Genomic DNA, 55,698 nt, shown 5'->3' on the forward strand with positions numbered 1-55,698 from the left:
ATCGCGCACCCCGCCGATCACCGTCTGGTAGGCGAGGAACATCCGCCCGCTCTCTATGATCGCGGCAAACAGGATCAGCATCAGCGGCAGCACCAGCGCAAATTCCACCAGCTGCGCACCCTCATCATCGCGCCAGATCCGGCGCGGGCTGCGGAGGCGATATGCACGAAACCACCGCATCGCGCTCACCGGTAAAGCTGGACGACGTCGCGGACCATGCCGCCCGTGCCCAGTTCCTCTTGATCGCCATTGCTGGCAGAGCCGATAACCTCGCCCCAGATATCCATCGTCGGCGGGCTCGATCCGTCCTCGCCCACCGGCTCGGTCAGGAAGACCTTGACGAATTCCTTGACCGGCACGTTCGAGGCCGCACCCTTGATCACGGTGCCCGTCTCGGCGCTGCAATCGATCCCCGCGACGATCAGCACGCGGCGATCGGCGTTAGGGGCGGCCGCCGGCGCGCAGCTCGGCAGGCCCGTCTCGGCCCGGTTCGACAGTATATCGCCGCCATTCGCCGCCGCAATCTCGGCAAGGTAGAGATCGTAACGGGTCACAGCGTCGGCGAAGGGATCCGTCGCACCCTCTGCCGTGATGTCGATGCCGTAATTCTTCTGCATGTAGGTGATGCGACCCTGCGACCAGTCGCCATCGCCGAAGCGACCGCATGGCTCAGCTGCGCCCGGCATGAAGCAATCGTCACGCGGCAGACCGACCGTATCGGGCGAGACCTCCTCGTTCTCCTTGATGCAGGCGTTCTTGCTGGTGTTTTCCTTCCCGCTCGGGTTGGCCGCGACGATCCCCTTGATGACATTGGGTGCGGGCGCGTAATTGGGATCCTTGCTGAGGCCGTTCATGATCGACTGGTACATGTCGAAGCGCACATTGAAGATCGCCGCGTTGCGCCCTTCCTTCTGGCCCGGCTCGAGGTCGACGCCGCGCTGGTTGAAGCATTGGGTGATCTTGCTGACCGCACCGAGCAGGCAGGCGTCGAGCTGGGCTCCGGATTTATTCGCGCAGGGCCCGTCTTCGTCGACCTTGGCGCGTTTCGGATCGAGAAACCCGAAATCACCGGGCCCCCAGGCTGCGTCGCCGCCCCCGCCAGAGCGCAGCAGGATCATCTGTCCGATGTCTTTCTCCGCGTCGAAACCGGGCGGGACGCAGAACATCAAGGGCGTGACGTCGCAGGCGAGGATTTCGAGCCCCGCCACCGCCTGCGCCGAGGCCGAGCCGTCGAAAGCGTCATAGCCGCCCATCGTCGTGAAGGCCGCGGCGAAGACGCCCTGAACTTCGCGTTCGTTGACGTCAACTCGGACGAAGGCGGCTTTTGTCGGATCGGTGGTGACCGCGTCTGTCGCGTCATTGTCGTTTGCCGGGAGCGCGCTGAGATAGGTCAGGGTCACGTCATTCGCGGCCCCAAGCACCCGCGAGCCAGTCGCGAAAGTCTGGCTGTCGACGATGAGTTGGGCCGCGGCATCGGCCCGCGTGATCGCGTCATTGTTGCCGTCAAGTTCGCCTGCCGCCGCCAAGGCCACCGAGTCCGCGAAGGATTGCAGCTCCGAGCGGGTGCTGCCGAGCCGCCCCAGGTCGAAGGACAGCGCGACGAGCCCCAGCAGCACAACGAGGCTCATCCCGAAGAAGACGAGGATCGTCCCGTCTTCCTCTCTGGCGAAACGCCGGATGCTGTTCTGGATGCGCCCCATCGACCCCGAGCCTCACTTGATCGCGGTTTCGGTGACTTCGGTGCCGCGCCGGACGATCACGGTACGGATCCGCGTCGGTTCGAGCTTGTTCTTCGGGCGCTCGCTGAGAATGTCCGCGAGACCGATCGAAGGCAGCGGATCGCTCTCGGCATCGTCCAGCGTGCGCAGCGTCAGGCTCAGCGTGCCCGCCTTCTGCGCGAGTGCGAGGCGCTGGCCCTGTTCGGGCGAAACCTCGACGGTGACTGTACGCGCCACGCCGGGGGTCTTCACCTTCTCATCGGCTTCCTGATCGACCCCGATGACGCGGACATCCTGCAAGATCGTCACGGTCTTGAGCGTCTCATTGCTACCGCGCGTCATCATCACGTCGACACGGTCGCCCGGCGTCACGAAACCACCCACCCCGCTCGAGGCGTTGACCTCGATCGCCATGGCGCGGCTGTTAGGGCCGAGGGTCTGGACGATGGTGACCTTTTCGCCGTAATTCGAGACCTTGGAGGCGAGGATCAACTCGCCCTGCGCGATCTCGGCGCGGGCCCGGCGCGGCTCTCCGCCCGATTTCGGCAGGAGGGCTGCGTAATCGGTGAAGACACCCGGCGGCAGCGCGTCTTTCGGCCAGGAGATCGAGGTCAGCTTCTGAGCCTCGATGGTCTGACCGAAGGGAATGTTCTGTGCTGCGGCGAGCACCTCGACGAGGCCTTCGCGCTCGGCGGCGACTTCGCGTTTGTATTTCGCCTCGAAGAAATCGCGCGCCAGGTAAGCCGAGCCACCTGCCACGGCGAGTCCTGCGGTGAAGGTCAGCAAAGATGCGATACGCATGGCGCTCTCCGTTTTGTGGAATGGAAAAGAAATTGGCGGCTCGCCTCAAATGACGAACCGCCAGATAAGTTTAGCCGCCGGCGCCAGTCATGATGGTCGTGGCGTCAGTCATTTGAGTTTCCACGGCATCGCCAAGGTCAGTGTAGACGGTCCCTACGATGGCCAAAGCGATGGCCAGAGCAAGGCCGTATTCGACGACCGTGACGCCCTCTTCGTCGGACTTCAGACGGCGCAGCGAAGCGAGTTTGAACAGTTTCATGGTCTTTCTCCGTTTCTGAAATGCCGGCCCACCCCGGCGTTTAAATCTGGCCCCGTGTCCCCTGTTGAGCCGGGCAGCCAAGATTCAGATTGCGAGGGTTTCGACGCGGAGGCATCGGCGCGGCGTCGCAATATAACAACTCAAAGTTGTATTTTTTGGCAGCGGTGCCGAAATCTGGACCCCGGACACGCCGATGGCCCCCGCGAATGCGCGGCAACGCCCAAGCCGCGATTCGTCGGTCGGGCGCGATTCTCGTCTTGTTGCGGAGGTTTGGCGCGTGCCACGGAATGACGCCGTTCAGGCTAATGCGCCGTTCGAGCTACGGCCCGAGCGCCGATGCGGTGACAAAAGCGCCAAAATCGACGGCTGCCCCGAAGCGGGACACTCGGCGTCGCGAGATGGGCGGACGGTCCGCTCTGCGAAGGTCGGCCTCAGCCGGGCAATGCGTCCACGAGCTGCGCGAAATGATCGCCGCGTTTCTCGAAATTCGGATATTGGTCGAAGCTCGCCGCGGCGGGCGCCAGCAGGACCGTGTCGCCCGCCTCGGCATCGCGGGCGCAGGCGGCGACGGCGGCTTCCATCGTCTCGCAAATCTCATGCTCGACCGCCAGTTCCAGCGCGAAATCGCGCGCCGAGTGACCGATGAAATAGGCTTTCTTCACCGCGCCGAGATGCTCGGATAGCGAGGCCACCCCGCCCTCCTTGCCCAGACCACCCGCAATCCAGCGGATGTTCCGGAAGGCCTGCAGCGCTTTCGCAGCGCTGTCGGTATTGGTGGCCTTGGAGTCATTGACCCAGCGCACGCCGCCCTTTTCGGCGACGGTCTGGCTGCGATGCGGCAGTCCGGCGAAGGAATGAAACGCCTCTTCGATGACGCGCGGCGAAATCCCGAGCGCGCGCACGGCGGCATAGGCGGCGCAGGCGTTCTGGTGGTTATGCGCGCCGGGCAGCCCGGTCACCTCGCGCAGATCGATCGATGCTACCTGCTTGCCCTTGCGCCATTCGCTGAGGAACCCCTTGCGGGCGAAGACCGACCAGCCCCAGTCGCCCAGCTTGCGCGACGCGGAGACCCGGATCAGGCGGTCATCGTTGCGGCCCATCATGATCTGATTGGCAAGATAGATGCCTTCGGGCTCGTCTACGCCGATCACCGCGCGATCCGGGCCGCCTTCGGCGAAAAGACGACGCTTGGCCGCGAAATAGCCGCCCATGCCGGCGTGGCGATCGAGGTGGTCGGGAGAGAGATTGGTAAAGACCGCGATGTCGGGCGTCAGAGCCCGCGCCAGATCTGTCTGATAGGAGGACAGCTCCAGCACCACGACCTCGCCATTTTCGGCCGGTTCCAGATCGAGCACGCCGCGCCCGATATTGCCCGCCATCTGGGTCGGGCGCCCGGCCTCTTCCAGAATGTGGTGGATGAGCGCCGTCGTCGTGGATTTCCCGTTCGAGCCGGTGACGCAGATCGTGCGCGGTGCCTGATCGTAGCGCATGAAATCGTCGGTGGCCCATGAGGCGAAGAACAGGCCGATATCGTTGTCGACGGGCACGCCCGCCTCCATCGCCGCAGAGATCACCTGGTTCGGCTTGGGATAGAGATGCGGGATGCCTGGCGAGACGATCAGCGCCGCGACACCCTCGAAAGCGCCGTGGCGGGTCAGGTCGCGGCAGCTATAGCCTGCATCCTCGGCGCGCGCGCGGCCTTCGGGGCTGTCATCCCAGCAGATCGGCTCGGCCCCGCCTGCGCGCAGCGCCGCCGCCGTCGCCAGACCCGAACGCCCGAGCCCGAGCACCGCCACCTTCTGTCCGTCAAAGCCCTGCACCGGGATCATGGAAGTCTCCTGTCGCCTCGCGGGAATGCCCCGCCCTTCAGACCTGTCGCGCTCAGCGCCGCAGGGGCCTGCCCCCGCACCTCCGGGATATTTGAACCGATACGAAGGGGAAAGGGGGAACACGGCGCGGAGAGGGTAAGACACGCAAAAACGGCGCGCACGGAGGGGGAGGAACCGTGCGCGCCGAAAAGGGTCTTCTTGGTCCGGTCGTTAGATTACGACTTCTGGTCTTGCTGCTTTTCGAGCTCCGTCAGGATATCCGACAGGCTCGCGTTGAGGGTCAGTTTGCCCGAGCCGACTTCCGACGCCGGAACGGTGATCTTGAACATCGAGACAGCCGTGTCGAGCGTGTCATCGGTGCGGACATAGACCTGGTCGGTCTTGCCCATGTTCATGACCTTCGTGATCGTACCGACCGCGGCACCGTCCGAGGATACGACAGCATCGTCCACACCTGCCTGAACCTCGTTACCGACGATGCCGGCGTCCTTTTTCAGCTGGTTCTGCGCCGGGATCGATTCACCACCGTTCGAGGTCTGTTCGGTCGTCGCGGCGCCGACCTTCTTGCCGGCGACACCGGCGGTGTTGTTGACATCGCTGCCCGTGGTGACGTTCACGGCGGGCGGGTTGCCTGTGGAGGTCTGATCGTTCGGAACGACCTGCATCTTGTAGTCGACGAGACCGTACTGGCCGTTCTCCGCGTTGCTGCCCTGGGTCACGCCATTTGCGTGGGTGGCAACGGCGCCGAGGGAGAGCGTAGCGGCAAGAGCGGTCGTCGAAAGGATGATGTTGAACTTGCGGGTCATCGGGGTCTCCTCGCTAAAAAAACTTTTGCGACATCTCGCGTCGCGGTTCGGGGAGACAACCAACGAATTTCGCTCTGGTTCGCTCAAATAATTTTGAGAAAAACCACGGCGCGCCTCGAGGAACCAAAGCGCGCCGGAAGAGATCGCGCGCGGGGCGCGATCGGGGAAAAAGATGTGCGGGTCAGCGGATCTTCAGTGTCGCCAGACCGATCAGCGCGAGGATCAGCGAGATGATCCAGAAACGGATGACGATCTGCGGCTCCGACCACCCCTTCTTTTCGAAATGGTGGTGGATCGGGGCCATCAGGAAGACCCGTTTGCCGGTGCGTTTGAAATAGGCGACCTGGATGATCACCGAGAGCGCCTCGACCACGAAGAGCCCGCCGACGATGCCGAGGACGATCTCGTGCTGGGTGCAGACCGCGATCGCGCCGATCGCGCCGCCAAGCGCGAGGCTGCCGGTGTCGCCCATGAAGACCGCCGCCGGCGGCGCGTTGTACCACAGAAAGCCCAGACCGCCCCCCATCAGCGCCGCGGTGAAGATCACCAGTTCCCCGGTGCCGGGCACGAATTGCACGCCGAGATAATCGGTGAAGTCGGTGCGGCCCACGACATAGGCGATCGCGCCCAGCGTACCCGCGGCGATCATCACCGGCATGATCGCGAGCCCGTCGAGCCCGTCGGTCAGGTTCACCGCATTGGCCGCGCCCACGATCACGATCATCGCGAAGGGGATGTAGAAATAGCCTAGGTTCAGCACCAGATCCTTGAAGAACGGGATCGACAGCCGCCCTTCCAGATCGGACGGGTGCAGATACCACGTCAGGAGCGACGCCAGAAGCGCGAGCAGGAAGCCGAGCGCGAGCCGCGCCTTGCTGCTGACCCCTTTGGTGTTCTGCTTCGAAACCTTGGCGTAATCGTCGGCGAAGCCGATTGCGGCGTAGCCGTAGGTCACCATCAGCACGACCCAGATATATCCGTTGTCGAGCCGCGCCCAGAGGAGCGTCGACACCAACAACGCGGTGAGGATAAGGATACCGCCCATCGTGGGCGTCCCGGCCTTGGAGATATGCCCCTCGGGCCCGTCATCGCGGATCGGCTGCCCCTTGCCCTGAGTGCGGCGCAGGATCCCGATCAGCCAGGGTCCGAAAATGAACCCCACCAGCAGCGCTGTGAAGAACGCCGCCCCCGCACGGAAGGTGATGTAGCGGAACAGGTTGAAGACGCCCCCGCCATCGGAGAAGTCGGTCAGCCAATACAACATTAGTCTTTTCCCTTATGGGCCTCGACCGCTCCGGGCTGGCCGAGTTTTCTCAATACGCTCACGACGAGGCTCACCTTGGAGCCCTTCGAGCCTTTGACCAGCACCACGTCGCCGGGGTCGATCAGGTGGCGGGCGCGCTCTGCCAGCTTGTCCGCCGTTTCATACCATTCTCCCCGCTTGGTGCGCGGCAGGGCTTCGCGAAGCGCCGCCATGCGCGGTCCCGCGAGATGCACGAGGTCGACCTTCACCATGGCCGGGTGATCGGCGATGGCCGCGTGCAGCGCCGTTTCGTCCTCGCCCAGCTCCAGCATGTCGCCAAGGATCGCGATGCGGCGCCCTTTCGCGGTGCGCCCAACACCGTCGCGTGGCTTGGCGCCTGCCAGAACTTCGAGCGCTGCGGCCATCGAGGCGGGGTTCGCGTTGAACGCGTCGTCGAAGAGGTCGAAGCTCTCGGCCTCGTCCACCACATCCATATAGACCCGCTCGCGCTGACCGCGCCCGGCGGGGGGCTGCCAGTTGCCCAGATCCATCGCGGCAATGGTCGGATCGCAACCCGCGGCTTCGGCCGAGGCCAGCACGCCGAGCGCGTTGGCCGCGAAATGCCGCCCCGGGGTCATCACCTTGAACAGGATCGACGTGCCATGGTGGTCCGCCTGAACGACGGTTGCGTCGCCCGAGATGCGGGCCTCGACAAGACGGTAGTCTGAGCCCGGCTCGGGGCCGAAGGTGACCATTGTTCCTGCCTGCTGGGCGGCCTCGCGCAGGATGTCGGAGGTCTCCAGCCCGGTCGGCACGATCGCGGTGCCGCCCTCGACGAGACCCTGGAAAATCGACGCCTTCTCATGCGCGATGCCTTCGATACTCTCGAAGGCCGCGAGATGCGCGGGCGCGACGGTCGTTATCATCGCGGCATGGGGCTGCGCCAGTTTCGCCAGCGGCGCGATCTCGCCCGGATTGCTCATCCCGATCTCGATCACGGCGAAATCGGCATCCTGCGGCAGGCGCGCCAGCGTGATCGGGACGCCCCAGTGATTATTGAAGCTCGCCTCGGCCGCGTGAACCTTGCCTTGAGCGGAGAGGACAGCGCGCAGCATCTCTTTGCTCGACGTTTTGCCGACCGAGCCGGTGACGGCGAGCACACGGGCCCGCGCCCTTGCGCGCCCCGCCCGCCCCAATGCTTCTAGACCCGCGAGGACGTCATCCACGATCAGCAGCGGGTCGTCTTTCGAGCAGCCCTCGGGAATGCGACTGACCATCGCCGCCGCCGCGCCTTTGTCGAGCGCCTGTCGCACGAAGTCATGGCCGTCTCGCACATCTTTGAGCGCGACGAAAAGATCGCCCGGATGTATGGTCCGGGTGTCGATGGAAATTCCGGTCGCGGCGAAAGCCTGCGTGGCCTCACCATCGGTGGCGGCAGCCGCGTCGCTCGAGGTCCAGAGAACGGCCATCAGATTTTCCCGTCCAGCGCGGCAACAGCGACCGAGGCCTGCTCGGCGTCGTCGAACGGGTAGGTGTCCGAGCCGATGATCTGTCCGCTCTCATGGCCCTTGCCCATTACCAGCAGCGCATCGCCGGGCTGCAGCAGATCGACGCCGCGCAGGATCGCCTCGGCCCGGTCGCCCACTTCGAGCGCCTTTGGCGCGCCTTCCAGCACGGCAGCGCGGATCGTTGCGGGATCTTCCGAGCGCGGATTGTCGTCGGTCACGATGACAATGTCGGCATTCTCGGCGGCGGCCTTGCCCATCAGCGGGCGCTTCGTCGCGTCCCGATCCCCGCCTGCGCCGACGATGGCGATCAGGCGGCCCATCACATGCGGGCGCAGCGCCTTCAGCGCGGTCTGCACCGCATCCGGCGTGTGGGCGTAATCGACGAAGACCGTCGCGCCGTTGTCGCGGGTGGCAGCCAGTTGCATCCGCCCGCGCACGGTGGAGAGCTTCGGCAGTGTCGCGAAGACCTCCTCGGGGTCGGCGCCGCACGCGATGGCGAGCGCCGCACCGGTAAGCACATTCATCGCCTGGAACCCGCCGATCAGCGGCAGGCGAGTCATCTGGGTCCAGCCTTCCCAGGCGAAGCGCACATCCTGACCGGTAGCATCGAACCGCTGCCCGAGAATCTGCATCTCGCAGCGTTCGGTATGGCCGATCCCGATCAGCTCCTGACCGCGCGCAGTGATATAGCGCGCGAGTTCCTCCCCCTTGGGATCGTCGAGATTGATCACCGCCGCTCCGTCTTCGGGCAGGACCCGGGTGAAGAGCCCAGCTTTGGCCGCGAAATACTCCTCGAAGCTCGCGTGGTAATCGAGGTGATCTTGCGAGAAGTTGGTGAAAGCGGCCGCCGAGAGCGTCACACCATCCAACCGACGCTGCGCGAGCCCGTGCGACGAGGCCTCCATCGCGGCATGGGTCACGCCGACGGCAGCCATATCCGAGAGCAAGCGATGCAGGGTGATCGGCTCGGGCGTCGTATGCGGCGAAGGTGCGGCAAAGCTGCCCTCGACGCCTGTCGTGCCGATATTCGCGGCCTCGAATCCCAGCAACTGCCAAATCTGGCGGGTAAAGGTCGCGACCGAAGTCTTGCCGTTGGTGCCGGTCACCGCGATCATCGTCTCGGGCTGGCGCTCGAACCACAGCGCTGCCGCGAAAGCGAGCGCCTGACGCGGATCTTGCGTGACGACAATGGCCGTATCGGTGCCCGCGAGCGCCTCGCGCGCGGTTTGCTCGCCCGCGCGATCGGTCAGCACCGCGGCTGCGCCCATGCGCAATGCGTAAGGAATGAACTCGGCCCCGTGGATCTGCGTGCCCGGCAGCGCCGCAAAAAGATGGCCCGGTTTGACCTGCCGACTGTCGACCGACAGTCCCGAGATCGCGCAGTCTGCGCCCTGCAGCGGCGTCAGCCCCAATTCGCTCAGCATTTTGGTGCCCGCAGCCATCGTATCCGTCCTTTATTCAGCTCGCCGCACTTATCCGGCGACACGTCTGCGAGGTCAAGGCGACAGGCCCTGCCCCCTGTCTCTATGCGCGGGTTCATGCACGTGGCGTGACACCCGCCTACCGACCCCGAAAACGTCAGTCTTTCTTGACCAGACTGATGCCGTCGAGCGTGTCGGGTGTCGTCGGTTCGGGGCGCAGGCCCAGAAGCGGCGCGACACGGCGGATCGTCTCGGCCGCAACCGGCACGGCGGTCCAGCCTGCGGTGCGGCGCGGCGTGTCGCCGGAGGTATCCGTCGGCTCGTCCAGCGTCAGAACCAGCACATATTCGGGATTGGTCACCGGGAAGACGCCCGCGAAGGTCGAGATCACCTTCTTGTCGTAATAGCCGCCCTGCGGATCGGGCTTGTCGGCGGTGCCGGTCTTCCCCGCGACCTGATAGCCCTCGACATTGCCGTAGCTTGCGGTGCCGCGCGTCACAACGGCGCGCATCATCGCCAGCGCCTTGTGGGCGACCTCCGGGGACACGACCTGCGCGCCTTCCGGGGCGCCGAATTCCTGCTTGTGCGGCTTGCGCGGGCCGCCATTGGCGATCAGTGTCGGCAGCACGCGCCGCCCGTCATTGGCGATCGTCGCATAGGCCGTCGCAAGCTGCAGCGGGCTGTCGGAGAGACCGTGACCGTAGCCGATTGTCATCGCGGACAACTCCGACCAGTTCTTCGGCAGGATCGGACGGCCCGTCGGCGCCTCGATCAGTTCCACCGGCGAAGGCTCCAGAAGGCCCAGCTTGCCGAGGAACTCGCGCTGCTTCTCGGGGCCGATCTTCTGGACGATCCGCGCGGTGCCGATATTCGAGCTGTGCACGATCACGTCGGTGACCGACAACTGCTTGCCGTAATTGTGGAAATCGTGGATGCGGAACTTGCCCCAGCGCAGCGGACCCTTAGTGTCGATCATCGTCTCGGGCGTGACCAGACCATCCTGCATCGCCTGCGACACCGCGAAAATCTTGAAGGTGGAGCCGAGCTCGTACATCCCCTGAACCGCGCGGTTGAACAGCGGGCTGTCGGAGGGGTCACCCTTCAGAAGCGGCGCGGGGCGGTCGTTCGGGTCGAAATCGGGCAGGCTCGCCATCGCGACGATCTCGCCGGTGTGGACCTTCATCAGTACCGCGGTCGCGCCCTTGGCGTTCATCAGCTTCATGCCGCCCGACAGCACATCCTCTAGCGCCGATTGCACGGTCAGATCGAGCGAGAGCTTGAGCGGCTGCCCGCCATTGGCCGGATCGCGCAGCCAGCTGTCATATTCCTTCTCGATCCCTGCCACGCCGAGAATCTCGGCGGAGTTCACGCCTTCTGTGCCGTAGCGCGCGCCACCAAGAATATGCGAGGCGAGATGGCCGTTGGGATAAAGCCGCATCTCCCGCGGGCCGAACAGAAGGCCGGGATCGCCGATATCGTGAACAGCCTGCATCTGCTCCGGGCTGATGCGGCGCTTGATCCAGACGAACTTGCGATGGCCGGTGAAGTCCTTCTTCAGCCGGTCGCGGTCGAGATCGGGGAAAATCTTCACCAGCTTGTCCACCGTGCCCAGCGGGTCGATCATCATCGGCGGCTGCGCGTAGAGCGAGTGGGTCAGCAGGTTCGTCGCGAGCACCCTGCCCTTGCGGTCGACGATATCGGCGCGTTGGGCGTGAATCTGCTCGGTCGTGGAATCGGTCTGCGGCTCTTCGGGGCGCGCGGCGGCGAAAGAGCCCATGCGCAGTCCCACCGTCAGGAAGGCCGCGAGGAAGATCACCGACATGACCAGCAGACGGCCTTCGGCGCTTTGACGCGCCTTGTCACGGGTGGCCTCGCCGCGCAGACGGCGGTTCTCGCGTTCGATCGCGTCGGGGTTCTCGCCTTTTTCGCGGGCGTCGAGGATACGGGCGAGCGGGCGAAGGGGCGTGCGCATCAGTTCCCTCCCTCGGGATCGGCCTTGACCTCGACAGGATCGGAAAGGCCGGCCAGATCGGTGCCGGACGCACCAGTATCATCGGCCTGCGGTGTCGGGTAGGCAATCTGGGCGACGGTTCCGAATTGCTCTGGCGTCATCGGCAGAAGATGCAACGAGGTGAAGTTGAGATTGACCAGTTCGCGCAGGCGCTGCGGGCGGTTGAGATAAGCCCATTCGGCGTTCAGCACGGTCAGGCCCTCGTTCAGCGAGGCGATTTCCCGGTTGAGGTCGCGCAGCTCGTCGATCCGGTCCTGGGTGTCGTAATTGACGTGATAGGCCCAGAAGGCGAGCGCGAGCACACAGGCAGAAGCGGCAAGATAGGCAAGCAGTCTCAACGGCGTTTCCCCTTCTTTTCCCCGGTGACAAGCTTCGGAAGCCCCAGTTGCGTGCGATCGGCCTTGCCGGCGGGCGCATCCGTGCGCCGCCCCACCCGCAACCGAGCCGAGCGTGCACGCGGGTTTTCCGCCAGTTCCTCTTCGTCGGGCCCGTCGCCTTTCACGGTAATTTCAAACGCGGGATCAAGGGTTTGCTGAACCGGCGCGTGGCGCGAACCGCCCCCGCCCGTCGACGAGCGCGCAGCGAAGAAGCGCTTCACAACCCGGTCTTCGAGCGAGTGGAAGCTGACCACCGCCAGCAGCCCGCCGGGTTTCAGCGCACGTTCCGCGGCCTCCAGCCCCTCGATCAACTGGCCGAATTCGTCGTTAACCGCGATGCGCAGGCCCTGAAAGCTGCGCGTTGCGGGATGGCTTTGCCCCGGTTTCGGGCGCGGCAGGCAGCGCTCGATCACCTTGACGAGCTGTTGCGTGGTCTCGAATGGCTGAACCTTGCGCGCCTCGACGATGGCCTTGGCGATCCGGCGCGAGGCGCGCTCCTCGCCATATTGATAAAGGATATCAGCGAGTTCGCCCTCATCCGTCTCGTTGACCAGATCGGCAGCCGACGGCCCTTCCTGCGACATCCGCATGTCGAGCGGCCCGTCGCGCATGAAGGAAAAGCCACGATCGGCCTGATCGAGTTGCATCGAGGAGACGCCGAGATCCAGCACCACCCCGTCGAGCAATTCGTCGGAATAGGTATCGAGTTCGGAGAACGTGCCTTCGACCAACTCCAGCCGGTCGCCGTATTCGCCGCGCCACGCCTCGGCCATCTCGAAAACCGCCGGATCGCGATCCACGCCGATCACCTTGTCGGCACCCGCCTCAAGCAAACCGCGCGCATAGCCGCCCGCGCCGAAGGTTCCGTCAAGCCAGGTCCCAGAGACAGGCGCGACCGCCCGAAGGAGCGGCCGCAGCAAAACCGGGACGTGGGGGGCGTCTGGCAGGGCGTCCCGATCCGTCATGGCTCACCCCTGCGACAAAAGGCTGAGAGGGTCGAAATCTTCGCCCTGCTCTTCGATCCACTGATCGATATTGGCTTCATCGGCAGCGGCGAAGGTCTCGGGGTTCCAGATTTCGAAGGTCTCGCCCACGCCGGAGAAATAGGCCTCCTTGTCGAGACCGATCTTCGTACGCAAGGCCGCCGGGAGAACGAGGCGGCCGTCGGGATCGACTTCGGTCGGGTGCGATTTGGACAGAACCATCCGCTGGAGGATCGTGCGCTGCTTCGAGCCGCGCGGCAGCGCCGCGATATCGGCAGCCAGCGCCTCGAAAGCGGCCTGCGTGTAGATCTGAAGCATTTTCTGAGTATCGGCACCGTAGACGATGACCATTCGGGGGCGATCTTTGTTCGGGCGCTCGGGGTCACCCTCTTCGAGCTCACGACGAAACAGCGCGGGGATCGACACGCGACCCTTACTGTCCACCTTGAAGGTGTATTCGCCTATGAACATGCCCGCCAAAGCGCGCTCCTATCACCTGTCCCGCCGGGCCGGGCCCGGAATGAAAACGGCGGATTGGGCTGCTGCCACTGCCCAATCCGCCGCCCTCGTTCCCATCACTGGGTATGTCCGACTGCACGCGCCACCTGGGGGGATGGGATGTCTGCTCGCTCGCGCGCCGGATCTCTTTGTTTTCGTGAAGCGATGGCCTGTATGAAACCTGCTTTTCGCCGTGAGGTCTTGGTGCCTCTATTTGCATTCGCTTCCGATGAATTAGGGATGCCACGGGAATTCATGGCACGCAAGAAAAAATTTGCCGAAGATTGGGCAGATCTTGTCCGCAGCAGCACCCCGCCCCAAGGCCCTGCGCGCCTTATCGCATATCCCTAGGCATCATGAAGGAAAAATTCACCATATCTGGTAGCTGCGAACGCAGACCAAGCTTTCCCACGAAATCCCAAAAAATTTCAATCGAGATGGAACCTGTGATTTTTAAGCCGCAATTGGAGCCACCTGAGGCACCATTTTCCGCGCTCACCGCGGCGTGATTTTGCGCGAGCCGATGTGAATACGCCGTGATTCCACCAAGAATCTCTGCGAATCCCGGCTCACGCGCTCTCTACGCCCTCGTGAAGTTCCATGGAAGGTGCCATGATTTCCCATGACCTTCCCGCGAACATGAAAAAGGCGTCCGTTGAGGACGCCTTTCCCAGAGCAACCTTCGCCGCCAGATCAGATCAGATCGCGGTCGATCAGCCCACGCGCAAGAGTGGCGTAGCCTTCGGCTGCCGGCCCCTCGCTCGCGGCGACCGGGGTACCCGCGTCACCCGCGAGCCGCACGTCCAGGTCAACGGGCAGCGCACCGAGGAACGGCAGCCCCAGCGATTTCGCCTCCGCTGCAACGCCGCCATGACCAAAGAGATGCGCCTCGTGGCCACAATTCGGACAGACGTAAGAGGACATATTCTCGACCAGCCCATGGATCGGCGTCTTCAGCCGCTGGAACATGTCGATCGCCTTCTTCGCATCGAGGAGTGCCACGTCCTGCGGGGTCGAGACGATGATCGCCCCGTCCAGCTCGGTTTTCTGACACAGCGTGAGCTGCACATCCCCCGTCCCCGGCGGCAGATCGATCAAAAGCACGTCGAGCGGGCCGTATTCGTCCCATTTCACCTGGAACAGCATCTGCTGCATCGCACCCATCAGCATCGGGCCGCGCCAGATCACCGCTTCACTCTCTTTCAGCATGAGGCCGACCGACATCAGCGTGACGCCATGCGCCTGCAACGGCAGGATCGTCTGGCCATCCGGCGAGGCCGGCCGCTTGCTCGCCCCCATCATGCGCGGCAGCGAGGGACCATAGATATCGGCATCCAGCAGCCCAACCCGCTTGCCCGCGCGCGTCAGCGCCACGGCGAGGTTAGAGGCGACGGTAGATTTGCCCACGCCCCCCTTGCCCGAACCCACGGCGATGATCTTCTTCACACCCGGCACCTTTTGCGGGCCCTGCTGGGGCTTGGGATGCCCTCCGATCGCGGGACCACGCTGTTGCGACTGTTGCGCCGTGCCGCCGAGGCCGCGCGGAGGGCCCGAAGGCACGACGACCGTCACGCTCGTCACCTCTGGGAGCGCCTTGATCGCCGCCTCCAGCGTGGGGCGCATCGCCTCCAGTTCGGGTTGCGGCGCGCCTTCGAGCACGAAGCGCACCACGCCGTCTTGCACCGCGAGCGCGCGCACGAGATCGCGGCTCACAGCGGTCCCGCCGCCCGGCACTTCCACCGTTTGCAACGTCGCAAGAACCGTTTCCTTGCTCAGAGCCATGCAGATTCCTCCATTCCCGGGTCCATTATCCGCCCGCATACTCGTGATTTGGCCGGAACTGTGGCGTTTTTGCCGCGCAGTTCAAGTCGAGAACTGCCCATACGGTCAGGAATCCCCCATGCCCCGCGAGGGGAGCGCAAATATCTTGCGCCTCTCTCCCGAAAATAGGTCAGAATCATTCATGCATTTTCTGCATGGCGGCATTGAGGCTTCCCGGCATTGTGCAACCGCAGCATTAGCGCCATCTTTGCTCCAACGACGACGGAACACGAAGTAACGAAATGGGTCGACAAGCTGGAACCAGCAGCGACCCTCGCAAGTAGATAGATGAGGCTGATACGATGGCACTCGCACAAGACATCCAACTGAACGACAGCGGCTTCGCCGCACTGAAATCGAAACTGTTCGAAGCCCTGGCCCGCCGCAAGGTGTATCGCCAGACGCTCAACGAGCTGCGCTCGCTCAGCAGCCGCGAACTGAACGACCTCGGGCTGCACAGCTCGATGATCACCCGCGTGGCCTATGAGGCCGCATACGGCAAGTAATTCTCTTCCTGAGCCCCTCTCCTCCTCCCTGGGGCTCGGAACTTGGGCGGCGCTCTCTCTCCTCCTCCCTGAGAGCGCCGCCACACCAAGACATACCGGCCCCAAGCGGCGAGACGCCGCGATGCCGGACCAAAGCTGCCCGGATCTCTCCTCCTCCTCCCTGAGGGATCCGCGCCGAGCAGGCGGCGACCTCTCTCCTCCTCCCTGAGGTCGCCGCCTATCATCGGCGGAAATATGCGACAGGCTGTCGCATGCTGCAGTGCAGCACTTGATATCCGGACCGGCAGGTCCAATTTGATACGAAAGGCCCTCTCCTCCTCCCTGGGCCAATCGTTTCGGCGGCGCCCTCCTCCTCCTCCCTGAGGGTGCCGCCAACCAGATACCGAGGGTCCTCTCCTCCTCCCTGGACCCGAGGGTGTGACGCCGCTTCCTCCTCCTCCCTGAAGCGGTGTCGACAGTGCCGAAGGGTCTCTCTCCTCCTCCCTGAGACCTGACGGCAGAAAAGAGACGGCGGCGCCCCTCCTCCTCCCTGGGCGCCGTCGTTTTCTTTTATGCCCCTGCCAGATGAACCTTCGGAGAGGCTCCGCCCCGCACCCCTCGCGCACCCCCGGGATACGTCTCCCGAGAAGAAGAGCATTGCCCTCGCGCGCGCTGACCGGCAGGAAGGGCCCAAGGAGACCGAACCGATGCTGTCTTACCAACACGCCTATCACGCCGGAAATCTGGCCGATGTGCACAAGCATGCGCTGCTTGCGTCTGCGCTCGATTACCTCACGCGCAAGGACAAGCCGCTGAGCTACCTCGAAACCCATGCCGGGCGCGGGCTTTACGCGCTTGACGGGGCGGAAGCGGCGAAGACGGGCGAGGCCGCCGCCGGGATCGCCCGGGTGGAAGGCTTGGGCTGGTTCGCCCCCGATCATCCCTACATGCGCGCGCTGGCAGCGGTGCGGGCGCAACACGGGGCGCAGGCCTATCCGGGCTCGCCTTTGGTGGCAGAGGCGCTGTTGCGCCCGATGGACACGATTCAACTATGTGAACTGCACCCGCAGGAGTTTTCCGCCCTGCGAAGCGCAACACGACGCAGCGGAGCGGTCCTGCACAAGGCAGACGGGCGCGAGATGGCGCTGGCGCTGACGCCCCCCACCCCGCGCCGCGGGATGATGCTGATCGATCCGAGCTTCGAGGAGAAAGCCGATTACACGGCGATGCCGAAGCTGATCGGTCATATCGCGAAGAAATGGAACGTCGGCATCATCGGGCTTTGGTATCCGATGCTGGCCTCGGGCGCGCAGGAGGCGATGGTCCGCACCCTGCGCCGCGATTTCCCCGAAGCGCTGAGCCACGAGGTACGTTTCCCGCCTGCCCGCGAAGGCCACGGCATGATCGGCTCTGGGATGTTCATCGTTAACCCGCCCTGGGGGCTCGTCGGCGAGGCCGAGCGGCTCTCGGAGCTATTTGCCAGCCTTTGAAGCGAGGAAAGCCTCGAACGCCTCCAGCGTGCGGGACGAGACATGATGCTCGATCCCTTCGGCATCGAGCTCCGCGACCTCTTCCGGCACGCCCACGGCGCGCAACAGGGCCACAACGGTGCGATGGCGTTCGCGCACCTGAGCGGCCAGCGCCTCCCCCGTCTCCGTCAGGAACACCCCGCGATAGGGCCGCGACACTGCGAGCCCTTCGCGCTTGAGTCGCGCGACCGCCTTGGTCGCGGTCGGATGGGCCACGCCGAGTCGTGCGGCGATCTCGGTGATACGGGCCTCGCCGAATTCCGCCGTCAGATCGGCGATCATCTCGACATAGTCTTCCAGCAGCGCGCGCGCCGCACGCTCTCGGGCCCGGTTGAACCCCTTGATCTGGGAGGGATCGGTGTCAGTCATTCGCCTGCCTTGACGGTCTCGGTCTCAGTGCCTGTCGGGGCCAGTCGGGCGCCATTTCCAGAGCGGACCGGATAACCTGTCGCGCCCGATATGCCAAGCAAAGCTTCGCGCGAGGCGCGTCGAGCTGTCAACGAAAATTAGCCACTTGCGAATCTTGTAGCCAAGGCTACATTTCGCCGAAGACGTATCCACGAGGAGCCCCATGACCGAACTTATCCGCAAGGAAAACATGACCAGCCGCACCCGCACGGCCATGGAAGCGGTGCTGTCGGGCAACCGGCGCGGCGGGTTTCTGTTGTTCTTCGGGCCGGCGGTGATCGCCTCGGTCGCCTATATGGACCCGGGCAACTACGCGACGAACATCCAAGCGGGCGCGGGCTACGGCTATGCGCTTTTGTGGGTCGTTCTCGGCGCGAACCTGATCGCGATGCTGTTTCAGGCGATCTCGGCGCGCGTCGGCATCGTGACCGGCAAGAACCTCGCGGAACTGTCGCGCGAGAATTTCTCGAAACCCGTGACAATCGCAATGTGGATCGTCTCGGAGATTGCGGCGATGGCCACCGATCTGGCAGAGTTTCTGGGCGGCGCCTTGGGGCTTTCGCTCCTGTTCGGCTGGCCGCTGATCTGGGGAATGGGCGTCACCGCCGTCGTCACCTATGCGATCTTGCTGTTCGAGCGCGGCGGCTTCCGCCCGATGGAGATCGTGATCGGCGCGCTCGTGGCGCTGATCGGGGCGTGCTACCTCGCGGAGATGTTCGTAGCGCCGGTCGACTGGTCCGGGGCCGTGCAAGGGTTGATCACACCCGCGATGCCCGACGCCAAAGCGCTCACGATCGCGGTGGGCATCATCGGCGCGACCGTTATGCCGCATGCGATCTTCCTGCATTCCGGTCTGACGCAGAACCGCGCGCTGACCCCCGACCCGGTGCAGAAGGCACGGCTAGTGAAATTCTCCAACCTTGAGGTGATCATCGCGCTCGCGATTGCGGGGATGGTCAACATGGCGATGGTGATCATGGCGGCCTCGGCCTTCCATAGCGGCCATTCCGAAGTGGCCGAGATCGAGAGCGCCTATCATACGCTGACGCCGCTCTTGGGCGGTTTCGCCGCCGCCGCCTTCCTGACCTCGTTGATCGCCTCGGGAGTATCCTCTTCGGTCGTCGGTACGATGGCGGGGCAGATGATCATGCAGGGCTTCATCCGCCGGCGCATCCCGGTCTGGCTGCGCCGGGTCATCACGATGGCGCCTGCCTTCGTCGTAGTATGGCTCGGGGTGAACACGACCGATGCGCTGGTGATGAGCCAGGTCGTCCTGTCGATCGCCCTGCCCGTACCCATGGTGGCACTCCTGATCTTCGCGCGGCGGAGCGACCTCATGGGCAAGTTCGCCCTGCGCGGGCCGCTTCTCTGGCTCGCCGTGCTGGGCGCGCTCATGGTGCTGGGGCTGAACTTCGTGCTGCTCTGGCAATCGGCCGGGCTGCCTGTGCCGGGGCTGGTGAGCTAAACCAGACGGAGCGAGGGGGCGCTGCCCCCGCTCTTCTCTGCCCTCCGCTTGCGCTTCGGGCGTTCGCCGGGGATATTTTAGCCACGGTGAAGAGTTAAAACGGCACGTCGTCGGCATCCGCGGCGGGCACGACAAAGCTCGACAGCAGACGTTTCTCGCCCGCCTTGTCGAATTCGACGACGAGCTTGTCGCCTTCCGAGCCCATTACCTCGCCATAGCCGAATTTCTTGTGGAATACCCGGTCGCCGATCTCGTAATCGCTCTCGCCCTTGGCGTCGATCACCATGTGGCGGGCCTCGCGCGGCTGGCTGACCCCGCGCGATTGCGCATTTTGCAGCCGCCGCCAGCCGGGCGAGTTGTAGACATCGGCGCGCGAGACGCGGTCTTCCATCGCACTGGAGCCACCAAAGCCGCCCCCGTTCATGCCGCCGCCATAGAGACCCGGAGGGGTCAGCACGTCGATATGGGCGGGCGGTAGTTCGTCGATGAAGCGCGAGGGCATCTGGCTTTGCCATTGGCCGTAGACCCGCCGGTTTCCAGCGAAGGAAATCGTGCACAGCTCCTCGGCGCGGGTGATGCCGACATAGGCCAGACGGCGCTCTTCCTCGAGGCCCTTCAACCCGCTCTCGTCCATCGAGCGCTGCGACGGGAACAGCCCGTCCTCCCAACCCGGCAGGAAGACCACGGGGAATTCCAGCCCCTTGGCCGCGTGCAGCGTCATGATCGAGACCTTCTCCTCGGTCTCGGCCTTGTCATTGTCCATGATCAGCGCGACGTGTTCGAGGAAGCCCTGCAGATTGTCGAACTGCTCCAACGCCTTGACGAGTTCCTTGAGGTTCTCGAGCCGCCCCGGTGCTTCCGGCGTCTTGTCGTTCTGCCACATCTCGACATAGCCGGATTCCTCGAGGATCCGTTCGGCCAGACGCACATGGCTGAGGTCATTTGCTGGCGCCACACCATCCTCGGCGGGCTCGATCAGCAGCTCGTCATCCTCGGCCCGTGTCACGGCGGTCACAGGCGAGGCCTGCACGACCTCCTCGTGCCAGCGCGCGACATTCTCGACGAAGAGCCGCAGTTGCCCGGCCGCCTTGCCCGAAAGCGCACCCTCGGCCACCAGCATCCGCGCGCCGTCCAGCAGGCTCAGCCCGTTCTCGCGCGCAGCCACCTGAATGCGCTGCTGCGCCTTGTCGCCAAGGCCGCGCTTGGGCGTGTTGATGATCCGCTCGAAAGCCAGATCGTCATCGGGCGAGGTCACGAGGCGGAAATAGGCCATCGCGTCGCGAATTTCGAGCCGCTCGTAGAAGCGCGGGCCGCCGATGACGCGATAGGGCAAACCAATGGTCAGGAAGCGGTCCTCGAAGGCCCGCATCTGATGCGAGGCGCGCACGAGAATCGCCTGCGAATTCAGACTGATCGGCGGATTGCCACGGGTGCCGCGCTGAATCGCCTCGACCTCCTCGCCGATCCAGCGCGCCTCTTCCTCGCCGTCCCAATGGCCGATCAGGCGCACCTTTTCGCCGCCCTCGGCTTCGGTCCAGAGCTCCTTGCCCAGACGGCCCTCATTGGCCGTGATCAGCCCGGACGCGGCGGAGAGGATATGTTCGGTAGAGCGGTAATTCTGCTCCAGCCGGATCACCGCCGCGCCCGGGAAATCCTTCTCGAACTTCAGGATGTTGCCGACCTCGGCGCCGCGCCAGCCATAGATCGACTGGTCGTCATCGCCCACGCAGCAGATGTTCTTATGCCCCTGCGCCAGAAGCCGCAGCCACAGGTATTGCGCGACGTTGGTGTCCTGATACTCGTCGACGAGGATGTAACGGAACCAGCGTTGATATTGCGCCAATACGTCCGGCTGGGTCTGGAAGATCGTGACCATGTGCAGCAGCAGATCGCCGAAATCGACCGCGTTGAGCGTCTTCAACCGCGCCTGATAGGCGGCGTAAAGCTCGGATCCGCGATTGTCGAAGGCGGCGGTCTCGCGGCCCGAGACCTTCTCGGGCGTCAGCGCCTTGTTCTTCCAGCCGTCGATCAACCCCGCCAGTTGCCGTGCCGGCCAGCGTTTCTCGTCCATATTCGCGGCGACGATCAGCTGCTTGAGAAGCCGGATCTGGTCGTCCGTGTCAAGAATGGTGAAATTCGACTTCAGCCCCACCAGCTCGGCATGGCGGCGCAACAGCTTCACGCAGACCGAGTGAAAGGTGCCGAGCCACGGCATCCCCTCGATCGCACCGCCCAGGTGGCGCCCCACACGCTCTTTCATCTCGCGCGCGGCCTTGTTGGTGAAGGTCACCGCCAAGACCTCGTTCGGGCGTGCCCGGCCGGTGTGGATCAGATGCGCGATCCGCGCGGTCAGCGCCGAAGTCTTGCCCGTGCCCGCGCCTGCCAGCATCAGCACCGGCCCGTCGAGCGTCTCGACGGCCTGCCGCTGTTGGGGGTTCAGTTTCTCGAGATACGGCGCCGCGCGCGCTTGCATGGCGCCCGCCATGGCACGTTGCGACAGGCTCGCAGCCCCTTCATACGGATCGTCGTCATCAGCCCAATTCATGGGAGGCAATCTAGCGGTTCGGCCCCCTGAGGGAAAGGGGCATGTTCAGCATCTGTTCGCCTGACGTGCGCCCCTGCGCCCGGCGTCGCTCTTGCGAAAATATTCACCGGGAGCCCGAAGGGCGGGGGCAGAGCCCCCCCCTGCACCAATAGCGATGCGCCCTGCCCCCTGGGGCAGCGTCCCTACCCGTCTTCAGCCCTGATGGATCAGTGTGGCGAAGAGCTTCGGATCGACGCTGGCCGATGCGAAGGTCTCGCCCTCGGTCAGCATGGCCACGGCGTCATGGCTGTGCAGGCTTTCCTGATGACTGGCCACGATGCGGAAGTCACCGACGCGCGGTTCGGCCAGAAGGCGCTCGGCGAAGGCGCGCACGGCATCCTCGACGAAGATCGGATTGGCTGCGTTCAATTCGGCGAAGGCCTGTTCGTCCTCACGCTTGACCATCACCTGCGTCTCGGTCGGCACAGCGGCACGGGCGAGATCGATCATGTCCTCGAACCAGAGAACGTTGCCGGGCTCGACCACCGCCGAAATCCGCGCGACAGAGCGCTGCGAATGCGGCGTGGCCAGCTGGCCGCGGCTGGCACGAGCATGCTCTGACAGCTCCAGCGAGCACGGGCACGTGGAGGAATAAACGTAATCGAGGTGAATAACCTTGGTGCGCACACCAGCCGTCTCGATCAGCTCCAGCGCGATGTCGTAATACTGCCAGCCCTCCAGCCCCGAACGCAGCGACGGCCGCTTTACCGGGAAGGAGACGCGCATCATCAGGCGCGCGTCGAAGCTTTCGAGATCGTCCATGTAGTCGTCGAGCGCGGATTCCATCACTTCGAAGGAGAAGGTCTTCTCCGCATGGGCGTAAAAGCTGCGCATCACGCGGGACATGTTGATGCCCTTCTTCTCCGCCTCGAGGCTCACCGTGCCCGTGACCGACGCCTCCAACGTCAGATCGCCGTTGTCGCGGGTATGAAACCGCACCGGCAGCCGAAAGTTCGAGATACCGACATGTTCGATCCGGGTATGGGCACCCACGATCAGCGAGGACGGACCGTTCTGCAAGTCGGGCAGCGTCGCCTTGTAAGCCGCGTCGGCTTCGAAGCTGTCGTCATATTCGCGGCTCAGATCGGGGTAGTTCGAGAGCTCGCGGTCCGGCAGGAGCCGCGCGATCGCCGGGTCAAGCTGCGCCACCTCGACCGGATCGGCCTTCGCGGCCCATGCGCGCAGCACCTCGAGCGCGGCGCGGGCGTCGTTATCGTCGGGGGTCTCGATCCTGCCTTGCACGTTCATATCCTGTCCTCCGGTATGCCCGGTCCCGCCAGATATGGGGGTTTTGGGGCTGATGTCCAAGACAATACGCCGGTTCGCGGAAATCGGTTCACCCCGATCAGGCGGCGTCGAGCGCCTCCTTGATATCGGCGATCAGGTCACCCCCGTCCTCGATCCCCATCGAAACGCGGATCAGACCGGGGGTAATCGCGATCGCCGCCCGCTCCGCTTCGGACAGATTCTTGTGGGTCGTCGTCGCCGGATGGGTCGCGATGGACTTCGCGTCGCCGAGGTTGTTCGAGATAGACACGATCTGCAGCGCGTTGAGGAAGCGGAACGCCGCCTCCTTGCCGCCCTTCAGGTCGAGCGCGAGCATGGTTCCGCCCGAGCCCATCTGCTCCATCGCCAATGCATGTTGTGGATGGTCCATCAGACCGGGATAGACTGTGCGGGCGAGTTTCTCATGGCCGGCCACGGCGCTCGCCACCGCAGCGGCGTTCGCGGCCTGCGCGCGCACCCGCAGATCGAGCGTCTGCAACCCGCTCAGCAGAACCCATGCGTGGAACGGGCTCATGGCGCCGCCGGTGTGTTTGACGTAAGTTTCCAGCGGGCCACGGATATACTCTTTCGACCCCAGCACGACCCCGCCAAGTACGCGCCCGCCGCCATCGATATGCTTGGTCGCGGAATAGACGATCACATCTGCGCCAAGCTCCACCGCGCGCGAGAAGATCGGCGAGGCGAAGACATTGTCGACCACCACCGTCGCGCCGCCCTCATGAGCGATCTTCACGATACCCGCGACATCCATCACTTCGAGGCCGGGGTTCGAGACGCTCTCGAAGAAACAGATCTTCGTCTCGGGACGCATCGCGGCGCGCCAGGCGTCGAGATCGGTCCCGTCGACCAGCGTCACATCCACGCCGAAGCCCTGCAGCACTTTCAGCACATGCAGACAGGATCCGAACATCTGGCGCGCGGCCACGATGTGATCGCCCGCCTTCACGAGGCAGGTCAGCGCGCCGTTGATCGCAGCCATGCCGGAGGCGCAGGCGAAGGCGTCCTCGGTGCCTTCGATCGACGCCATCCGGTCCTCGAACATCCGCGTCGTGGGGTTGCCGTAACGGGCATAGATGAACTCGTCGTCGGAGGCATTGAGGAACCGTGCCTCTGCGGCTTCGGCCGAGGGGTAGGCAAAGCCCTGCGTCAGAAACATCGCCTCGGCCATCTCGCCATACTGGCTACGGCGAATGCCGTCATGGACGAGTTTGGTGCGGGTCTTGCGCTCGGTCATCGGTGCCTCCTGCGGCGGTCTGTCGCGACTTGGGGCTGCGATACCGCGCAGGGGGCGTAGCGTCAACGCATAGCGGCGATGTCCCGTTCGCACCAAAGGAGGCCCGGCGCGCGTCGCGTTCCATGCCCCGCCTCCGCGCGCTCACGCGAAGGCAAGGGAACTTTCGGGCGAAAAACCGCGTTCGATTTAAAACATCAACCCGCGCCTGCGCCCCTCCCCCGAGGCCCCAATGCCGCTTCTCAAGGTCCATGCCAGCTCCGAGCTGCCCGCCGATGTCCTCGCTCAGGCGCGCGCCCTGCCGGAGGGCGCCCCGATCGTGGTGATGATCCACGGCTACGGCTACGCGGCAGGGGTCGAGGGCCGCGATCCCTACGAGCACATCTTCGCGATGGAGCCGACCTTCAATCTGCATACCGCGATCAGCTGGCCGCGTGCGCTTGGCTTCGACGGGACCAATCCCGGCGAGGGCCTCGGCATCGCGTTCAGTTGGCAATCGACGGGACGGTTGACCCGGATTTACGACATGGCCGAGATCGCCGCCCAGCGCCTTGCCCGCCTGATCGGCGCACTCAATGCCGCGACCGGGCGTCCCGTGGGGATCATCGGCCATTCGATGGGCGCGCGGGTCGCCCTGCGGGCGCTCCGCCACGCCCATGCCGGACAGGTAGCTCGGATGGTTCTGCTGGCCGCCGCCGAATTTCAAAATCGCGCCGAGGAAGCGATGGCGAGCCCTGCGGGCCGGACCTGCGAAGTGCTCAACGTCACGAGCCGCGACAACGACCTTTTCGACTTCCTCTTCGAGTGGGGTGTAGCCCGCGGGCGCGAACGCTCGCTCGGCAACGGCCTGACGCGCCCCTTGCGCAACTGGCTCGATCTGCAGATCGACGCGCCCGAGGTGATCGAGGTGCTCGACGATCTGGGCTATCCCGTCGCCCCGCCCGAAAAACGCGTCTGCCATTTCGCCTGCTACATGCGCGAGGGGCTGTTCGACCTTTACCGTCAAGTGCTGCGTCAGCCCGACCGGCTGCCGCTTCCGTTCCTCGCCGAAGCGCTGCCCAAGGCGCAAGATCCCCGCTGGTCGCGGCTATTTGCGCGCCCGCGCACATCGGGTTTCGCATTGCCCTCGTTTCAGCGCACGGCAAAGTAGAGCGGACCCTGCCGCCTAACCCGACGGAGACCCCATGATCGACCTCTATTTTTGGCCCACGCCGAACGGCTGGAAGATTTCCATCGCCCTCGAAGAGATGGGCCTGCCCTACGAGACCCACTTGGTCGATATCGGCAAGGGGGAGCAATTCCAGCCGGAGTTCCTGAAGATCTCGCCCAACAACCGGATGCCCGCGATCATCGACCGCGACGGCCCGGATGGCGAACCCGTCTCGATCTTCGAGAGCGGCGCGATCCTGCAATATCTCGCCCGCAAGACCGGCCAATTCTATGGCGAGACCGAGCGCGACCGGATCGCGGTCGACGAATGGCTGTTTTGGCAGGTCGGCGGGCTGGGCCCGATGGCCGGTCAGGCGCACCACTTCCTGAAATATGCACCCAAGCTCGAACCCTCGCAGGACCTACCCTATGCCAAGGACCGTTACCGCGCCGAGACGCGACGGCTCTATGGCGTGATGGATCGTCGTCTGGCGGAGAACCGCTACCTCGCGGGCGATTTTTACTCGATCGCGGATATGGCGTCCTGGGGTTGGGCCTCGCTCTGGGAAGGACAGGAGCAGACGCTCGACGACAAGCCGAACCTCAAGCGCTGGCTCGATGAGTTAGGCGAGCGCCCCGCCGTCAAGGCGGGCCGCGCTCTGGCCGCCGAAAAGCGCAACGACAATTCGAGCCGTGACGCGCAGAAGCACCTCTTCAAGCGCTGAGCACGTCCGCCGAACCATGAAAAAGGGCGCCTCACCGGGCGCCCTTTTGCTTTGGTCGCTCAGGACCGGATCAGTTGATCGTCAGGTCGAGCGTGATCTCGCAATTCAACAGCTTTGAGATCGGGCAGCCTTCTTTCGCGCCCTCGGCGGCCTTGCGGATCGCCTCCTCGTCGCCGGTTCCCTTCACGGTCGAGGTCAGCGCGGATTTCTTAACCGCGAAACCGTCGCCTTCCTTGTCGAGCGAGATTTCCGCCTTGGTGTCGATCACCACGTCCGAGACGCCTGCCTCTTCAAGCTGAAGCGACAGCGCCATCGAGAAACAGGACGCATGAGCCGCGCCGATCAGCTCTTCCGGGTTCGATCCGGGCTCACCCTCGAACCGGGTATTGAAGCCGTAGGGCTGCGCCTTCAGCGCGCCACTCTCGGTCGAAATCGTGCCTTTGCCGCCCTTGATGGTGCCTTCCCAATGGGCCGATGCGTGCTTGCGGATCATGAATCCCTCCTATGCGTTGCATTCGCGAGCACAACGAGACGGAGGGCCAGTGGTTCCGCCTCAGCGCCCGCGCCCGACCAGCCTATCATATTCCTGGATGGCGAAACGATCCGTCATACCCGCCACGTAATCGAGCACGACCCGCGCGAGAGCCTGCTTCGATTCCGGCCGCGTGCAGTCGCCGCCGAGGATACGGGCCCGCGAGACTTCTTCCTGCCATTCCTCGGGCAAAAGCTCCGGGCGTTCCATGAACAGGGGGAAGAGCGCGTTGATCATCTCGGTCACGCGCTTGCGCTCCACCACGACGGAGGGCGCGCGATACATGCGCTCGAACAGGAACTGCTTGAGCACCTTGAGGCTTTGATAGAGCGGCTTCGAGAAGCGGATGATCGGCCCGTCCATCTGCCGGATATCATCGACCGATTGCGGCCCGAGCGAGGTCAACCGGTTCTCGGCCACCGCGATCACGTCCTCCACCATCACGCCGAAGACCCGGCGCAGCGCCTCGTGCTGGCGCCGCGTGCGGTCGAGACCGGGATGCAGTTTGTCGACCTCGGCGAAACAGGCCCCGATCACCGGCAATTCGCACAGGTCGTCCTCGTCGAAGAGCCCCGCGCGCAGCCCGTCGTGCAGATCGTGGTGATTATAAGCCACGTCATCGGCCACGGCCGCCACCTGCGCCTCGGCGCTGGCGTTGGTCTCCAGCTCCAGGTCCCAGGCCGCATCGACCTCGGCCAGCGCATAGGGCAGTTCCTCGCGGCTCGGGAAGCTGTGCGAACCGCCCTTGTCGGAAATCGCGGGCCCGTTGTGCTTGGCGATGCCTTCCAGCGTCTCCCATGTCAGGTTCAGCCCGTCGAAGCCCGCGTAATGCTTCTCCAGCTTGGTCACGATCCGGAGCGCCTGCGCATTGTGATCGAAGCCCCCATAGGGCTTCATCAGCTCGGCCAGCGCGTCCTCGCCGGTATGCCCGAAGGGCGGATGGCCCAGATCATGGGCCAGCGCCACCGCCTCGGCCAGATCGGTGTTCAGCCCCAATGTCCCTGCAATCGTGCGCGCGACCTGCGCCACCTCGATCGTGTGGGTCAGGCGCGTGCGGTAGTAATCGCCCTCATGTTCGACGAAAACCTGCGTCTTGTGCTTGAGCCGTCGGAAGGCCGAAGAATGGATGATCCGGTCCCGATCGCGCTGGAACGGCGAGCGGAAAGTGGACATGCTTTCGGGGTGAAGCCGCCCGCGGCTCTCGCCGGGCTGGCAGGCATAGGGCTTGAGCACTGGTAAAACCTCGTCTTGTCGGCACGCTTCGGCCCTCCTATATCTCGGATGTGACGGAAATACAGGCCCCGAGGGGTCAGGAAGGCCAATCCGATGCAACTCCCTCCGAAAGTGACCGAACGCGCCTTTGCGCGACTGGCGGAAATCAATGAAGGTCGCGAGGCGCCACAGGCGCTGCGCGTGGCCGTCGAGGGCGGCGGCTGTTCTGGTTTCCAGTATGATATCAAGCTCGAAGAGGCGCCTGCGGGCGACGACATCGTGCTCGAAGGCGCGGGCCAGAAGGTGCTGATTGACCCGGTTTCTCTGCCCTTCCTCGAGAACGCCACGATCGACTTCACCGAAGAACTGATCGGCGCGCGTTTCGTGATCGAGAACCCGAACGCGTCGAGCTCCTGCGGCTGCGGCGTCTCCTTCGCGATGTAACGACGCAGGCGATGCGCCTTATCTGAAAGGCGCATTCTCGCTTCCTCTTGATATAAATATCCCCGCCGGAGGCGCCCTTCCTCCGGCGTCACTCCGCCAGTTGCAATTGGCGAAAATCGAACCCGCCTTCTAGCGTCGGCTTGATCACGGCGAAATAGGGCGAGAGATCGAAATCGCGCGGCGTGAACAGCGACGAGTGCCGGATATGCAGAATTTCTCCCTGGCTGTCGGCGCTGCCCATCACGACATCCGGCAGGATCGGGTAGTGGACCGCGTGAAACGCCTCGGCGATCACGGTCGAACAGATCGCCCGCGTCGGGTCGCCCGATCCGAGCGCCAGCATCCGCCGCCGAAACCGATGCGGCACGGGCGGGCGCGGCAGCAGGTACCGCGCGAGATCGACCACGTTTCTCAGGTCATACTGCCGCCCGACCGCGCCTTGCATGTAGTTAATCACGAGCTCAAGCTGATCGTGGCCAAGCCCGACGGGCCGACAGATGCGTGTGTTGAGATGCGCATAGGCCGAAAGCCCGGTGATCCTGACGCCTTCCTCCAGGTCCGCCTCGATCAGCTCGCCTCCGGGCGGGCCGCCGGAATAGAAGGCTGCATGGGACCAAGTGGAATGGGTAAGATACTTGATCGCCGCCGAAATCCGCCGGTCGCCCTCCACCAACAGCACATCGCCCGGCCGAAGCGTCGCGCGCAAGGCAGGGGTCGGGATGACCCCGAAAGGCTGGTAGAAGCGGGTCTGCTTTTGCAAAAACCGCGCGATTGCCTTGCCGGGCAGACGAGAGACATGCGCCATGATCTCCTCCTTGTTCAGAGGTAGGTGTGGCGCGCACAGATGCACAGCCCAGGCGCAAAGATGTGATTTTCGTTACCTGATGCGCGATGCGCTGCGCTCATTTCGGCGGTAGCGGTCCACCCATGTCGAGCCCGGTATCCATCGCCGGGGCGCGTGCCTTCTCGATACGCGACCAGAGCGCGGTATTGCCCTCTCCCTGCTGCGGCCAGACGCCCGTCAGCGCAAAGCGGAACCGCGCGGAATGGCGCGCCTCGTGCTCGATCCGGTCGATGAACTCGTCGCCATGCTCCGCGACCAGATCTTCCAGCGGCCCGGCGGCGAGCATCACCACCTGCCAGATCGTCGTCGCCCCGGTCAGCGCCTTGCGGATGAAGGTCCAGAGCACCTCGGGATATTCGCGCAGCTCGAAGACACACAGCACCGACCAAGGGAAGTCCTCGCCCTCGGGCTCCTCGGCATTGTCGGCAAGCCACAGATCGACCAGCGCCTCGACCGTGCGCACGTCTTCCGGGGCACTCGCTTCGTTACACAGGATCGAGACGAGTTCGGGGGGCAGTGGGGTTGTCATTGCATCATTTCCTTGGTCGCCGAGAGCGTCACGCCCTCGTAGTCGCGCTCGACCCGGTCGATGTCCCATTGCAGGCGCGTGAGGAACACCACGTCGCCGTCATGATCATAAGAGATGTGCTGCTTGTTGGCGTTGACCAGCTTCTCGACCGCCGCCTTGTCGCCCAACACCCAGCGGGCGGAGGTGAACTGCGAGGCCTCGAAGCGTACGGGGATGCCGTATTCCAGCTCGATCCGGCTCGCCAGCACGTCGAATTGCAGCGCGCCGACGACGCCCACGATGAAGCCCGAGCCGATCGCGGGCTTGAACACCTTGGCCGCGCCCTCTTCGGCGAATTGCATCAACGCCTTCTCGAGGTGCTTGCCCTTCATCGGGTCGGTCGCACGCACGGATTGCAGCAGTTCCGGCGCGAAGCTCGGGATGCCGGTGAAGCGAAGCGCCTCGCCCTCGGTCAGCGCGTCGCCGATGCGCAATTGCCCGTGGTTCGGAATACCGATGATATCGCCGCCCCAGGCCTCTTCCGCCAGCTCGCGGTCGGCTGCGAGGAACAGAACCGGGTTCGACACCGCCATCTGTTTCTTCGAGCGCACATGCAGCAGCTTCTGCCCGCGCGTGAAATGCCCCGAGACGAGACGCACGAAAGCCACGCGGTCGCGGTGCTTGGGGTCCATGTTCGCCTGCACCTTGAAGACGAAACCCGCGACCTTCTTCTCCTCGGGCGCCACGTCACGCTCGGCGGATTTGAAGACCTCCGGCTCGGGTCCGAATTCCCCGATCCCGTCCATCAACTCCTTCACGCCGAAGCTGTTGATCGCCGAGCCGAACCAGATCGGTGTCAGGTGACCTTCGAGGAAACTCTGGCGGTCGAAGGTGGGCAACAGTTCGCGCGCCATCTCGACCTCTTCCTTCAGTTTCTCGAGCAGATCGGCCGGAACATGTTCGGCCAGCTTGGGATCATCCAAACCACTGATCTTAATCGACTCGGCCACCTTGTTGCGGTCGGCGCGATCCATCAGTTCCAGCCGGTCGTGCAGCATGTCGTAGCAACCGAGGAAATCGCGGCCCATCCCGATCGGCCAAGAAGCCGGGGCCACGTCGATCGCGAGATTTTCCTGAATCTCGTCGATGATCTCGAACGTGTCGCGGCTCTCGCGGTCCATCTTGTTACAGAAGGTCAGGATCGGCAGATCGCGCAGGCGGCAGACCTCGAAGAGCTTGCGGGTCTGGCTCTCCACGCCCTTCGCGCCGTCGATCACCATGATCGCCGCATCCACCGCCGTCAGCGTTCGGTAAGTATCTTCCGAGAAATCCGAGTGGCCGGGCGTGTCGACGAGGTTGTAGCGGAACTCGCGATACTCGAAGGACATGGCAGAGGCCGAGACCGAAATCCCGCGATCCTGTTCGAGCTTCATGAAGTCCGAGCGAGTCCGCCGCGCCTCGCCCTTGGCACGCACCTGCCCCGCCATCTGGATGGCGCCGCCGAAAAGCAGGAACTTCTCGGTCAAGGTGGTCTTGCCCGCATCCGGGTGCGAGATGATCGCGAAGGTGCGGCGACGGGCGATTTCGGGCGGGAGCGCGGGACGGTTCATCATGCGCGCTCGTTTAGCCTGCCCGCGCGCGCCTTGCAATCGCGGCGATGGGGGCTCCGCCCCCGGGCTGACGCGCTCCCCCGGGATATTTCGACCAAGGCGAAGTTCAATCCCACGCGCCCCTTCCTCTTGGCGGAAATATCCTGGGGGTGAATTGGCGCAGCCAAGAGGGGGCAGCGCCCCCTCCCCCTCGTGGCTCGCGTGGCGCTGTGGCAGATTTACCCGGTATTCCGATGCATGCCGTCAAACGCTTGATCGGCGGGAAATTTCGCCGCAGCTAGAAGGTCACACCCGCGTGAGCGAGACCTATGAGATGACCGCCGATCCCAAACCCCATCTGCCCGACCATCCGCAGCGCTATGCGCTTGTGAACGAATTGCACGCCCGACCGTACCCGAAGCTCGGCGTCCCGGGCCACGCGGTCTATGTCGCCTTCAAGGAGCCGCGCGACGCCGCCAATCGCGACCGCAGCAAGGATCACGACCATCTCGTCGATCTTCTGACGCGCAACGGCGCGGCGCAGCCTCAGGCGGGGATCACCCATTACGCCGGCAAGATCGGGCGGCACGAGGTGAAGTGGGAGAGCCATACCGAATTCACCACTTATCTCGCTTTCGGCAAAGGCGTGTCGTCGCGCGCCTTCGACCCGGCGGAGACCGAGATCTACCCCGATAGCTGGATCGATGCGGGCCCCGGCGGGCGGATCGCCGCGGTGCAGATCCGCATCGAGGAGTTGCCCGAGAACCCCGACGACATCGCGCCGCTTCTGGAGCAATGGTTCGTCACCGAGAGCCTCGTCTGCACCTGGGTGCTCGACGGGGCTGCGGTGGTCGCGGGCGATTTCCGGATCGATCCGAACGGGCAGATGCGCTTCGCTATCTTCGCGCGGCCCGGGACCGGGCCGGGACGGATCGGGCGCACGGTGCAGCGGCTCTGCGAGCTGGAGACCTACCGGGCGATGTCGATGCTCGGATTGGCGCGGGCGCGCGACCTGTCGCAGCGGCTCAATGCGCTCGACCCGAGGCTGACCGAGATCGTGGACGGGATGGGCGACGACGCGCACTCCGCAGAAGAAACGCTGCACGACCTGCTGGAAATCTCGGCTGAGCTGGAGAGCCTCGCGGTCGCGCATTCCTTCCGGTTCTCGGCGACCGGGGCCTATGAGGCGATCGTCCGAGAGCGGGTGGAGTCCTTGCGCGAAAGCCGCTTCGAGGGGCGCCAGAAACTCAGCGAGTTCATCGCCCGGCGCTACGACCCGGCGGTGCGCACGGTGAAATCGGCGGAGACGCGGCTGCAGCAGATGGTGACGCGGGCGGCGCGGGCGGGCGAGTTGCTGCGCACGCGGGTCGATGTGGAGCGCTCGGCGCAAAACCAGAAAGTGCTGGAAAGCATGGATCGCCGTTCGGACCTGCAGCTGCGCCTGCAGCACACGGTCGAAGGGCTGTCGGTGGTCGCGATCAGCTACTACGCGATCTCGGTCGCGGGCTACCTGGCTTATCCGCTCTCGAAGAAGATCGGACTGACGAAAGAGATCATGATGGCAGGGCTGACGCCGATCGTGATCCTCGCGGTCTGGCTGATGATCCGGCGTATCCGCAAGGGTGTGGGGGGGCATTGAGGGGAGGCGTTATGCCTCCCCTCGTGTCGTACCGCCTCAGAGACAGAGAAACAGGTGCGCGTTGGTGTATTCCGCGACTTGGCGCGACGAGGCGTATTCTGCTCTCTTGCCTTTCTTGGCACAGATACGGTCCGCCTCGGCCTGGGCGTTCACCTTCACCTCAGCCTGATCGGCAAGCATTGATGTCTGGATGGTGACGCTATCCCCGTTGTAGTCGCTCACGATCGGCGTCGCAGGCACGCATCCAGCAAGAAATGGCAGCAACAATAAAGCTTTACGCATTTAGTTCTCCTCCACAAAACAAACTCACTAAACCGTGAGTGCCGTGTGAAGATCAACTCTCGCGGCCCGTCGCGAGCGGCGCGGTTAGCGCAAGGGTGACATTTAAGTCACCCTCAGAAATCCGCCGTCGCCGGGTTCGGCCCGATCCGGCCCGCAGCAGTGTCGATCTGCTTGATCTGCGCCATCTCACGCTCGCTCAGCTCGAAATCGAACACGTCGATATTCTCGCGCATCCGCTCGTGATTGGCGGATTTGGGGATCGTCACGAGGCCCAACTGGATCTGCCAACGCAAGGTGACTTGTGCGGCGGAGACGCCGTGGCGGGCGGCGATCTCGGTGAGGATCGGGTTCGCGAGCGCCTCGCCCTGACCCAGCGGCGACCAGCATTCGGTGGTAATGCCGAGCTTTTCATGCGCCGCGCGCTGGTCGGCCTGCTGGAAGCGTGGATGCAGCTCGATCTGGTTGATCGCGGGTGCCTCGCCGGTCTCCTCGATCAGCCGCTCGAGATGGTCGGGCAAGAAGTTCGACACGCCGATCGCGCGGATTCGGCCGGCGTCGCGCAACTCGATCATGGCCCGCCACGTCTCGACATATTTGTCCTTGGCGGGCATCGGCCAGTGGATCAGGTAGAGATCGAGATAGTCGAAGCCCAGCTTGTCCAACGTCTCGTCGAAGGCGCGCTTGGTTTCGTCATAACCCTGCCGGTCATTCCAGAGCTTTGAGGTCACGAAGATGTCTTCTCGTGCGACGTCGCTGTCCGCGACACCACGGCCCACGCCCGCCTCGTTGCCATAGGCCGCGGCGGTGTCGATGTGGCGATAGCCCGCATCCAGCGCATTACGGATGATGCGCGGTGTCTCGGCATCCTCCATCTTCCAGACGCCGAGGCCAAGTTGCGGGATCTTGATGCCGTCGTTGAGGGTAAGGGTCGGAACGCTCATGGTCGATCTCCTGATTGCCTATTCGGTTGGGCAACAGGTTAGGGCGGCGCCGCGTTCCGGAAAGGCTGTCACGGCGCGGTGAGTTGCAGCGACGCGCCCGGGGCCGAGCCGCCCCGGGGGTGCCTCGACACCTTATTCGCCGCGCGGGAAGCGCTTGTTTTCTTCCAGAACGTTGAGGTTCATGTGATTGCGCATATAGGCCTCGGAGGCTTTTTTCAGCGGTTGATAGTCCCACGGGTACTGGCCGCCCTGACTGAGCGCCTCGTAGACGACCCAGCGGCGGGCCTGACTTGCCCGGACCTCTGCGTCGAAGCGATCCAGATCCCAGCGCTGAGCCGCCTCGGCTTTCAGCGCGGCATAAGCCTCGGCATGGGCAGGGTCGCCCGCGAGGTTGGTCAACTCATGCGGATCGGCCTCGACATCGAAAAGCTGATCGGGATCGAGATTGCACAGATTCAGCTTGTAGCGTCCCTTGCGCAGGCTCACGAGCGGCGCGTAGGACGCTTCGGCCGCGTATTCCATCGCCACCGCCTCTTTCCGGGGTTCGCGGCGGGCTTGCGGCAGCAGGGTCTGCCCGTCGATCCAGGGCGCGATCTCGTCCATCGAGATGCCAGCCAGATCGCAGAGCGTCGGCGTGACGTCGATCGTCGAGACCGGATCGGAGATAAGCCCGGGCTCCAGGCCCGGCGCGGAGATCATCAGCGGCACGCGGGCCGAGCCCTCGTAGAAGCTCATCTTGAACCACAGCCCCCGCGCGCCCAGCATATCGCCGTGATCGGAGACGAAGAGGATCGTGGCCTCCTGGCGCGTGTCTTCGAGCACCTGCAGCAGCTCGCCGATCTTGTCGTCGAGATAGGACAGGTTCGCGAAATAGGCGCGGCGCGACCGGCGGATATCCTCGGTCGTGATGTCGAACTCGCGCCAGTCATTCGCGTCGAAGATCCGCTTCGAATGGTTGTCCTGCTCCTCGTAGGGGATCGTGCCGACCTCGGGTTCGAGATGCGCGCAATCCTCGTAGAGGTCCCAGTATTTCCTCCGCGCGACGTAAGGGTCGTGCGGATGGGTGAAGCTGACGGTCAGCATCCACGGCCGCGCGTCGTTACCCCGCGCTAGATCGTAGAGCTTCATCTTCGCCTCATGGGCGACGTTGTCGTCATATTCCATCTGGTTGGAAATCTCGGCCACCCCTGCCCCGGTGACCGAGCCCATGTTGTGATACCACCAGTCGATCCGCTCGCCGGGCTTGCGGTAATCCGGCGTCCAGCCGAAATCGGCAGGGTAGATATCCGTGGTCAGTCGCTCCTCGAAGCCGTGCAGCTGATCGGGGCCCACGAAATGCATCTTGCCCGAGAGGCAGGTCTGGTAGCCCGCGCGGCGCAGGTGGTGGGCATAGGTGGGAATGTCCGAGCGGAACTCGGCCGCGTTGTCATAGACGCCGTTGCGCGAGGGAAGCTGGCCCGACATGAAGGCCGCGCGTCCAGGCGCGCAGAGCGGCGAGCCGGTATAGGCGTTCTCGAACCGCACCGAACGTTCCGCCAGCTTGCGCAGGTTGGGCGTGTGCAGCCATTCCGCCGGACCATCGGGAAATAGCGTCCCGTTGAGCTGATCGACCATCAGGATCAGGATGTTCGGGCGCGGCCTGCTGTCGTCCTTGGGGGAGGTTTCGAGGTCAGACATTGCGGCGCGCTCCTTTTATTGATCCACGGGTCAACAACCCTGTAGCGATCCAGAGCGGGCAAACGCAAGGGCGCGCCAGGCGGCCGCGATGATCCGGGCTTCGTGGCGCTTCAAGCTGGGGCGCGCGGCGAGGTAGCTTTCGGTTCCACAGCTCAATTCCGGGAACAGCGCGAGCAGTTCGTCCCGCTGTGCGCGGTCCATATCCTGCATCGTCGCCTGCCCCGGTTGAAAACTTTCTGTCCAGAGTCCGTCGGAGAAGACGATCTCGTGATTGTCGAACATCACGTGGATATAGGTAACCGCCTCGGCCTCTTCGTCGATCTCGATCCCCGGCAGCCCGACGAGATGGCGCGCCGCGGCCAGCACCTCCGGCTCGCCTGCGATCAGCTGCGCGCGCGGCCCGGTCAGCAGGATGCGGTGCTGCGGCGAGACGCGCATCTCGCGCTCGGGCTGGTTCGCGCCCAGCGCGCCCGGTGCGATCTTGATGGAGCGGAATTCCGGCTTGGCCAGCAGTTCCGCAGTGCTGAGTGCGCGGATGCCGATCCAGCGGATGGGCTGGAAGCCGCTGTCGCGAGTCAGGATGCGATCACCGACCTGCAGGCTTTCGACCGGGCGGGGACCGCTATGTGTCGCGATCAGCGTGCCCGGGGTGAAGCAGGGGATGACCTTTTCGATATTCGAGAAACTGACCGTGCCGACGACCGCGCCATTGCCGTCGAAGAAATCGATCGTGCCGTTCTCCGGGTTCGTCGCATCGCGATGCACGGCGACATTGTTCCAACCCCAGTCGCTGAGGTCGATGATGTCGAAATCATCGCCCGTCTCCGAGCCGTCGATCGTGTCGCCGGGAATGAGATCGATGAACCTGTCGGCATCCGCGCCGCCGACGAGGGTGTCGTCGCCACCGCCCGAGAGCGTATCGTTGCCCGCTCCGCCGTGGAGTTGGTCGCTGCCGACGCCGCCTTGCAAGACGTCGTTCCCGTCGCCACCGGACAGCGTGTCATTGCCGGTGCCGCCGGCGAGGCTGTCATCGCCTGCGTCGCCATCGAGCGAGTCATTGCCCGACCCGCCCAGCATGGTGTCGTTACCGGTGCCACCGTAGAGGATGTCATCCGCGCCCGCGCCGTCGATATAATCGTCCCCGCCGTTGCCATAGAAGACGTTGGTGTAGCCATCCGTCGGGTCCGAGGAGGCGCCGTCGAAGCCGATCAGCGTATCGTTTCCCGCCGAGCCGTAGATCCCGTCGACGCCGCTGAGCGTGTCGCCCGTCGCATCGCCCCCCGTAGCGGTCCCGGCGCCGAGGTTGATGTTCACAGCGCTCGCGGAGTCGGAATAGTCGACATAGTCCATGCCGGTTCCGCCAGACAGGACGTCGCCGCCCGCGCCGCCATGCAGCGTGTCATTCCCGGTACCGCCCTCGAGCGTATCGGCCCCCGCCCCGCCCTCGAGCGAGTCGCTGCCAGCGCCGCCGATCAGTCGGTCGTTACCCGTCCCGCCAATCAGCGTATCGTTCCCGATACCACCGTCGAGCCAGTCGTTATTCGCGCCGCCATCGAGGGAATCGTTGCCGTCGTTCCCGGTGAGCGTGTCGTTTCCGCTACCGCCGAGGAGCGTGTCATTGCCGGCGCCCCCGATCAGCGAGTCGTTGCCCGACCCGCCGTCGATCAAATCGTCGCCCGTGCCGCCATCGACCGTGTCGTTGCCGAGGCCGGCCAGCACGGTATCGTTGCCGCCATAGGCACGAATGTAGTCGTCATTGCCGCTGCTGCCCGCGAGGCCCGCATCGTTATTGTCCACGCGGTCCGAGCCATTCGCGATCGGCTCGACATAGTTCACGTCGATCCGATCCGCCCCAGAGGTGCCGTCGACATAGCCGTCGTCGAAACCGGTGACGTAGCGATCCTGCGCGAGGTTCGCGCCGTCGTCGCTGATCACGCGCCCTATAGCCATGGACTGGATCGGCTTGGCCTCGTAGGCCGCCGTGGTCGCATCGTTGGACATCTCGGGTGCGAGGAACAGGTGGCCCGAGTTGGTCTGAACGAGGACCGACTGGACTCTCGCGGTCGTGCCGTCCGTATAGGTGAGGGTCGTTTCGTAGATGACTAGACTGTCGAAGGTGAAATTCGAAACGCCGTTACCGATATCCGTGCGGATCGTATCGTTCGAGGTTGCGTTTCGGGTATCGAGAGCGCCGGACGCCCCGCCGTTATCTATTAGCGTCGCTTCGGTGATATTGCTGAAAAGAGGATCGGTCGAATCCCCAATCGTCATCCCTTCAAGGACACGCGAGTTTTCGACCTTCCAGTTCGACTCGTCGGGATCGAGGTCAAAGGGCGTCCCATTCTGATCAACAACCTGCCCGAGATATATCCAGTTGAACGTCGTGGCCATGTCGCCGCTGCTTTACCTTGTTTTCCGTCAACCGGGCCCAAGCGGGACCGGTCTCCAACCCTCGAAGACTGTGCAAAAACTATCGGGGCCTATGACGTGGCTGCTCGATTTTTATAGTTACTGGTACGCTGACACGGCCCTCATTTGGCGCGGGTTCGTGAACGCCTCGGGGCGCAAATTGGGCGAAACAAGGGCTTTCCGCGCAGGCCGACACGTATAGGGAGAGTCACGGCCACTGGCCGTGAAGGCGCGGAAACTTCGGGAGAAAACTGGTAGGCCCGGCAGGACTTGAACCCGCAACCAAGGCGTTATGAGCGCCCTGCTCTAACCAATTGAGCTACAGGCCCACCATTGCATCTTCCTCTAGTGAGACGACGCGCGGGCGTCAAGAAAGCGCGAACACCCCGCCCCTTCGACGTTGCGGGGGGCGTGCGGTTACGCTAGGGCTTCGGCCAAGAGTTTACTTGCCGGAGTGCGCCGCGATGACCGAGAAAACACAGGGCCTGACCTACGCCGATGCGGGCGTCGATATCGACGCGGGCAATGCGTTGGTGGACCGGATCAAACCCGCGGCCAAGCGCACGCAGCGCTCGGGCACGATGTCGGGTCTGGGCGGCTTCGGGGCGCTCTTCGACCTGAAGGCGGCGGGCTACAACGATCCGATCCTCGTCGGCGCGACCGATGGCGTGGGCACCAAGCTGCGCATCGCGATCGACACCGGAAATGTCGACACGATCGGCATCGACCTCGTGGCGATGTGCGTCAACGATCTGGTCTGCCAAGGCGCCGAGCCTTTGTTCTTCCTGGATTATTTCGCGACCGGCAAGCTCGAGATCGATCAGGCTGCGCGCATCATCGAAGGCATCGCGGAAGGCTGCGCACAATCGGGTTGCGCGCTGATCGGCGGTGAGACGGCGGAAATGCCGGGCATGTATTCCAAGGGCGATTTCGACCTCGCGGGCTTCGCGGTCGGCGCGATGGAACGCGGCTCGGATCTGCCCGTAGGCGTGGCCGAGGGTGACGTGCTTCTGGGCCTCGGCTCGAACGGCGTGCATTCCAACGGCTATTCCTTCGTACGCAAGGTGGTCGAGATATCCGGCCTTGGCTGGGACGCTGACTGCCCCTTCGGTAAGGGCTCGCTTGGCGAGGCACTGCTGGCGCCAACCCGCCTCTACGTCAAACAATGCCTGGCCGCGGTGCGCGCAGGTGGCGTTCATGCGCTCGCCCATATCACCGGCGGCGGTCTGACCGAGAACCTGCCCCGCGTTCTGCCCGAGGGCATGGGCGCCACGATCGACCTCAATGCCTGGGAACTGCCCGGCGTGTTCCGCTGGCTCGCCGAGACCGCTTCGATGGAAGAGCGTGAGCTGCTCAAGACCTTCAATTGCGGCATCGGCATGATCGTCGTCGTCGCAGCTGACAAGGCCGACGAGATCGCCACCCTGCTGGCAAGTGAAGGCGAAACCGTCACCCGCATCGGCACCGTCACCTCCGAACAGGGCATCGCCTACGAGGGCGCACTGCTGTGATCCGTGTCGCGATCCTGATCTCGGGCGGCGGCTCGAACATGGTCCGTCTGGTCGAGAGCATGGCAGAGGACCACCCTGCCCGCCCGGTGCTGGTCGCGTCGAACGACGCGAAAGCCGGGGGGCTGGAGAAGGCCGCGCGGATGGGCGTGCCGACCGCCGCCATCGACCACCGCCCCTATGGCAAGGACCGCGCCGGTTTCGAGGCCGAGCTGCTGAAGCCGATCCTCGCCGCGAAACCCGATGTGCTTTGCCTTGCGGGCTTCATGCGGGTGCTGACGCCGGAATTCGTGGCGCGGTTCGAGGGCCGGATGCTGAACATCCACCCCTCGCTTTTGCCGAAATATCCCGGCCTGCATACCCACAAGCGCGCGATCGAGGCAGGCGATGCGGTGGCGGGCTGTACGGTGCACGAGGTGACGCCGGTGCTCGACGAGGGGCCGATCCTCGGCCAGGCGCGCGTTCCGATCGAGGCAGGCGACACCCCCGACGACCTCGCGGCCCGCGTGCTGGTGCAGGAACATCGCCTCTACCCGGCCGTGCTGCGTCGCTTCGCCGAGGGCGACCGCACCCCAGTCTATCTCTGAACGCGTCCCAAGCGTTTCCCGGTAAGCACGCTCACGCCGAAATGCGCCGCACCCGCTTGCGAGCAGCCGCCGCTTCGCGCATGACAAGCACATGGAATCGACCCCGGATACGGCCCCGCGCGGGCGCATGATCGCCCCAGACCTGATCCGGGCCATAGCACTGATCGGGATGGCGATCTTCCACCTGACATACGATCTCGAGAATTTCGGCTTTGTGCCGCGCGGCACGGTCTTCCATCCGGCCTTTCTCGATTTCGCGCGTGTCGTTGCCAGTACGTTCATCTTCATGGCCGGCGTCAGCCTCGTCCTCGCCCATCGCCACGGTTTCCGTGCGGCCCCGTTCTGGCGGCGGCTGGGAAAGGTGGTGGTTGCGGCGGCGCTGGTGAGCGCGGCGACCTACGTGATGATGCCGGAATATTTCATCTATTACGGCATCCTGCATTCCATCGCGGTCAGCTCGCTCATCGGCGCGACGCTGCTGTTCCTACCGTGGATCCTGCTCGCGGCGCTTGGCGTGATCGCGGTCTGGGTGCATCTGAACTACGCCTTCGAGTTGTTCAACCAGCCGTGGCTCTGGTGGCTGGGTCTCTCGACCCACTGGCGCCCGTCGATGGATTTCGAGCCGGTCTTCCCGTGGATCGGGCCGTTCCTTGTCGGGATGGGGGCTGCGAAACTGCTCGACCGTCTGGGCTATTGGAAACGGGCCGCGCGCTACCGGCCCGAGGAGACCCGCGGGGTGATGAAAGTCGCGCTGTTCGCGGGGCGCCACACCCTGCCGATCTATCTGATCCACCAGCCCATCCTCTACGGGCTGACCTGGGCCGCGTTCCTTCTGCAGCACTGAAACTTGCGCTTCTGCCACGCTATCAGGGCCGCGACGCGCCCGACCCTTCCCTTTTGTCCTATGAAGGTCTAGGGAATTTGCACCTGCGCGGGATGAGCCCGCACCGAATTGAAAGCGCGATATGCAGACCATCACCACGACCGAGGCCCTCGCGGCCTTCTGCGAAAAGGCCAAGCAAGAGCCCTACGTCACCGTCGACACCGAATTTTTGCGCGAGCGGACCTACTGGTCCAAGCTTTGCCTCGTGCAGATGGCGCTCCCCGATCATGGCGAGACCGAAGGCGAGGCCGTTCTGGTCGATCCGCTGTCCGACGACCTCTCGCTCGAACCGCTCTACGATCTTTTCCGCCACAAGGAGACCGTGAAGGTCTTCCACGCAGCCCGGCAGGATCTGGAGATTTTCTACACCGACGCGCAGGTCTTTCCCGATCCGCTGTTCGACACGCAAATCGCCGCGATGGTCTGCGGCTTTGGCGAGCAGGTGGGTTACGAGACGCTGGTGCGCAAGATCGCCAAGCAGTCGCTCGACAAATCCTCGCGCTTCACCGACTGGTCGCGCCGTCCGCTGACCGAGGCACAGAAGAAATACGCGATCGCCGATGTCACCCATCTGCGCGTGATCTACGAATTCCTCGACGAACAGCTGAAGAAGACGGGACGCGATGCCTGGGTCGAAGAGGAAGAGGCGGTTCTGCTGAACCCCGAGACCTATATCAACCGCCCCGCAGAGGCGTGGAAGCGCGTGAAGACGCGGACCAATTCGGGCCGTTTCCTCGCCATCGTGCGCGAGCTGGCACAGTTCCGTGAAGGTTACGCCCAGAACCGCAACATCCCGCGGAGCCGTATCTTCAAGGATGACGCGCTGCTGGAGCTGGCCTCGACCAAGCCGACCTCGATCGACGAGTTGGGCAAGTCGCGGTTGTTGCTGCGCGAGGCCCGCAAGGGCGAGATCGCCGAGGGCATCCTTACGGCGGTGCGCGAAGGGCTGGAGATGCCCAACGAGAAGCTGCCCCGCCCCGACAATCAGACCCAACAACTGCAAGTCGACACCGCGCTTGGCGATCTTCTGCGGGTGCTGCTGAAGGCGAAATCGCAGCAGGCGGGCGTCGCCGCGAAGCTGATCGCGACCTCGTCCGATCTCGACCGCATCGCCGCTGGCAAGCGCGACGTGGCCGCCCTGCAGGGCTGGCGCGCCGAGGTCTTCGGGCATGACGCGCTGCGTCTGGCCAAAGGCGAAGTGGCCCTGACCGCCGATAGCGGCGCGGTAAAGCTGGTCGACGTTTAAGGGGCACCGGAGGCGCTGCACCTGAACGCCGGGTGGGCGCCCACTTCTTTGGTAGTCTTCGAAAGTTTCGGAAGCATTCAATGCGCGCGTTGAAGCCACCAAAGCGCCCGCCCGAGGGGCGGTCGGGCGCTGCCCGGGCCGCTGAAGCGGCTGATCCGGACAAGGCGACAAGAGAAAGGCCCGGGTTCTCCCGAGCCTCATCTAAATCAACTGAAGTGACGATCAGCGTGCCACGGACCGCGCGTTGGACACACCCTGCACCACGATCTTCCGCACGCCCTGCAGCTTGTAATTGTTGAGAAACGCTGCCGCCGAGACCTCGCGCGATTGCGGGTTCATCACGCGGCGCGCATCGGGGCTGTCGGCGGGCGGCGGCGAGACCATGAAGACATAGGTCACCGTGCCGTTCTCATCCGGTGCGCCGCTGTTCAGCGGAACCAGATCGGTGTCCCAGTAGCCTTGCGTCGGCGGCAGCCCCATCGCGGTGATGATCGCACCCGAAGGGATCTTCTCGACCGAGAGCGAGGAGACCTGCGCGACCTGCTGCTGGTTCGGCTTGCCGACCTTCACGGGGTAGCCGCCCCGCGGGGCGAGTGTCTGCACCGGCGCGGCCGTGTCGCGCCCGAACCAGTTGAACGGGTTGAGCTTGCTGTCACGGATGGTGCCGCAGCCTGCGGTGGTGAGCGTCAGGGCAAGTGCCGCGATCAGGGCTTTTCTCATAATGGCTCCGATACTGTCCCGGGTCTGGACCCGATTTCGTGGTAGCCCATTGCGGCGCTTTTGAAAAGCCGCGTCTGGACCCTCGGGCGCGAACCCGTTACCCAAGAGACAATTCCCTGTCCCAAGGAGCGAGTGACCATGGCGCGCGAAGCCTTTGAAGAGATTGCCGAGACCTTCGAATTTCTCGACGACTGGGAGGACCGCTACCGTCACGTGATCGAGCTGGGCCGCGAATTGCCGCCCCTCGACGATGCGGTGAAGGTGCCTGCGACCAAGGTGGAGGGCTGTGCGAGCCAGGTCTGGCTGCTGCCCCGGATCGAGGGGACCGGCCCGAATGCCGTGTTCGACTTTCAGGGCGAGAGCGATGCGATGATCGTGCAGGGCCTCATCGCGATCCTGCATGCGCTCTATTCGGGGCTGACCGCCGAAGAGGTGCTGGAGGTCGACGCTCCCGCCGAGCTGGGCCGTCTGGGCCTCAACGACCACCTATCGGCACAGCGCTCGAACGGGTTGCGCGCAATGGTGGAGCGTATCCGCAAGCTGGCCGGTGAGGCTGCGGGGTCGTAAGGCCTTCGGTTTTCTATTTAGCGACAGAGGGACGCGCCCGAGCCTCGGGGGGGCGCGTTGCTACGCATGCGGTTGGGCGGTTTATCTCGCAAGCCCGAACGACCTCCATGCCGGCGCCGACATCGAAAATGCGCCCTCCCTGGGGGAGGGTCGGGCGCGGCCCGGGGCTGCCAGCCCCGGGCCAATCACCCCAAACGAAAACGGCCGGTCCTGCGACCGGCCGTTTCCCATTTCCCTGCCCCGCAGATCAGTCGATCAGCGGCAGCAGCTGGTTCACCGAGTCCTTGGCGTCGCCATAGAACATCCGGGTGTTCTCCTTGTAGAACAGCGGGTTCTCGATGCCCGAATAACCGGTGCCCTGACCGCGCTTCGAGACGAAGACCTGCTTGGCCCTCCAGACTTCCAGAACCGGCATGCCAGCGATCGGCGAGTTCGGATCTTCCTGTGCGGCGGGGTTCACGATGTCGTTCGAGCCGATGACGATCACCACGTCGGTATCGGGGAAGTCCTCGTTGATCTCGTCCATTTCCAGAACGATGTCGTAAGGCACTTTCGCCTCGGCCAGCAGCACGTTCATGTGCCCCGGCAGACGGCCCGCGACCGGGTGGATCGCGAAGCGGACTTCCTTGCCCTGGCTGCGCAGCTTGCGGGTCAGTTCCGACACCGCCTGCTGGGCCTGCGCCACCGCCATGCCGTAGCCCGGCACGATGATCACGCTGTCCGCGTCGCGCAGAGCGGAGGCCACGCCGTCGGCGTCGATCGCGATCTGCTCACCCTCGACTTCCATCGCGGGACCGGAGGTACCGCCGAAGCCGCCGAGGATAACGCTGATGAACGAGCGGTTCATCGCCTTGCACATGATGTAGGACAGGATCGCACCCGAGGAGCCGACCAGCGCGCCGACCACGATCAGAAGATCGTTGCCCAGCGAGAAGCCGATCGCCGCCGCAGCCCAGCCCGAATAGGAGTTCAGCATCGACACGACGACCGGCATATCGGCGCCGCCTATGCCCATGATCAGGTGGTAGCCGATGAAGAACGCCAGCAGGGTCATCAGGATCAGCGCCCAGGCCCCTGCCCCGTTGATGAACGCGATCAGCAGGATCACCGAAAGGATCGCGGCGGTCGCATTGAGGATATGCCCGCCCGGCAGCTTGGTGGCCTTCGAGGTCACCTTGCCCGCGAGCTTGCCGAACGCGACCACAGACCCGGTGAAGGTCACGGCCCCGATGAACACGCCGAGGAACAGTTCGACGCGCAGGATCGACAGTTCGACCGGCGTCTTGTGCGCGATCAGAGCGGCGAAGCCCTTCAGCGCGTGCTGCTCTTCCACGCCCATCGCTCCGACGCGCGCCATCTCGATATAGGCGTTGTAGCCCACGAAGACGGCGGCAAGACCGACCAGCGAGTGCATCGCGGCAACCAGCTGCGGCATTTCCGTCATCTGCACCCGGTTCGCCACGAACCAGCCGATGATGCCACCAGCCGCGATCAGGATGACCGAGAGAAGCCAGAGCCCCGAGCCGGGGCCGATCAGCGTCGCCAGAACCGCAAGGCCCATGCCGACGATGCCATACCACACCGCCCGTTTCGCGCTTTCCTGCCCCGAGAGGCCGCCAAGCGAGAGGATGAAGAGAACTGCCGCGACGACATAGGCGGCGGTCGAGAATCCGTTTTCCATTACGCTCTCCCCCTCTTACGACTTCTGGAACATGGCGAGCATGCGCCGGGTGACCATGAAGCCACCGAAGATGTTGATCCCGGCCATGAACACCGACAGCGCTGCGAGCACGATCACGAGCCACGAGCCCGAACCGATCTGCAACAGTGCGCCGAGGATGATGATCGACGAGATCGCGTTGGTCACAGCCATCAGCGGCGTGTGCAGCGAGTGCGAGACGTTCCAGATCACCTGGAAGCCCACGAAACAGCTGAGCACGAAGACGATGAAGTGCTGCATGAAGCTGGCCGGTGCGACGAGGCCCACGCCCAGAAGCACGATCGCGCCCACGGCGAGCAGCGTCACCTGATTGCGGGTCTGCTTCTTGAACGCAGCGACCTCATTGGCGCGCTTTTCCTCCGGCGTCAGCTCCTTGGCCTTTTCCTTCGGCTTCTGCGCCGCAATCGCGGCCACCTTGGGTTTCGGCGGCGGGAAGGTGATCTCGCCCTGATAGGCCACGGTCGCGCCGCGGATCACGTCGTCTTCCATGTCATGGACGACGACACCGTCCTTCTCGGGCGTCAGATCCGTCATCATGTGACGGATATTGGTCGCGTAGAGCGTCGAGCTCTGCGTCGCCATGCGGCTCGGGAAATCGGTGTAGCCGACGATGGTCACGCCATTGTCGCTCACGATCTTCTGGTCCGGCACGGTCAGTTCGCAGTTGCCGCCACGCTCGGCGGCGAGGTCGACGATCACTGAGCCCGGCTTCATCGCCTCGACCATGTCCTTGGTCCAAAGCACGGGCGCATCGCGGCCCGGGATCAGCGCGGTGGTGATGACGATGTCGATATCGGGCGCCAGTTCGCGGAATTTCGCGAGCTGCGCTTCGCGGAATTCCGGACTGGAAGGCTTGGCGTAGCCGCCCGTCTCCGCGCCGTCGGTCTGGCTTTCCTCGAAATCGAGATAGACGAATTCCGCGCCCATCGACTCGATCTGCTCGGCCACTTCGGGACGCACGTCGAACGCATAGGTGATCGCACCCAGCGAGGTCGAAGCCCCGATCGCGGCAAGACCGGCCACACCGGCACCAACAACGAGCACTTTCGCCGGCGGAACCTTACCTGCCGCCGTCACCTGACCGGTGAAGAAGCGGCCGAAATTGTTGCCTGCCTCGAGCACCGCACGGTAGCCTGCGATATTGGCCATGGAGGACAGCGCATCCATCTTCTGCGCGCGCGAAATCCGCGGGACCATGTCCATCGCGATCACGTTCGCACCGGTCTTCTCGGCGGCTTTCAGAAGCTCTTCGTTCTGGGCCGGGTAGAAGAACGAGATCAGGGTCTGGCCGGGCTTGAGGCGCTTGACCTCCGTATCGCTCGGCGGCCGAACCTTGATGACGAAATCCACGTCCTTGAACAGCGCGGCGGCGGTTTTGACGACGGTCACATTCGCGGCCTCGTAAGCCTCGTCTGTGAAGCCGGCACGGACGCCTGCTCCGGTCTCGATGAAGCACTCATGGCCCAGCTTTTGCAGCTGCAAAGCCGAGTCGGGCGTCATGGCGACCCGCGCCTCGCCCTCGAAAATCTCCTTTGGAGCTCCGATTTTCACTCTAACTCCCCCTTGGATAGCGGTGCGTTTAGCCGCTGGCCTGCGCACCCGGAATCTTGCGACGTACTCCTTAGCATCGCGCAATAATGTTTCACAAGCAGCTATGGCTCGTAAAACCTTCTTAATCGCTCACAGCGCCACTCACCGGCTCGTGTATACCATTGAATACCGAAGTTCAGGGTAATTTATTTAGCTAGATCAGTGTGTTATGGCGCGCCTTTTCAGCTGCCGCGCGATTGCGGCAACATCAGATTTTTTTGCGCCCGCAGCACTTTGCCGCGGCCCGATCAGAGCCAGCGGCGGGTCCGGGCACGATAGGCGGTGTAGGTTTCGCCGAAATGCGCCGCGATCCTTGCTTCTTCGCCAAGAATGTAGCGCCGTGTGATGAACCACATGAAAACTGGCACCAGCAGAAGCCCCAAAGGCGCGTGCCAGATCAGCGCAAGCCCGGCCAGCACCAGCGCATCGCCCAGATAGATCGGGTTGCGCGACAGCGCGAAGACGCCGGAGGTCACAAGCTCGGACGGGTCACGGCGCGGAATGAAGGTGGTGCGGCGGAGCAGCATCTGACCCACCGCGACCAGCATCAATGCGAGCCCGAGCGCGATCGCGATCAGCCCGAGCGCGCGGTCATATCGAAAAGGCATCGGCACGACCTGCCCCAGCGCCCAGACCAGCGCCGCGAACAGCACGAGCCAGAGCGGCGGGATATCGATCTCGCGCAGAGGGTTCATCGCGAACAGCTCAGAGCTTGTACACGGTGAGTTCGGGCAGATCGGTCAGCGGCACCTCGAGCAGACGCAGCGCAGGCAGCGACACTTCCGAGCCAGAGCCTGCCGCCTTGCCCGACGGGATCAGCGTGACCTTCGCCGACTTCCCGGTCTTCGGATCCTCGACCCGGCCGGGGGTCTCGCTTTTCACCAGCCCGGTCTTTACCCAGAAGCCCGGATCGGCGGGATCGCCGAGGCTCGCGATGGTTGTGCCGAGCTTGGTCTCGCCGCCCACGGGTTTCTTCGCAGCTTCGGCACGCTGTTCCGCCGTGGTGGTGTCGAGGGAATCGGCGGTCTTCGCACTGGGCTTCGGGATCGGGGCCGCGTCCCGCGCGGTCGCGGGGCCGCGCGCTGTCGCAGAATTCGGGGCGGCTGCGTTGGGACCGTTGAGCCCCAGCGTGGCGCAGCCCGCAATCGGCATCATCAATACGAGCGCGAGGATCGGGCGAGCGAGGGGTTTGCGCATTCGAAATCTCCTTGAAATCTAACCGAGCCTATGCCCAGTCCGCGCCCGGTGTCACCCCCTCGCACAATCGCCTGCCCGGCGACCGATCCGCTTCGATCCGCGCGACGGCCCTTGCCGCCCCCCGTCACGCGCCTTACCTTCCGCAGCATGGAAAACACGCCCCTCATCGACCCCTTCGCCCGCCCGATCGACTATTTGCGGGTCTCGGTCACCGATCGCTGCGATTTTCGCTGCACCTATTGCATGGCCGAACACATGCAGTTCCTGCCGAAAAAGGAACTGCTGACCCTCGAGGAACTGGACCGGCTCTGCTCTACCTTCATCCGCCTCGGCGTGAAGAAGCTGCGCATCACCGGGGGCGAGCCGCTGGTACGGCGTGACATCATGACCTTCTTCCGCTCGATCGCGCGCCATCTCGACACCGGCGACCTGCGCGAGCTTACGCTGACCACCAATGGCTCGCAGCTTGCGAAATTCGCCGATGATCTCGCAGCTTTGGGGATGAAGCGGATCAACGTCTCGCTCGACACGCTGGATGCCGACAAATTCGCGAAGATCACCCGCTGGGGGCGGCTCGAACAGGTTCTGAAGGGGCTGGAGGCCGCTAAACGCGCGGGCCTCAAGGTCAAGATCAACACCGTCGCGCTGAAGGGCTTCAACGAGGACGAGCTGTTCACCCTGATCGACTGGTGCGCGGCGGAAGGCTTCGACCTGACCTTCATCGAAGTGATGCCGATGGGCGAGATGGGTGACGACCTGCGGCTTGATCAATACTGGCCGCTGTCAGATGTGCGCAAGGCGATGGCCGAACGCTTCACCCTGACCGATCTGGCGGAATCGACCGGCGGGCCTGCGCGCTACGTCCGGCTGGAAGAAAGCGGCCAGAAGATCGGCTTCATCACGCCGCTGACGCATAACTTCTGTGAGAACTGCAACCGTGTGCGGGTGACCTGCACGGGCGAGCTGTTCATGTGCCTCGGCCAGGAGGACAACGCCGATCTGCGCGCACCCCTGCGGGCCAGCGAGGACGACGCGGCGCTGGAAGCGGCGATCCGCGAGGCAATCTCGCGCAAGCCCAAGGGCCATGATTTCGACTATTCGCGCCAGACCGTCTCGGGCCAGATGTCGCGCCACATGAGCCATACCGGCGGTTGACAGTTACCGGCCTGCGTTCGTCGCACACGCAGCGCAGGTCTCGGGCAACTCACGGGAATTTGGTGTCGGGAGCCAACTCCGGCGTGACTCAAATCAATGCGCGACGACACTCCTTCTGGCAGGCTCCCTACAAAGAAAGGGAGCCAAACCAATGTATTCCAACATTCTCGTGCCCGTCGCCTTCGACGAAGATCATAACCCCGACGCCGCGCTCAATGTCGCGCGAGCGCTGGCTGGCGACGGGGCGCGCGTCACCCTGCTGCACGTGATGGAAGACGTCCCCGCCTATGCGATCAATTACATGCCGGAGGGCTATGCCGAGGAACTGCGCAAGACGCTGGAACGCGACCTCGCCACGCGCGCAGCGGAGTTCGAGAATGGTGACTGGGCGATCGTCGAGGGCCAGCCTGGCCATGAAATCCTGAGCTACGCCGAGCATATCGGGGCGGATTGCATCGTGATCGCGTCGCACCGTCCGGGCTTTGGCGACTACCTGATCGGCTCGACCGCCTCGCGCGTCGTGCGCCATGCAAAATGCGCGGTTATGGTCATGCGCTGACGCTCACTCGGCAGGCAGCCGCGCCTCGATCATGCCGACGAACCAGCTTGCGCCAGCCGGAAGGATCGCGTCGTTGAAGTCGTATTCCGCGTGATGAAGGGGCGCGCTGGGGCCGTTGCCGATGAAGCCGTAGGCCCCGGGGCGCACCTCGAGCATATAGGCGAAATCCTCCGCCCCCATCATCGGATCGACGTTGCGGTCGCAGGCGCCTGCCACGGCCTCGGCCACCTGTGCTGCGACCTCGGCTGCCGCCGGGTCGTTGCGCGTGACCGGATAGCCGCGCCGGTAGTCGACCTCTGCCGTCGCCTCATGGGTCGCAGCCACGCCCTGCGCGATCTCGCGCAGGCGACGCTCGGCCAGATCGCGGGTCTCGGCGCTCATCGTGCGCACCGTCCCGCCGAGGCTCACCGAATTGCCGATCACGTTGAGCGCCTTCGAGTCGGTCTCCAGCGTCGTGACCGAGAGTACGATCTCCTCCAGCGGATCGGTCGCGCGCGACACGATGCTTTGCAACGCGAGGATCAGATGCGCGGAGATCGGCACCGGATCGATCACCTCCTGCGGTTTCGCCGCATGGCCGCCCTTGCCGGTCACCACGATGTCGAAGAAATCCGCCGCCGCCATCATCGCATCTGGCCGGATGCCGAAGCTGCCCGGCTCCATCCCCGGCATGTTGTGCAGCGCATAGACCTCTTCGATGCCGAAGCGCTCCATCAGGCCGTCTTCGATCATCGCCTTGGCCCCGGCCCCGCCCTCCTCGGCGGGCTGGAAGATCACCACCGCACGCCCTGCGAAATTTCGTGTCTCGCAGAGGTATTTCGCCGCAGCGAGCAGAGTCGACGTGTGCCCGTCATGGCCGCAGGCATGCATCTTGCCCTCGACCTCGGAGGCATGTTTGGCGCCGGTTTTCTCGCGGATCGGCAGCGCATCCATATCCGCGCGCAGACCGACGCAGCGCAGCCCGCCCTGGCGCGCGCCCTGCCCTTCGATCACGCCGACGACGCCAGAGCGCCCAATCCCCTCGACCACCTCATCGCAGCCAAATTCCCGCAGTAGGTCGGCCACGCGGCCCGATGTCCGCGGCAGATCGTAAAGCAGTTCGGGATTGCGGTGAAAATCGTGCCGCCATGCGGTGGCTTCCGCGTGCATCTCGGCAAAACGGTTCTTGATCGGCATGCTCGCTCCTTGGTTGGCGCTACCCTGCCTCGCGGCGCGCACGGGTGCAAGCCGCGCTCAGCGGAAGGCCATCGGCAAGGAGAAGCTGTAGCTCGGTTTGCCCAAGCCTTGCGGCGCTGCGGGGAAGCGGCCCGCGCGCCGCACCGCCTCGAGCGCCGCCCGGTCGAGCGTCGCATTGCCCGAGCTTTGCGCAACCGAGGCGCCGATGAGCCGCCCGTCGCGCGCTATATTCAACGCCACGATAACGCGGCCTGCACCTGCCCCGCTGGGCGTTTGCTTGGCACGCTCGATCCGGGCGCGAATGTCTCCGCCCCACGATCCCATCAGCGAGCGGATCTGCCCAGCCGACAGCGTCGCCGCGGGGGCCGTGCGGCGGTCGCCTGCGGCCCCTCTGTCGCCCTGCCCCTTCGCCTGCTGCTTGGGCTGTGCCGGGGCGGGTTGCGAGCCCTGTTGCTTCGCGGGCGCTTTCGGCTGCGCTGGCTTCGGCGCAGGCGGCGTCGGTTTAGCCTTCGGTCGCGGAGTGTCTAGCGGCGCGGGATCGGCCTGTTCGGGCAACGCCGCATCTGGCGCAGACGGCGCGGTCATCGTAGGCGCGGCGACTTTTGGGGCGAGTTCGATTGGCTCGTTCGGAGCCTTCGGCGCATTGGGCGCAGTCGGAGCCTCAGGCTGCGTCGCCGCGACCTCCGTTTCGACCTCTGGCGGGCGCTCCCACTCCTCCACGCGCGCGGCCATGGACGGGGAAGACGGCGCGAGCGAGACGAGCGCGTCGCCCCCGTCGCCCGCCGATTGCGCCCCGCCCGCAGGCGCAGGCTCCCAGACCAACAGCACGCCCGCATGGACCGCGAGCGCCGCGCCGAGCGCACCTGCAAAGGCGAGCCTCCGCGCGGTCATTTGCCCCGCACCACGAGTTTGAGATCGGTGAAGCCAAGCTCCGCCAGCTGTGGCATCAGCCGCGCCAGCGCGTCGCCGGGAAGCTGCCCGTCCGCACGCAGGGTCAGGCCGTCGGCGCAGGCGCCGCACTCCGCTCGCGCGTTCTGCGCTGCCGCCCCCAGCTCGGCCAGCGCCGCATCGCCCCGCGCCTCTCCATAGGCGATCTCGCCTTCGGAGTTCGCAAAAAGGACCAGCGCGCCGGGATCGGTCTTTCCCTCACCCGCAGCCTCGGGCGGGGTCACTTCGAAGGGCGTCGGCTGCGCCAGCGTCGCCGCCAGCAGAAAGAAGATCAGCAGCAGGAAGACCACGTTGATCATCGGCAAAAGCGGCTCGGGCAGACTGCGCCGGGGCGGATCGGTGAAGAGCCTCATGGCACCAGCACCAGATTGCCGAGCCCCGCGCCGCGCAACGCCTCGATCACCTGCGTCAGCGCGCTCAGATCGCCTTCTTTCGGACGCAGCACGACCGGATCGGAGGGCTGATCCATCAGCGGCTGCAGCGCGCCTGCCAGTTCGGAGAGCGCGACCCTCTGCCCGTTCAGACTGACCGTGCCGCCTTCGCCCACATCCACCAGGCGCGGCGGCCCGGACCACTCAGCGCCCGCCGTGCCGCCGCCCAAGGTCAGGTCCAATATGCGCTCCACCCCGAAACGCGAGGCGAGCATGAAGAACACCAGAAGCAGGAAGACCACGTCGATCATCGGCGTCAGGGCCGGGCGACGGCGCGGGCGCGGCTGACCGAAAGCGAACATTGCGCGCCTCACTCGGCGGCGGCGCGTGGCCGCTCGGAGAGCGTGGCGGGCGCGCGGGCGAAAATGCGGGTCGCGGCGTCCTCCATATCGTGGCGCAGGCGGTCCACCACGGCGTCGAAGCCCGACAGCGCGATCTGCGCCGGGATCGCCACAGCCATGCCCGCCGCCGTCGTCAGAAGCGCCTCCCAGATGCCACCCGCCAGCGTCGCCGGATCGGCCTGAACGCCCGCCTCCTGCAGCGCGCGGAAGGCCGCGATCATGCCCGCGACCGTGCCCAGAAGCCCCAGAAGCGGGCCGATCACCACGGCCAGTTCCAGGGCCCGAAGCCCCGAGCGCGCCCGTGCCAGCAGATCGCGCGCGACGCGGCCCGTCTCGGCCTCGGCCCCGGCCCGATCGAGCTGCGGATCGCGCAGGCTCGCCATCGCCGCTCGGACCAGCTGCGCGCGCAACGATCGCCGCCCGGCCACAGCCGCCTGGGCCCCGTCGGGATCGCCTGCCGCCCAGGCCGCGATCGCCGCCTGGCTATGTGCCCCGCCCGACCACGCACCGGCGGCCAGCAAATCCCAGATTTTCCAGATAATCACCGCGAGCGAGATCACGGACAGACCCGCAATCGCCCACATCGCCGGACCTCCCAGCACGAGCGCATCGAACATGCGCCCCGGAAGCCCTCCGGAAATCTGAGCGGTGCCGTCCATCGCGCCCTCCAATTCGCGCCCGCGGGCGCGGTGAGGTGGTGCCGGCGGAGGGACTCGAACCGTTATCTTACCCTGCCGCACCTGTGTGTGTGTGTATATTTGGTGCCCCCACACGGACTCGAACCGCGGACCTACTGATTCATACCACTACGACTTTCGCCGCCACGCCGAAGCGCTTTGTGGTCTGGACTTTCTCTTCACCATGCCCCCGTGGGGGGCTTTAGGTGGGTGCCGTCAAGTCTCTACACGTTCGATCCAGAATGATCTGGAAAGCTTCGCTCGGGATTGCCAGCAGCCTGAAACTGCTAAGGTTTCCCCGAATTTGACACCAGTTCACCTCAACGTTTCCGATGAGGGCTGCAACTTACCTCAGCTTTTGAGCCTGAGGCTACGCTACAAGTCAGTTGCTCTACCAGCTGAGCTATAGGGGCACTAATCACTACACATTTTTGCACTTCTGTCTGCTTACACCACATGGGTTCAGTCGTAGCAGTCGCAAAGCACAAACTTCGAATTATTCGACGCGGTAAAGATGTATCTTTGCACGCCTTAACTATCAACGCCCGATCCATACGAATCTGACTGCTGATATCTACCCAGAGCTGCCAGACTTCGCAAGTCGGAGCACCTCGGCTGAAGTGGGGCAAATCTACCTAAAGTTGCATAGCTCGTGCGCCCAACCTTGGTTCATTTATGCCATCGTGGGACATTTCCATGGCGTTGTCGCAGCAAAGCCGCCTGAGGCGTGAGTGTCCCTTTCCCGTTCAGGTTCAGGCCACGCGGACGACCTCGGCGGTCCCGAGCGCGTTGAAGCGATTGATAAGGGCGACGCGGATGTGGATTTCGGCGGTCTGGCGGTCTGGGCCTCTCGCGGCGATGCACTCGCCGAAGGCCATCAGGCATCGCATCTTGGCCTCCACGCGGCTGCGGGCGTGGTATCCGGTCCACCGCTTCCAGAACGCCCGACCGTAGTGACGCGTGGCGCGGAGGGTTTCGTTGCGCGCCTTGGCAGCCGAGCAGTCCTCTTTCCAAGCCCGACCGTTCCTTCGGATGGGTATGATTGCCGTGCCGCCGCGTGCGATGACGGCGCCGTGGCAGCGGCGCGTGTCGTAGGCGCCATCGGCGGTTAAGGCGCCGATGTCCTCGTCCTCGGGGATCCGGCCCAACAGGTCCGGCAGGACGGGGCTGTCGCCTTCCCGGCTGGGGGTGAACTCGACGGCCCGGATATCCGAGGTGGCGGTGTCCATCGCCAGATGCACCTTGCGCCATTGACGGCGACCCTGAATGCCATGCTTGCGGGCCTGCCACTCGCCGTCGCCAAGAAACTTGATGCCGGTGCTGTCCACCAGCAGGTTCAGTGGCCCGCCGGCGCGGCGATAGGGAATCTGCACCTTGACGGTCTTCTGTCTGCGGCACAGCGTCGAGTAGTCCGGAACGGGCCAGTCGAGCCCTGCAAGGCGCAGGAGGCTCGCGACCATCCCGGCTGTCTGCCTGAGCGGCAACTTGAACAGAACCTTGATTGATAGGCAGAACGTAAGCGCTTTGCCGATCCCCTACGCGGCGGTGCTTGACGGGATCTGGTAGTTCCAGGGCATGAGTGCGTCGATGCGGCTTTTGGGATGCCCATCGAGCAGTGCGCGCAAGGTGTCGGAGAGGTAACTGACCGGATCGACGTCGCACATCTTGCAGTTTGCGATCAGGCTCGCGAGCAATGCCCAGTTCTCTGCTCCGACCTCGTGCCCCGCGAAGAGCGCGTTTTTCCGTGTCAGAGCGATCTTCCTGATCTGGTTCTCGACCGGGTTGGTATCCAGCTCCAGACGGCCGTCTTCAAGGAACCGCGTGAGGCTGGGCCAGCGCGCCAGAGTGTAACGGATGTCCTCGGCCAACTTGGATGAACGCGGGATGCGCGAGAGCTGTGCCTCGAGCCAGGGACGGAAGGCGGCGATGACCGGTGCCGAGAGGTTGCGCCGGGCAGCAAGTCGGGCGTCTGGAGCAAGGCCGCGCACGGATTTTTCGACGGCATAGAGCTCGGCGATCTGGCGCAGAGCTTCCTCGGCAATCGGCGACCCATCTTTTTCCAGGCGCTTCACGAACCGCCGACGCGCATGCGTCCAGCAATGGACGAGCGTCCATGGGCCCTCAGGCCGGTCGACCTTGGTGATCTTGTCATAGGCTTCATAGCCGTCGCATTGCACG

At 64.5% G+C, this 55,698-nt stretch carries 52 protein-coding genes, 1 tRNA gene and 1 pseudogene (2 of these 54 only partly in view); 14 read left to right on the top strand and 40 right to left on the bottom strand.

Annotation, left to right across the window (positions count from 1 at the left end; all coding sequences use genetic code 11):
- The 14 genes from B6V73_RS09540 to B6V73_RS09605 form a co-directional block, all read right to left on the bottom strand.
- A protein-coding gene (locus tag B6V73_RS09540; protein WP_075774440.1) for a TadE/TadG family type IV pilus assembly protein crosses the window boundary here: on the bottom strand, window positions 1-180 show its beginning. Its footprint begins 330 nt before the window's first position; 180 of the gene's 510 nt are visible here — the first part of the coding sequence; the start codon lies at window positions 178-180; the stop codon falls past the left edge of the window.
- Window positions 181-185: 5 nt separating this feature from the next.
- Entirely contained in the window at window positions 186-1,700 is a 1,515-nt protein-coding gene (locus B6V73_RS09545; protein WP_088725106.1) for a pilus assembly protein TadG-related protein, read from the bottom strand.
- 12 nt (window positions 1,701-1,712) lie between these two features.
- The gene (gene cpaB, locus B6V73_RS09550) at window positions 1,713-2,519 is read right to left on the bottom strand and encodes a Flp pilus assembly protein CpaB (RefSeq protein ID WP_088725107.1); all 807 of its coding nucleotides are present in this window, start codon (window positions 2,517-2,519) and stop codon (window positions 1,713-1,715) included.
- Between the two features lie 70 nt (window positions 2,520-2,589).
- On the bottom strand, window positions 2,590-2,778 hold the full coding sequence (locus B6V73_RS09555) for a Flp family type IVb pilin (RefSeq protein WP_088725108.1): 189 nt from the start codon (window positions 2,776-2,778) through the stop codon (window positions 2,590-2,592).
- 431 nt (window positions 2,779-3,209) lie between these two features.
- The gene (murD, locus tag B6V73_RS09560; RefSeq protein WP_088718930.1) at window positions 3,210-4,607 is read right to left on the bottom strand and encodes a UDP-N-acetylmuramoyl-L-alanine--D-glutamate ligase; all 1,398 of its coding nucleotides are present in this window, start codon (window positions 4,605-4,607) and stop codon (window positions 3,210-3,212) included.
- 215 nt (window positions 4,608-4,822) lie between these two features.
- Window positions 4,823-5,413: a hypothetical protein gene (locus B6V73_RS09565; RefSeq protein ID WP_075774435.1), complete on the bottom strand. Its 591-nt coding sequence runs from the start codon at window positions 5,411-5,413 to the stop codon at window positions 4,823-4,825.
- A 181-nt stretch (window positions 5,414-5,594) separates the two neighbouring features.
- Window positions 5,595-6,677 carry a phospho-N-acetylmuramoyl-pentapeptide-transferase gene (mraY, locus tag B6V73_RS09570; protein WP_075774434.1) on the bottom strand — a complete coding sequence of 361 codons (1,083 nt, stop codon included), beginning with the start codon at window positions 6,675-6,677 and terminating at the stop codon, window positions 5,595-5,597.
- Window positions 6,677-8,125 (bottom strand): UDP-N-acetylmuramoyl-tripeptide--D-alanyl-D-alanine ligase, encoded by a 1,449-nt coding sequence (gene murF, locus B6V73_RS09575; protein ID WP_088725109.1) that lies wholly within the window; start codon window positions 8,123-8,125, stop codon window positions 6,677-6,679. Before murF ends, mraY begins: the two co-directional genes overlap by 1 nt.
- Window positions 8,125-9,606, bottom strand: a complete 1,482-nt coding sequence (locus B6V73_RS09580; protein ID WP_088725110.1) for a UDP-N-acetylmuramoyl-L-alanyl-D-glutamate--2,6-diaminopimelate ligase — start codon at window positions 9,604-9,606, stop codon at window positions 8,125-8,127. Before B6V73_RS09580 ends, murF begins: the two co-directional genes overlap by 1 nt.
- A 136-nt stretch (window positions 9,607-9,742) precedes the next feature.
- Window positions 9,743-11,557 (bottom strand): penicillin-binding protein 2, encoded by a 1,815-nt coding sequence (locus B6V73_RS09585; protein ID WP_240496904.1) that lies wholly within the window; start codon window positions 11,555-11,557, stop codon window positions 9,743-9,745.
- Window positions 11,557-11,934, bottom strand: coding sequence for a cell division protein FtsL (locus B6V73_RS09590; protein WP_075774430.1), 378 nt, complete (start codon window positions 11,932-11,934; stop codon window positions 11,557-11,559). The genes B6V73_RS09585 and B6V73_RS09590 overlap by 1 nt, the downstream gene beginning before the upstream one ends.
- Window positions 11,931-12,938, bottom strand: coding sequence for a 16S rRNA (cytosine(1402)-N(4))-methyltransferase RsmH (gene rsmH / locus B6V73_RS09595; RefSeq protein ID WP_075774429.1), 1,008 nt, complete (start codon window positions 12,936-12,938; stop codon window positions 11,931-11,933). Before rsmH ends, B6V73_RS09590 begins: the two co-directional genes overlap by 4 nt.
- Before the next feature lie 3 nt (window positions 12,939-12,941).
- On the bottom strand, window positions 12,942-13,427 hold the full coding sequence (mraZ, locus tag B6V73_RS09600) for a division/cell wall cluster transcriptional repressor MraZ (RefSeq protein ID WP_078520010.1): 486 nt from the start codon (window positions 13,425-13,427) through the stop codon (window positions 12,942-12,944).
- 720 nt (window positions 13,428-14,147) lie between these two features.
- Window positions 14,148-15,236, bottom strand: a complete 1,089-nt coding sequence (locus B6V73_RS09605; protein WP_088718933.1) for an Mrp/NBP35 family ATP-binding protein — start codon at window positions 15,234-15,236, stop codon at window positions 14,148-14,150.
- A gap of 341 nt (window positions 15,237-15,577) precedes the next feature.
- Between B6V73_RS09605 and B6V73_RS09610 the strand changes: the two genes are divergently transcribed.
- Window positions 15,578-15,781: a DUF1127 domain-containing protein gene (locus B6V73_RS09610; protein WP_088718934.1), complete on the top strand. Its 204-nt coding sequence runs from the start codon at window positions 15,578-15,580 to the stop codon at window positions 15,779-15,781.
- 686 nt (window positions 15,782-16,467) lie between these two features.
- Window positions 16,468-17,250 carry a 23S rRNA (adenine(2030)-N(6))-methyltransferase RlmJ gene (gene rlmJ, locus B6V73_RS09615; protein WP_088725111.1) on the top strand — a complete coding sequence of 261 codons (783 nt, stop codon included), beginning with the start codon at window positions 16,468-16,470 and terminating at the stop codon, window positions 17,248-17,250.
- Here the strand turns inward: rlmJ and mntR are convergent.
- On the bottom strand, window positions 17,233-17,658 hold the full coding sequence (gene mntR / locus B6V73_RS09620; RefSeq protein ID WP_075774425.1) for a manganese-binding transcriptional regulator MntR: 426 nt from the start codon (window positions 17,656-17,658) through the stop codon (window positions 17,233-17,235). The two genes, rlmJ and mntR, sit on opposite strands and share 18 nt — an antisense overlap.
- Before the next feature lie 202 nt (window positions 17,659-17,860).
- Here mntR and B6V73_RS09625 point away from each other — a divergent pair, with 202 nt between their 5' ends.
- A complete protein-coding gene (locus tag B6V73_RS09625) occupies window positions 17,861-19,162 on the top strand; it encodes an Nramp family divalent metal transporter (RefSeq protein ID WP_075774424.1) in 1,302 nt (433 codons plus the stop codon).
- A 94-nt stretch (window positions 19,163-19,256) separates the two neighbouring features.
- On the opposite strand, the gene B6V73_RS09630 is transcribed toward B6V73_RS09625, so the two are convergent.
- The 3 genes from B6V73_RS09630 to metZ all read right to left on the bottom strand — a co-directional run bounded on the left by B6V73_RS09630 (window position 19,257) and on the right by metZ (window position 24,267).
- Window positions 19,257-21,707 (bottom strand): UvrD-helicase domain-containing protein, encoded by a 2,451-nt coding sequence (locus B6V73_RS09630; RefSeq protein ID WP_088725112.1) that lies wholly within the window; start codon window positions 21,705-21,707, stop codon window positions 19,257-19,259.
- A 192-nt stretch (window positions 21,708-21,899) separates the two neighbouring features.
- Complete coding sequence (folE2, locus tag B6V73_RS09635) at window positions 21,900-22,994, bottom strand: GTP cyclohydrolase FolE2 (RefSeq protein ID WP_075774422.1); 1,095 nt, start codon at window positions 22,992-22,994, stop codon at window positions 21,900-21,902.
- Window positions 22,995-23,091: 97 nt separating this feature from the next.
- On the bottom strand, window positions 23,092-24,267 hold the full coding sequence (gene metZ / locus B6V73_RS09640) for an O-succinylhomoserine sulfhydrylase (protein WP_088725113.1): 1,176 nt from the start codon (window positions 24,265-24,267) through the stop codon (window positions 23,092-23,094).
- A gap of 229 nt (window positions 24,268-24,496) precedes the next feature.
- Between metZ and B6V73_RS09645 the strand changes: the two genes are divergently transcribed.
- Together B6V73_RS09645 and B6V73_RS09650 are read left to right on the top strand one after the other, a co-directional pair.
- Window positions 24,497-25,414, top strand: a complete 918-nt coding sequence (locus B6V73_RS09645; RefSeq protein WP_088725114.1) for an alpha/beta fold hydrolase — start codon at window positions 24,497-24,499, stop codon at window positions 25,412-25,414.
- Between the two features lie 34 nt (window positions 25,415-25,448).
- Complete coding sequence (locus tag B6V73_RS09650; protein WP_088725115.1) at window positions 25,449-26,138, top strand: glutathione S-transferase N-terminal domain-containing protein; 690 nt, start codon at window positions 25,449-25,451, stop codon at window positions 26,136-26,138.
- Window positions 26,139-26,208: 70 nt separating this feature from the next.
- Here B6V73_RS09650 and B6V73_RS09655 read toward each other — a convergent pair whose 3' ends face one another.
- A complete protein-coding gene (locus tag B6V73_RS09655) occupies window positions 26,209-26,631 on the bottom strand; it encodes an OsmC family protein (RefSeq protein ID WP_075774418.1) in 423 nt (140 codons plus the stop codon).
- A gap of 60 nt (window positions 26,632-26,691) precedes the next feature.
- Window positions 26,692-27,903, bottom strand: a complete 1,212-nt coding sequence (locus B6V73_RS09660) for a deoxyguanosinetriphosphate triphosphohydrolase (protein WP_075774417.1) — start codon at window positions 27,901-27,903, stop codon at window positions 26,692-26,694.
- Between the two features lie 93 nt (window positions 27,904-27,996).
- Here B6V73_RS09660 and B6V73_RS09665 point away from each other — a divergent pair, with 93 nt between their 5' ends.
- Window positions 27,997-28,326 (top strand): iron-sulfur cluster assembly accessory protein, encoded by a 330-nt coding sequence (locus B6V73_RS09665; RefSeq protein ID WP_075774416.1) that lies wholly within the window; start codon window positions 27,997-27,999, stop codon window positions 28,324-28,326.
- An 88-nt stretch (window positions 28,327-28,414) separates the two neighbouring features.
- On the opposite strand, the gene B6V73_RS09670 is transcribed toward B6V73_RS09665, so the two are convergent.
- From B6V73_RS09670 to B6V73_RS09680, 3 genes are all read right to left on the bottom strand, one after another.
- Window positions 28,415-29,131, bottom strand: coding sequence for a lipo-like protein (locus B6V73_RS09670; RefSeq protein WP_088725116.1), 717 nt, complete (start codon window positions 29,129-29,131; stop codon window positions 28,415-28,417).
- 97 nt (window positions 29,132-29,228) lie between these two features.
- A complete protein-coding gene (locus tag B6V73_RS09675; RefSeq protein ID WP_088725117.1) occupies window positions 29,229-29,699 on the bottom strand; it encodes a DUF6869 domain-containing protein in 471 nt (156 codons plus the stop codon).
- The gene (locus tag B6V73_RS09680) at window positions 29,696-31,291 is read right to left on the bottom strand and encodes a peptide chain release factor 3 (protein ID WP_075774413.1); all 1,596 of its coding nucleotides are present in this window, start codon (window positions 31,289-31,291) and stop codon (window positions 29,696-29,698) included. The genes B6V73_RS09675 and B6V73_RS09680 overlap by 4 nt, the downstream gene beginning before the upstream one ends.
- A gap of 310 nt (window positions 31,292-31,601) precedes the next feature.
- Between B6V73_RS09680 and B6V73_RS09685 the strand changes: the two genes are divergently transcribed.
- Window positions 31,602-32,906 (top strand): DUF3422 domain-containing protein, encoded by a 1,305-nt coding sequence (locus tag B6V73_RS09685; RefSeq protein WP_088719392.1) that lies wholly within the window; start codon window positions 31,602-31,604, stop codon window positions 32,904-32,906.
- A 36-nt stretch (window positions 32,907-32,942) separates the two neighbouring features.
- Here B6V73_RS09685 and B6V73_RS09690 read toward each other — a convergent pair whose 3' ends face one another.
- The 5 genes from B6V73_RS09690 to B6V73_RS09710 all read right to left on the bottom strand — a co-directional run bounded on the left by B6V73_RS09690 (window position 32,943) and on the right by B6V73_RS09710 (window position 38,544).
- Window positions 32,943-33,188: a hypothetical protein gene (locus B6V73_RS09690; RefSeq protein ID WP_075774412.1), complete on the bottom strand. Its 246-nt coding sequence runs from the start codon at window positions 33,186-33,188 to the stop codon at window positions 32,943-32,945.
- A 113-nt stretch (window positions 33,189-33,301) separates the two neighbouring features.
- Window positions 33,302-34,129, bottom strand: a complete 828-nt coding sequence (locus tag B6V73_RS09695; RefSeq protein ID WP_088725118.1) for an aldo/keto reductase — start codon at window positions 34,127-34,129, stop codon at window positions 33,302-33,304.
- Window positions 34,130-34,261: 132 nt separating this feature from the next.
- Window positions 34,262-35,806 (bottom strand): choline-sulfatase, encoded by a 1,545-nt coding sequence (gene betC, locus B6V73_RS09700; protein ID WP_088725119.1) that lies wholly within the window; start codon window positions 35,804-35,806, stop codon window positions 34,262-34,264.
- 30 nt (window positions 35,807-35,836) lie between these two features.
- Window positions 35,837-38,197, bottom strand: a complete 2,361-nt coding sequence (locus tag B6V73_RS21330) for a Hint domain-containing protein (RefSeq protein ID WP_206185575.1) — start codon at window positions 38,195-38,197, stop codon at window positions 35,837-35,839.
- A gap of 270 nt (window positions 38,198-38,467) precedes the next feature.
- Window positions 38,468-38,544 (bottom strand) — tRNA-Ile (locus B6V73_RS09710).
- Window positions 38,545-38,679: 135 nt separating this feature from the next.
- On the opposite strand from B6V73_RS09710, the gene purM reads away from it, so the two are divergent.
- From purM to rnd, 4 genes are all read left to right on the top strand, one after another.
- On the top strand, window positions 38,680-39,726 hold the full coding sequence (gene purM, locus B6V73_RS09715; protein WP_088725120.1) for a phosphoribosylformylglycinamidine cyclo-ligase: 1,047 nt from the start codon (window positions 38,680-38,682) through the stop codon (window positions 39,724-39,726).
- On the top strand, window positions 39,723-40,310 hold the full coding sequence (gene purN, locus B6V73_RS09720; protein WP_088718945.1) for a phosphoribosylglycinamide formyltransferase: 588 nt from the start codon (window positions 39,723-39,725) through the stop codon (window positions 40,308-40,310). Before purM ends, purN begins: the two co-directional genes overlap by 4 nt.
- A 91-nt stretch (window positions 40,311-40,401) precedes the next feature.
- Entirely contained in the window at window positions 40,402-41,154 is a 753-nt protein-coding gene (locus tag B6V73_RS09725) for a heparan-alpha-glucosaminide N-acetyltransferase (RefSeq protein WP_088725121.1), read from the top strand.
- 121 nt (window positions 41,155-41,275) lie between these two features.
- The gene (rnd, locus tag B6V73_RS09730) at window positions 41,276-42,439 is read left to right on the top strand and encodes a ribonuclease D (RefSeq protein WP_088718947.1); all 1,164 of its coding nucleotides are present in this window, start codon (window positions 41,276-41,278) and stop codon (window positions 42,437-42,439) included.
- 222 nt (window positions 42,440-42,661) lie between these two features.
- On the opposite strand, the gene B6V73_RS09735 is transcribed toward rnd, so the two are convergent.
- Window positions 42,662-43,159: a hypothetical protein gene (locus B6V73_RS09735; protein ID WP_088725122.1), complete on the bottom strand. Its 498-nt coding sequence runs from the start codon at window positions 43,157-43,159 to the stop codon at window positions 42,662-42,664.
- Between the two features lie 138 nt (window positions 43,160-43,297).
- On the opposite strand from B6V73_RS09735, the gene B6V73_RS09740 reads away from it, so the two are divergent.
- Window positions 43,298-43,726, top strand: coding sequence for a SufE family protein (locus B6V73_RS09740; RefSeq protein ID WP_088725123.1), 429 nt, complete (start codon window positions 43,298-43,300; stop codon window positions 43,724-43,726).
- 247 nt (window positions 43,727-43,973) lie between these two features.
- On the opposite strand, the gene B6V73_RS09745 is transcribed toward B6V73_RS09740, so the two are convergent.
- From B6V73_RS09745 to B6V73_RS09760, 4 genes are all read right to left on the bottom strand, one after another.
- Complete coding sequence (locus B6V73_RS09745) at window positions 43,974-45,407, bottom strand: NAD(P)(+) transhydrogenase (Re/Si-specific) subunit beta (protein ID WP_088721831.1); 1,434 nt, start codon at window positions 45,405-45,407, stop codon at window positions 43,974-43,976.
- A 15-nt stretch (window positions 45,408-45,422) separates the two neighbouring features.
- On the bottom strand, window positions 45,423-46,997 hold the full coding sequence (locus B6V73_RS09750; RefSeq protein WP_075774401.1) for a Re/Si-specific NAD(P)(+) transhydrogenase subunit alpha: 1,575 nt from the start codon (window positions 46,995-46,997) through the stop codon (window positions 45,423-45,425).
- A 287-nt stretch (window positions 46,998-47,284) separates the two neighbouring features.
- On the bottom strand, window positions 47,285-47,731 hold the full coding sequence (locus B6V73_RS09755) for an isoprenylcysteine carboxylmethyltransferase family protein (RefSeq protein WP_240497028.1): 447 nt from the start codon (window positions 47,729-47,731) through the stop codon (window positions 47,285-47,287).
- Between the two features lie 10 nt (window positions 47,732-47,741).
- Complete coding sequence (locus B6V73_RS09760; RefSeq protein ID WP_088725124.1) at window positions 47,742-48,233, bottom strand: D-galactarate dehydratase; 492 nt, start codon at window positions 48,231-48,233, stop codon at window positions 47,742-47,744.
- A 147-nt stretch (window positions 48,234-48,380) separates the two neighbouring features.
- On the opposite strand from B6V73_RS09760, the gene moaA reads away from it, so the two are divergent.
- Together moaA and B6V73_RS09770 are read left to right on the top strand one after the other, a co-directional pair.
- Window positions 48,381-49,388, top strand: a complete 1,008-nt coding sequence (gene moaA / locus B6V73_RS09765) for a GTP 3',8-cyclase MoaA (protein ID WP_088725125.1) — start codon at window positions 48,381-48,383, stop codon at window positions 49,386-49,388.
- A 151-nt stretch (window positions 49,389-49,539) separates the two neighbouring features.
- Window positions 49,540-49,947 carry a universal stress protein gene (locus tag B6V73_RS09770; RefSeq protein ID WP_088725126.1) on the top strand — a complete coding sequence of 136 codons (408 nt, stop codon included), beginning with the start codon at window positions 49,540-49,542 and terminating at the stop codon, window positions 49,945-49,947.
- 3 nt (window positions 49,948-49,950) lie between these two features.
- Here the strand turns inward: B6V73_RS09770 and B6V73_RS09775 are convergent, their stop codons facing one another.
- The 7 genes and pseudogenes from B6V73_RS09775 to B6V73_RS09805 form a co-directional block, all read right to left on the bottom strand.
- On the bottom strand, window positions 49,951-51,123 hold the full coding sequence (locus B6V73_RS09775) for a M20 aminoacylase family protein (RefSeq protein WP_088725127.1): 1,173 nt from the start codon (window positions 51,121-51,123) through the stop codon (window positions 49,951-49,953).
- A gap of 57 nt (window positions 51,124-51,180) precedes the next feature.
- Window positions 51,181-52,014, bottom strand: coding sequence for a TonB family protein (locus B6V73_RS09780; RefSeq protein ID WP_088725128.1), 834 nt, complete (start codon window positions 52,012-52,014; stop codon window positions 51,181-51,183).
- Complete coding sequence (locus B6V73_RS09785; protein WP_088725129.1) at window positions 52,011-52,424, bottom strand: biopolymer transporter ExbD; 414 nt, start codon at window positions 52,422-52,424, stop codon at window positions 52,011-52,013. The genes B6V73_RS09780 and B6V73_RS09785 overlap by 4 nt, the downstream gene beginning before the upstream one ends.
- On the bottom strand, window positions 52,421-52,804 hold the full coding sequence (locus B6V73_RS09790) for a biopolymer transporter ExbD (protein WP_088725130.1): 384 nt from the start codon (window positions 52,802-52,804) through the stop codon (window positions 52,421-52,423). The genes B6V73_RS09785 and B6V73_RS09790 overlap by 4 nt, the downstream gene beginning before the upstream one ends.
- 8 nt (window positions 52,805-52,812) lie before the next feature.
- Entirely contained in the window at window positions 52,813-53,502 is a 690-nt protein-coding gene (locus B6V73_RS09795; protein ID WP_088725131.1) for a MotA/TolQ/ExbB proton channel family protein, read from the bottom strand.
- A gap of 770 nt (window positions 53,503-54,272) precedes the next feature.
- Window positions 54,273-55,043: pseudogene (locus tag B6V73_RS09800) on the bottom strand (IS5 family transposase); the annotation flags it as partial.
- 12 nt (window positions 55,044-55,055) lie between these two features.
- Window positions 55,056-55,698, bottom strand: the 3' portion of a protein-coding gene (locus tag B6V73_RS09805) for an IS66 family transposase (RefSeq protein WP_088725132.1). Its footprint extends 923 nt past the window's final position; the window shows 643 of its 1,566 coding nt (coding positions 924-1,566); the start codon falls outside the window, past its right edge; the stop codon is at window positions 55,056-55,058.

This window comes from Thioclava sp. JM3 (assembly GCF_002213185.1).
In the GTDB taxonomy this organism is placed as follows: domain Bacteria; phylum Pseudomonadota; class Alphaproteobacteria; order Rhodobacterales; family Rhodobacteraceae; genus Thioclava; species Thioclava nitratireducens.

What these genes read in the sequence shown, in the direction of transcription:
- B6V73_RS09545 (WP_088725106.1), bottom strand. Translation starts at nt 1,700, where the DNA reads ATGGGGCGCATCCAGAACAGCATCCGGCGTTTCGCCAGAGAGGAAGAC.
- cpaB (WP_088725107.1), bottom strand. Translation starts at nt 2,519, where the DNA reads ATGCGTATCGCATCTTTGCTGACCTTCACCGCAGGACTCGCCGTGGCA.
- B6V73_RS09555 (WP_088725108.1), bottom strand. Translation starts at nt 2,778, where the DNA reads ATGAAACTGTTCAAACTCGCTTCGCTGCGCCGTCTGAAGTCCGACGAA.
- murD (WP_088718930.1), bottom strand. Translation starts at nt 4,607, where the DNA reads ATGATCCCGGTGCAGGGCTTTGACGGACAGAAGGTGGCGGTGCTCGGG.
- B6V73_RS09565 (WP_075774435.1), bottom strand. Translation starts at nt 5,413, where the DNA reads ATGACCCGCAAGTTCAACATCATCCTTTCGACGACCGCTCTTGCCGCT.
- mraY (WP_075774434.1), bottom strand. Translation starts at nt 6,677, where the DNA reads ATGTTGTATTGGCTGACCGACTTCTCCGATGGCGGGGGCGTCTTCAAC.
- murF (WP_088725109.1), bottom strand. Translation starts at nt 8,125, where the DNA reads ATGGCCGTTCTCTGGACCTCGAGCGACGCGGCTGCCGCCACCGATGGT.
- B6V73_RS09580 (WP_088725110.1), bottom strand. Translation starts at nt 9,606, where the DNA reads ATGGCTGCGGGCACCAAAATGCTGAGCGAATTGGGGCTGACGCCGCTG.
- B6V73_RS09585 (WP_240496904.1), bottom strand. Translation starts at nt 11,557, where the DNA reads ATGCGCACGCCCCTTCGCCCGCTCGCCCGTATCCTCGACGCCCGCGAA.
- rsmH (WP_075774429.1), bottom strand. Translation starts at nt 12,938, where the DNA reads ATGACGGATCGGGACGCCCTGCCAGACGCCCCCCACGTCCCGGTTTTG.
- mraZ (WP_078520010.1), bottom strand. Translation starts at nt 13,427, where the DNA reads ATGTTCATAGGCGAATACACCTTCAAGGTGGACAGTAAGGGTCGCGTG.
- B6V73_RS09605 (WP_088718933.1), bottom strand. Translation starts at nt 15,236, where the DNA reads ATGGCTCTGAGCAAGGAAACGGTTCTTGCGACGTTGCAAACGGTGGAA.
- B6V73_RS09610 (WP_088718934.1), top strand. Translation starts at nt 15,578, where the DNA reads ATGGCACTCGCACAAGACATCCAACTGAACGACAGCGGCTTCGCCGCA.
- rlmJ (WP_088725111.1), top strand. Translation starts at nt 16,468, where the DNA reads ATGCTGTCTTACCAACACGCCTATCACGCCGGAAATCTGGCCGATGTG.
- mntR (WP_075774425.1), bottom strand. Translation starts at nt 17,658, where the DNA reads ATGACTGACACCGATCCCTCCCAGATCAAGGGGTTCAACCGGGCCCGA.
- B6V73_RS09625 (WP_075774424.1), top strand. Translation starts at nt 17,861, where the DNA reads ATGACCGAACTTATCCGCAAGGAAAACATGACCAGCCGCACCCGCACG.
- B6V73_RS09630 (WP_088725112.1), bottom strand. Translation starts at nt 21,707, where the DNA reads ATGAATTGGGCTGATGACGACGATCCGTATGAAGGGGCTGCGAGCCTG.
- folE2 (WP_075774422.1), bottom strand. Translation starts at nt 22,994, where the DNA reads ATGAACGTGCAAGGCAGGATCGAGACCCCCGACGATAACGACGCCCGC.
- metZ (WP_088725113.1), bottom strand. Translation starts at nt 24,267, where the DNA reads ATGACCGAGCGCAAGACCCGCACCAAACTCGTCCATGACGGCATTCGC.
- B6V73_RS09645 (WP_088725114.1), top strand. Translation starts at nt 24,497, where the DNA reads ATGCCGCTTCTCAAGGTCCATGCCAGCTCCGAGCTGCCCGCCGATGTC.
- B6V73_RS09650 (WP_088725115.1), top strand. Translation starts at nt 25,449, where the DNA reads ATGATCGACCTCTATTTTTGGCCCACGCCGAACGGCTGGAAGATTTCC.
- B6V73_RS09655 (WP_075774418.1), bottom strand. Translation starts at nt 26,631, where the DNA reads ATGATCCGCAAGCACGCATCGGCCCATTGGGAAGGCACCATCAAGGGC.
- B6V73_RS09665 (WP_075774416.1), top strand. Translation starts at nt 27,997, where the DNA reads ATGCAACTCCCTCCGAAAGTGACCGAACGCGCCTTTGCGCGACTGGCG.
- B6V73_RS09670 (WP_088725116.1), bottom strand. Translation starts at nt 29,131, where the DNA reads ATGGCGCATGTCTCTCGTCTGCCCGGCAAGGCAATCGCGCGGTTTTTG.
- B6V73_RS09675 (WP_088725117.1), bottom strand. Translation starts at nt 29,699, where the DNA reads ATGACAACCCCACTGCCCCCCGAACTCGTCTCGATCCTGTGTAACGAA.
- B6V73_RS09680 (WP_075774413.1), bottom strand. Translation starts at nt 31,291, where the DNA reads ATGATGAACCGTCCCGCGCTCCCGCCCGAAATCGCCCGTCGCCGCACC.
- B6V73_RS09685 (WP_088719392.1), top strand. Translation starts at nt 31,602, where the DNA reads ATGACCGCCGATCCCAAACCCCATCTGCCCGACCATCCGCAGCGCTAT.
- B6V73_RS09690 (WP_075774412.1), bottom strand. Translation starts at nt 33,188, where the DNA reads ATGCGTAAAGCTTTATTGTTGCTGCCATTTCTTGCTGGATGCGTGCCT.
- B6V73_RS09695 (WP_088725118.1), bottom strand. Translation starts at nt 34,129, where the DNA reads ATGAGCGTTCCGACCCTTACCCTCAACGACGGCATCAAGATCCCGCAA.
- betC (WP_088725119.1), bottom strand. Translation starts at nt 35,806, where the DNA reads ATGTCTGACCTCGAAACCTCCCCCAAGGACGACAGCAGGCCGCGCCCG.
- B6V73_RS21330 (WP_206185575.1), bottom strand. Translation starts at nt 38,197, where the DNA reads ATGGCCACGACGTTCAACTGGATATATCTCGGGCAGGTTGTTGATCAG.
- purM (WP_088725120.1), top strand. Translation starts at nt 38,680, where the DNA reads ATGACCGAGAAAACACAGGGCCTGACCTACGCCGATGCGGGCGTCGAT.
- B6V73_RS09725 (WP_088725121.1), top strand. Translation starts at nt 40,402, where the DNA reads ATGGAATCGACCCCGGATACGGCCCCGCGCGGGCGCATGATCGCCCCA.
- rnd (WP_088718947.1), top strand. Translation starts at nt 41,276, where the DNA reads ATGCAGACCATCACCACGACCGAGGCCCTCGCGGCCTTCTGCGAAAAG.
- B6V73_RS09735 (WP_088725122.1), bottom strand. Translation starts at nt 43,159, where the DNA reads ATGAGAAAAGCCCTGATCGCGGCACTTGCCCTGACGCTCACCACCGCA.
- B6V73_RS09740 (WP_088725123.1), top strand. Translation starts at nt 43,298, where the DNA reads ATGGCGCGCGAAGCCTTTGAAGAGATTGCCGAGACCTTCGAATTTCTC.
- B6V73_RS09745 (WP_088721831.1), bottom strand. Translation starts at nt 45,407, where the DNA reads ATGGAAAACGGATTCTCGACCGCCGCCTATGTCGTCGCGGCAGTTCTC.
- B6V73_RS09755 (WP_240497028.1), bottom strand. Translation starts at nt 47,731, where the DNA reads ATGAACCCTCTGCGCGAGATCGATATCCCGCCGCTCTGGCTCGTGCTG.
- B6V73_RS09760 (WP_088725124.1), bottom strand. Translation starts at nt 48,233, where the DNA reads ATGCGCAAACCCCTCGCTCGCCCGATCCTCGCGCTCGTATTGATGATG.
- moaA (WP_088725125.1), top strand. Translation starts at nt 48,381, where the DNA reads ATGGAAAACACGCCCCTCATCGACCCCTTCGCCCGCCCGATCGACTAT.
- B6V73_RS09770 (WP_088725126.1), top strand. Translation starts at nt 49,540, where the DNA reads ATGTATTCCAACATTCTCGTGCCCGTCGCCTTCGACGAAGATCATAAC.
- B6V73_RS09775 (WP_088725127.1), bottom strand. Translation starts at nt 51,123, where the DNA reads ATGCCGATCAAGAACCGTTTTGCCGAGATGCACGCGGAAGCCACCGCA.
- B6V73_RS09780 (WP_088725128.1), bottom strand. Translation starts at nt 52,014, where the DNA reads ATGACCGCGCGGAGGCTCGCCTTTGCAGGTGCGCTCGGCGCGGCGCTC.
- B6V73_RS09785 (WP_088725129.1), bottom strand. Translation starts at nt 52,424, where the DNA reads ATGAGGCTCTTCACCGATCCGCCCCGGCGCAGTCTGCCCGAGCCGCTT.
- B6V73_RS09790 (WP_088725130.1), bottom strand. Translation starts at nt 52,804, where the DNA reads ATGTTCGCTTTCGGTCAGCCGCGCCCGCGCCGTCGCCCGGCCCTGACG.
- B6V73_RS09795 (WP_088725131.1), bottom strand. Translation starts at nt 53,502, where the DNA reads ATGGACGGCACCGCTCAGATTTCCGGAGGGCTTCCGGGGCGCATGTTC.